This is a genomic window from Streptomyces sp. PL-29 (genome assembly GCF_058344425.1).
The window spans coordinates 2,541,285-2,597,389 of the sequence record NZ_CP136996.1 but is presented as its reverse complement, the minus strand read 5'-3'; the positions used below and the strand labels follow the sequence as shown (position 1 = coordinate 2,597,389).

Here is a 56,105-nt window from a genome sequence, read left to right as displayed (position 1 = left end):
GGCCCTGCACCGCGCCGCCTACCTGCTCTACCAGGACCGCCGCCGTTACTCCGGCGGCATCCTCATCGTCTCCCCGACCCCGCTGCTCGTCGCGTACACCGAGGGCGTGCTGCCCTCGCTGGGCGAGGAGGGCCAGGTCGCCATCCGGGCGCTCGGCTCGCTGGTCGACGGTGCCGAGGCGACCACGTACGACGACCCGGCCGTGGCCCGGATCAAGGGCTCCTCCCGGATGCGATCGGTCCTGCGCAAGGCCGTGCGCGGCACCCTGGAGCTCGGCGACCACCGGGGCCCGGCCCCCGACCGGCTGCGGGTGGTGGCCTTCGGCAGCCGCCAGGAGCTGGAGGCCACCGAGCTCAACCGGATCCGGCAGAACGTGCTCGGCGGCACCGCGCCCGTGAACCTGCTGCGCCCGCGGGCCCGCAAGCTGCTGCTCGATGCCCTGTACGCCAAGACCGGCGCCGCCGGCCGGCACAGCGATCCGGAGCTCGCCGCCGAACTGCGCTCCGCGTTCGACGAGGACATCTCCACCGAGGAGGCCTTCGTCGGCTTCCTGAACGCGTGGTGGCCCGAGCTGACCCCGCGCCGGGTGCTCGCCGCGATGGCCGACGAGCGCAGGCTCGGGCGCTGGTCGCGCCGCGACCTGAACCCGCGCGAGACCCGCCGGCTGGCCCGCTCGCTGCATCGGGTGGGCCCGGAGGGCGAGGGCCCCCTGTCGGTGCACGATGTGGCGCTGCTCGACGAGCTCCAGCAACTCCTCGGCGCCCCCGCCCGGCCGAAGCGGAAGCGGGAGGCGACCGCGTCCGGCGCTTGGGGGCTCGACCAGCTCAGCGGGCTGGAGGAGCTGATGCCGACGCGCGAGGAGACCCAGTGGGAGCGGGCCGAGCGGCTCGCTGCGGAGCGCACCGAGTACGCGCACGTCATCGTGGACGAGGCCCAGGACCTGACGCCGATGCAGTGGCGGATGGTGGGCCGCCGGGGCCGGCACGGCACCTGGACGGTCGTCGGCGACCCGGCGCAGTCCTCCTGGACGGATCCGGAGGAGGCGGCCGCCGCCCGTGACGAGGCCCTGGGGTCCCGGCCGCGCCGGCGGTTCACGCTGACGGTCAACTACCGCAACCCGGCCGAGGTCGCCGAGGTCGCGTCCCGCGTGCTGCGCCGGGCGATGCCCGGGATGGAGCCGCCGTCGGCGGTGCGCTCCACGGGACTCCGGCCGCGGTTCACGGCGGCGGCGGGCGACCTGGGCGCCGTGGTGCGGGAGGAGACCCGGCGGCTGCTGGAGCAGGTGGACGGCACTGTCGGCGTGGTGGTGGCCATGGACCGGAGGGCGGAGGCCGCGGGCTGGCTCGCCGACCTCGGCGAACGGGCCGTGGCACTGGGCAGCCTGGAGGCGAAGGGCCTGGAGTACGACGCCACGGTGGTCGTCTCCCCGGCGGAGATCGCGGAGGAGTCCCCGGCGGGCCTGCGGGTCCTGTACGTGGCGCTGACCCGTGCCACGCAGCAGCTGACGGTGGTCTCCGGCGAGGGGGACGGGCCGGACGCGGACGGGGTTCCCGAGCTGCTCCTGCCGTAGCCGGGGATGGTCCGGCCCCGTGGCCCGGATGGGTGTCCGGGCTGTTCAGCGGCCGTGTACGGCCGTATGGGCCGCAGCCGGGCGCGTGGTCCCGGCAACCGACCGCGACCAGGGGGATCACATTCGGCGATCCTTTGTTAGCCTGGGTACGGCACCGACTCGATCCAAGCCCCCGGGCCCAACCTTCGTCGCTCAGAGCGACCACTTGCCGCGAGGCGAGCATGGCGGGTCGGTGTCGCAAACGTACGCATCACCAGGTCCGCGCCCTCCACAGGTGGAGGGCGCGGACCTGTTTTGTATGACCCCACCATTCCGAACCCCTCTCGTATCTCGTATGGTGGAAGAGTCTTTCCGAAATTTGTAGCTGGTTACCTTGTACCGGCTGGTAGGTGGGACGATCGGACAACAGGTCCTGCCGCACCTGCTGTGGAGCGCGGGCCCTGTGTGTGAAGCGAACCAGGGACAGAAGAGGAAACACGGCCATGGCAACGGCGCCCAGCGTCTCGTATTCGATGACGGTCCGGCTGGAAGTGCCCGCGAGCGGAACCGCGGTCTCCCAGCTCACCACCGCCGTGGAGTCCTCCGGCGGTTCGGTCACCGGCCTCGACGTGACCGCCTCGGGCCACGAGAAGCTGCGGATCGACGTCACCATCGCCGCCACCTCCACCGCGCATGCCGACGAGATCGTGGAGAAGCTGCGCGGCATCGAGGGCGTCAGCCTGGGCAAGGTCTCCGACCGTACGTTCCTGATGCACCTCGGCGGCAAGATCGAGATGTCGTCGAAGCACCCCATCCGTAACCGTGACGACCTCTCGATGGTCTACACCCCGGGTGTCGCCCGCGTGTGCACCGCCATCGCCGAGAACCCCGAGGACGCGCGCCGCCTCACCATCAAGCGCAACTCCGTCGCAGTCGTGACGGACGGCTCCGCGGTGCTGGGCCTGGGCAACATCGGCCCGATGGCTGCGCTGCCCGTCATGGAGGGCAAGGCCGCCCTCTTCAAGCGCTTCGCCGGCATCGACGCCTGGCCGATCTGCCTCGACACCCAGGACACCGACAAGATCGTCGAGATCGTCCGCGCCATCGCCCCGGGCTTCGCCGGCATCAATCTGGAGGACATCTCCGCGCCGCGCTGCTTCGAGATCGAGGCCCGGCTGCGCGAGGCCCTCGACATCCCCGTCTTCCACGACGACCAGCACGGCACCGCGATCGTCGTGCTCGCGGCCCTCACCAACGCGCTGCGCGTGGTGGGCAAGGCAGTTGAGGACGTCAAGGTCGTGATGTCGGGCGCTGGAGCGGCCGGCACCGCCATCCTCAAGCTGCTCCTCGCGGCGGGCGTGAAGAACGCCGTCAGCGCCGACATCCACGGCGTCGTGCACGCGGGCCGTCCCGACCTCGTCGACGCCGCGGTGGACTCCCCGCTGCGCTGGATCGCGGACAACACCAACCCCGAGGGCTACACGGGCACCTTGAAGGAGGCCGTGGTCGGCGCCGACGTGTTCATCGGCGTCTCGGCTCCGAACGTGCTGTCCGGCGAGGACGTCGCCGCCATGGCGGAAGGCGCCATCGTGTTCGCGCTCGCGAACCCGGACCCCGAGGTGGACCCGGCCGTGGCCCGCCAGACGGCCGCCGTGGTCGCCACCGGCCGTTCCGACTTCCCGAACCAGATCAACAACGTCCTGGTCTTCCCGGGTGTCTTCCGCGGCCTGTTGGACGCCCAGTCCCGCACCGTGAACACCAGCATGATGCTCGCCGCCGCGACCGCGCTGGCCGATGTCGTCGGCGAGGACGAGCTGAACGCCAACTACATCATCCCGTCGGTGTTCAACGACAAGGTCGCCGGAGCGGTCGCCGGCGCCGTCCGCAAGGCCGCCTCGGCCGCGCAGAACGGGTCTGTGACGGGCCTCACGGCTCCCTGATCCCCGGCGCGTCGCGAGATGCGGGCCCGCTGGGCCGCCTCTAGGGTTGCGGGGATGCCAACGTGCTCCGCTGTTCGCATCCCTCGGGTGCGGACGGAGTGTCACCGGGGCGTGACTGTGGCGCTTTTCGTGTGACCCCGGCGGGTGCCGGATTCGCTTTCCCGCCGCTGGTGGGGGCAGGATGCGTAACCGGGCGAGAGGGTCTGACGTTCAGACCCGGGTCCGGGGACTGTCCTAGGGCCCTGGCAGCATCGGCTTCGATCTCACGCCTCTAAGGCAAGTTGAACACGGGAGTACAACATGAACCGCAGTGAGCTGGTGGCCGCTCTGTCCGAGCGCGCCGAGGTGACCCGCAAGGACGCCGACGCCGTTCTGGCCGCGCTCGCCGAGACCGTCGGCGAGATCGTCGCCAAGGGCGACGAGAAGGTCACCATCCCCGGCTTCCTGACCTTCGAGCGCACCCACCGTGCCGCTCGCACCGCGCGCAACCCGCAGACCGGCGACCCCATCCAGATCCCGGCCGGCTACAGCGTGAAGGTCTCCGCGGGCTCCAAGCTCAAGGAAGCCGCCAAGGGCAAGTAGTCCTGCCCCGGCGCCGGGGGCCGCAGAGGCCTTCCGGATGCCGAGCACCGCAGGGACGCGGCAGTACGTGGAACGGCGAAGGGCGGCCACCCCCGGGCGGGGTGGCCGCCCTTCCGCCTGTCCGCCCATCCGGGCGCTACCGGGGCGAGGCATGTCAGTGCCCCGCAGCGCCCCGCAGCGCCCCGCAGGGCCCCCTAGGGCCCCTCGGGGCTGATCCGGGGCCCGGGGCCGCCGACGGGCCGCGGACGGGCATGCGAAAGCCCCCCGGCCCTTGTGGGGGCCGGGGGGCTTTCGCCGTCCGTACGCGGAGTGCGGCGCGCGGGACCGGCGGGGGTTACACGAGGTCGCCGCCCGGAAGCTCGACCTTCGCGCCGAGCTCGACGAGCTTCTCCATGAAGTTCTCGTAGCCGCGGTTGATCAGGTCGATGCCGTGGACCCGGGAGGTGCCCTCGGCGGCCAGCGCCGCGATCAGGTACGAGAAACCGCCGCGCAGGTCGGGGATGACCAGATCGGCGCCCTGCAGCTTGGTCGGGCCGGAGACGACCGCCGAGTGCAGGAAGTTGCGCTGGCCGAAGCGGCAGGCCGAGCCGCCCAGGCACTCGCGGTACAGCTGGATGTGAGCACCCATCTGGTTGAGCGCCGAGGTGAAGCCGAGCCGGGACTCGTAGACCGTCTCGTGGACGATCGAGAGGCCGGAGGCCTGCGTCAGGGCCACGACCAGCGGCTGCTGCCAGTCGGTCTGGAAGCCGGGGTGCACGTCCGTTTCGAGCGCGATGGCGTTGAGCGGGCCGCCGGGGTGCCAGAAGCGGATGCCGTCGTCGTCGATCTCGAAGGCGCCGCCGACCTTCCGGTACGTATTCAGGAAGGTCATCATCGAACGCTGCTGGGCGCCGCGCACGTAGATGTTGCCGCCGGTGGCGAGGGCCGCGGAGGCCCAGGAAGCGGCCTCCAGGCGGTCCGGGAGCGCCTTGTGGTTGTAGCCGCCGAGCCGCTCCACACCGGTGATCCGGATGGTGCGGTCGGTGTCCATGGAGATGATGGCGCCCATCTTCTGCAGCACGCAGATGAGGTCCTCGATCTCCGGCTCCACGGCGGCGTTGCTGAGCTCGGTGACGCCCTCGGCCAGGACGGCCGTCAGCAGTACCTGCTCGGTCGAGCCGACGGAGGGGTAGGGCAGGCGGATCTTGCAGCCGCGCAGCCGCTGCGGGGCCTCCAGGTACTGGCCGCCCTCGCGCTTCTCGATCGTCGCGCCGAACTGGCGCAGCACGTCGAAGTGGAAGTCGATCGGCCGACCGCCGATGTCGCAGCCGCCGAGGCCGGGGATGAACGCGTGGCCGAGGCGGTGCAGCAGGGGCCCGCAGAAGAGGATCGGGATGCGTGAAGAGCCCGCGTGGGCGTCGATGTCGGCGACGTTGGCGCTCTCGACGTGGGTGGGGTCGAGCACCAGCTCGCCCGGTTCCTCGCCGGGGCGGACCGTCACCCCGTGCAGCTGGAGCAGACCTCGCACGACACGCACGTCACGGATGTCGGGAACGTTGCGCAGCCGGCTGGGTTCGCTGCCGAGCAGAGCGGCGACCATGGCCTTGGGCACGAGGTTCTTCGCACCGCGGACACGGATCTCGCCCTCGAGCGGGGTACCGCCGTGGACAAGCAGTACATCGTCACTGATGCCGGTCATGAATCTCGCGTTCCGGAGAGGGTGGGCAGGGGGATCAGGGAAAAGGGTAAGGGCCATCACCCCCTTGTTCGTAAGGGTGACGTGGCCGTAGGACTGTCATGAATTCGGTACAACACCCTCCGTATCCACCACATGGCGGAGTGTCGCGTTCCGGCTGCTCCGTCCGTGCGCGCTCCCCGCCGCCGCTGTGCGCCCTGAACTGCGGGCGGTCCGATCCGCCCGCCCGCTCCCCGCGAAGGGGTGATGTGGGGGATCATGGCGGCATGACCGAGGTGTCCTCCCTCACAGGGCGGCTGCTCGTGGCCACCCCCGCCCTCGCGGACCCGAACTTCGACCGCGCGGTGGTGCTGCTGCTCGACCACGACGAGCAGGGCTCGCTCGGCGTTGTCCTCAACCGGCCGACCCCGGTGGGCGTCGGCGACGTACTGCAGCCCTGGGCGCCCCTGGCCGGTGCCCCCGGCGTGGTCTTCCAGGGCGGGCCGGTGGCGCTGGACTCGGCTCTCGGGCTCGCCGTCATCCCGGGCGAGGAGGGGCCGCTCGGCTGGCGCCGGGTGCACGGGGCGATCGGGCTGGTCGACCTGGAGGCGCCGCCGGAGCTGCTGGCCCCGGCCCTCGGGGGCCTGCGCATCTTCGCCGGCTACTCCGGCTGGGGGCCGGGCCAGCTGGAGCGGGAGCTCGGCGAGGGCGCCTGGTACGTGGTGGAGTCGGAGCCCGGGGACGTGTCCTCACCCGACCCGGAGCGGCTGTGGCGGTCGGTGCTGCGCCGCCAGCGCAGCGAACTCGCGATGGTCGCCACCTATCCGGACGACCCGTCGCTCAACTGACGGGCGCGGGGTTAAGTACCCTGGGTTCCATGAGCACTCTTGAGCCCGAGCGCGGGACTGGCACGGGGACCCTCGTAGAGCCGACGCCGCAGGTGTCGCACGGTGACGGCGACCACGAGCGCTTCGCCCACTACGTCCAGAAGGACAAGATCATGGCGAGCGCGCTCGACGGGACCCCCGTCGTCGCGCTCTGCGGCAAGGTCTGGGTACCGGGCCGGGATCCGAAGAAGTACCCGGTCTGCCCCATGTGCAAGGAGATCTACGAGTCCATGGGTCCCGGCGGGGACAAGGACAAGGGCGGCAAGGACAAGTAGGTCCGACCGTTCCTCCTCCCGTTCGCGGGACCGGGCCCTCGGCGCACCACGGTGCGGCCGGGGGCCTTTTCCGTGCTTTCGGGGCGCGTTAGGGTCGGCGCGACGAGCACCCGGCGGAACGTGTGTTGCGCAGGGCGCAACAGGCTGTCGCGAAGGGCTGACGCATGGACCGGATCCGCACGGGCCTGATCCCCGCACCCCGGGTGCTGCTCCCCGACGGGGACGGGCACCGCTTCGTCTTCGGACCCGAGCCCGTCCTCGACGCCGGGCCCGGCACCGGATCCGTCGCCCGCTGGATCCGGCGGGAGCTCGGAGCCGCCACCGGCTGGGCGCTGCCCGCCGCCGCCCCCGGGGCGGGGGATGCCGCGGAGCTGCGGCTGCGGATCGACTCGGACGCGGCGGACGACCGCGGTCCGGAGGCGTACCGGATCGACATCTCGGAGGGCGGGGCGGAGCTGGCCGGGGCCACGGCCGCCGGGCTGTTCTGGGGCGCCCAGACCCTGCGGCAGCTGCTCGGGCCCGACGCGTACCGCAAGGCCCCACTGCCCGGCCGGACGTGGAGCCTGCCGCACGCCCGCGTCGCGGACGGCCCGCGGTTCGGCTGGCGCGGGATGATGCTCGACGTCGCCCGGCACTTCATGCCCAAGGACGGCGTGCTGCGCTACATCGACCTGCTCGCCGCCCACAAGCTCAACGTGCTCCACCTGCACCTGACCGACGACCAGGGCTGGCGGATCGAGATCGGGCGCCACCCCCGACTGACCGGGATCGGCGGCTGGCGGGCCCGCAGCCGCCGCGGCCACCGGGCCTCGCCGTTGTGGGACGAGACCCCGCACGGCGGCTTCTACACCCAGGACGACATCCGCGAGATCGTCGCGTACGCCGCCGAGCGGCACGTCCGGGTGGTTCCGGAGATCGACCTGCCGGGGCACTCGCAGGCGGCGATCGCCGCGTACCCGGAACTGGGCAACACCGACGTGGTCGACACCGCGGCGCTCGGGGTCTGGGACGACTGGGGCGTCTGCGAGAACGTCCTCGCGCCGACCGAGGCCGTGCTGCGGTTCTACGAGGGGGTCTTCGAGGAGGTGCTGGAGCTGTTCCCGGCGGAGGTCTCGCCCTTCGTCCACGTGGGCGGCGACGAGTGCCCCAAGGCGCAGTGGAAGGCGTCCCCGGCCGCGCAGGAGCGGATCCGCGAGCTGGGCGTCGAGGGTGAGGACGGGCTGCAGTCCTGGTTCATCCGGCACTTCGACACCTGGCTCGCCGAACGCGGGCGGCGGCTGATCGGATGGGACGAGATCCTGGAGGGCGGGCTCGCGCCGGGCGCGGCCGTCTCCTCGTGGCGCGGTTACGCGGGCGGGATCGCCGCCGCTGAGGCCGGGCACGACGTGGTGATGTGCCCCGAGCAGCAGGTGTACCTGGACCACCGTCAGGCGGCGGGCGGGGATGAGCCGATGCCCATCGGATACGTCCGCTCGCTGGAGGACGTGTACCGCTTCGAGCCGGTGCCGCCGAAGCTGTCGCCGGAGGCCGCCGCCCGGGTGTTGGGCGCCCAGGCCAACCTGTGGACCGAGGTGACGGAGGACCAGGGTCGGGTCGACTACCAGGTGTTCCCGCGGCTGGCGGCCTTCGCGGAGGTGGTGTGGTCATGGCAGCCGGCGCCCGAGGAGCGCGACTTCGCGGACTTCGAGGCGCGCATGGACGCGCACTACGGGCGGTTGGACGCCCAAGGTGTCGGCTACCGGCCGCCGGGCGGCCCGTTGCCGTGGCAGCGGCGGCCCGGCGTGCTCGGGCGCCCCGTCGAGGGCCCGCCCCCGAACGTGTGACACGGGGGCGGAGCGGCCTCCCTGAACGGCAGGGGGACGGGTCGGGAACTCTGCCTCGATTTCCCGCTATACGGGTAAAACCGGGCAATAGGGGAGGGTCGCTGTCGAAGGCGGTGCGACCGGGCCCTCCACCCCGTACGGGACACCGACCGTGACCGCGGGGCACGGGGAGGACCCTCGCGCCGGGCGGCCCGGAACATGTGCCAGAGTTGCCACGTCCCGGCGGTGAGCACGTACCGTACGGCGGACAGGCGTGAGCGCCAGGACCGGGACATCGGGAAGGGGCAGCTGGGTTGACCACGCACGCACCGCACGCACCGCACGCACCTGATTCACCCCAGGGGGCTCAGGGCCGGCAGGCGGCGCAGTCCGTGACGCTGCCGGCCTCGCTCGACGAGGCCGTCGCGGCGCTCACCGCCATGCCCGCCGCCGTTCCCGTCGCGGGCGGCACCGACCTCATGGCCGCGGTCAACGCCGGGCTCCTGCGGCCCGCCGCGCTCGTCGGCCTGGGCCGGATCAACGAGATCCGCGGCTGGCAGTACCAGGACGGCCACGCGCTGCTCGGCGCGGGCCTCACCCACGCCCGGATGGGACGTCCGGACTTCGCCGCCCTGATCCCCGCGCTCGCGGCCGCCGCGCGCGCGGCCGGGCCCCCGCAGATCCGCAACGCCGGCACCCTCGGCGGGAACATCGCCACCGCGGCGCCCACTGGTGACGCGCTGCCCGTGCTGGCCGCGCTGGAGGCCGTACTGGTCATCGCCGGCCCGGACGGGCAGCGCGAGATCCCGGTCTCCCACCTGCTGGCCGGGCGGGAGATGCTGCGGCCCGGCGAACTCATCGGCTTCGTCCGGGTGCCGCTGCTGCACGCCCCGCAGGTGTTCCTCAAGGCCACCGGGCGCACGGGCCCGGGGCGTGCGGTGGCGTCCGTCGGCCTGGTGCTGGACCCGGCCCGGCGCGGCGTTCGCTGTGCGATCGGCGCCGTGGCGCCCATGCCGCTGCGGCCGCTGGAGGCCGAGCAGTGGGTGGCCTCGCTGATCGACTGGGACGGCGGGCGGAACCTGGCCCCCGAGGCCCTGGAGGCCTTCGGCGAGTACGTCGCGGCCGCCTGCGTCCCCGACCAGGGGGAGCCGGTGGCTCCCGGCGTACTGCACCTGCGGCGGACGGTGGCGGTACTGGCACGCAGGGCCCTCGGAAGGGCGCTGACCTCATGAGCGAGAACGAGAACGAGAACGTGACCCAGGGGAACGGCACGGCGGGCTGGGGCTGGGAACCGGTCCCGCAGGGCGGCGAGTACGACTCGGACGCCACGGCCTTCGTGAAGCTGCCGCAGGACATGCTGGACGCGCTCGGCACCGGCGAGCCGCTCGCGGCACCCGGGCACGGCTATGTACCGCCGCCGATGATCGTGCCGCTGGGCTCGGCCAGTACGGACCCGGCGGCCACGGGCACGTGGGCGGTCCCGGCGCAGTGGCCGGAGACGGGCGGGGACGCGTCGGGGGCCTCCGCGGGCGCGGGTGCGGCTTCCGGGTCCGGTTCCGCTGCCGGTCCGGCGGGCGGGTCCGTCGGCGGGCCGATCCCCGCGACGATCCCCATCCCGGCGTCGGTGGCCGCCGCGTTCGCCGAGTCCGAGCCCGACTCCGCGCCGGATCACAACCCGGATCACAACCCGGATCACGACCCGGATCGCGACCCGGGCGCGACGGCGGAGTGGCGCTTCCCCGACGCGGTGCGCGAGCCCGCGGAGGCGCCCTCGGCGACCGGCCAGTGGGACGTTTCCGACCCCGCCCGGCAGCAGGGCGACTTCCGCACGGGCGGCAGCCTGGACGCGGACTGGAGCCAGGCCCCGGCGACCCTGCCCGGCGGTGCCCCGGCACCGTGGGCCTACCTGACGCAGCAGCAGCCGGCCGCCGGGCCGGACCAGGGCCAGGCCCGGACGCAGGCCCAGGACGCCGGTGTCCTGCCGGGCACGGACGAGGCCGCCGCCGCTTCGGCCGCCGCAGCCGCCACGGCGCACGCCGCCGGACGCCTGCTCGGCGGGCCCGGTGTGGGCGTCGCGGGGCGCGGGCCGCGGGTGCTGGGCGGGCCCGGCGTGGGGACCGCGCTGCAGGAGGCCGAGCCCGCGCACCGGGCGCCGCACGACATCGAGGCCGCGCACGGACCCGCGGCGACGGCACACGCGGGGGAGCGGCCGCACCCGGGAGCCCCGGCGCAGGAGCCGTCCGCGGCGGCCGGCGGTGCGGACCCCTTCGGTGGGGCGCATGTCCAGGCCCCGGGCGCGGATGCCGCGCAGCCGGCCGAGCCGGAGCACTTCGCCCAGCCCGCTCACGGCGGGCACGCCGAACACGGCGGGCACGCCGCGTTCTTCGGGAGCGCCGAACACGGCGAACACGGCGGGCACTCCGACCCGGCCGCGTACCCCGAACACGCCGCGCACCTCGGACACACCGGGCACACCGGGCACACCGTGCACCCTCCGCATCCCGCGGACACTGACGGGCACGGTTTCGCCGCCTTCGGGCAGGCGCCGGAGCGCGCCGAGCGCGAGCCCGAGCCCGCCCCGGCCGGCCACACCGCCGAGCCCGAGCCCGCCCCGGCGGACGGCCCCGGCCTCGCCGAAGCGGGCCGGGGGCCCGCACCGGACCACGCCGACGCCGAGGGCTCGGCGCCCGCCGGGGCCGCCCCTGCCCGCGGGGAGGTCCCGGTCGCGTCCACGCCGGTGGCGGACACCGCCGACAGCGCGGCGAAGCTCCCGCCGGAGGGAACCGGCGAAGGGGTCCCGGCCGAGGTGCCGGCGTACGCGGAAGAGCCCCGGCCCGCCGCCGACGTGCACCACGAGCACCCCCACGCCTCCTACGTGCTGCGCGTCAACGGCGCCGACCGCCCCGTCACCGGGGCCTGGATCGGGGAGTCCCTCCTCTACGTGCTGCGCGAGCGCCTCGGCCTCGCCGGCGCCAAGGACGGCTGTTCCCAGGGCGAGTGCGGCGCCTGCGCCGTGCAGGTCGACGGCCGGCTCGTCGCCTCCTGCCTGGTCCCGGCGGCCACGGCCGCCGGCAGTGAGGTCCGCACCGTCGAGGGCCTCGCGGCGGGCGGGGGAACTCTCCGACGTGCAGCAGGCGTTGTGCAGGTCGGGTGCGGTGCAGTGCGGATTCTGCGTACCCGGCATGGCCATGACCATCCATGACCTGCTGGAAGGCAACCACGCCCCCCAGCGAGCTGGAGACCCGCCAAGCGCTGTGTGGCAACCTCTGCCGTTGCTCCGGCTACGCGGGGGTCGTCGAGGCCGTGCGCGAGGTCGTGGCAGGGCGCGAGGCCGCGTCGGCAGCGTCCGCGGACGCTGCAGCGGCCGCGGCAGCGGCACAGGCCCCGGAACCGGGGCACGGGCACGTTCAGGGCCAGGGCGAGGGCGCGCCGGAGCCGCGCATCCCGCACCAGGCAGCGCCCGGCGAGGGCGGCATCCACCACGGAGGCACGGTGTGAGCGGGCAGGACGCGGCGACGGCGACGGCGACGACCGCCGTGAACGCCACGGTGACGGCCATGGCGGCCCCGGGCGCGCCCGACGCCGCACAGCCGCAGGCACCGCGCGGCATCGGAGCCTCCGTCGAGGCCACCGACACCCGCGCCAAGACCGAGGGCACCTTCCCCTACGCCGCCGACCTGTGGGCCGAGGGCCTGCTCTGGGCCGCCGTGCTGCGCTCCCCGCACGCCCACGCCCGGATCCTCTCCATCGACACCAAGGCCGCCGCGGAGATGCCCGGCGTGCGCGCCGTCGTCACCCACGCCGACGTGCCGGGCGCCACCACCCACGGCCGCCGGATCGCCGACCGCCCGGTGTTCGCCCACGACGTCGTACGCCACCACGGCGAGCCCATCGCCGCCGTCGCCGCGGACCACCCCGACACCGCCCGCCTCGCCGCGGCAGCGATCGCCGTCGAGTACGAGCTCCTCGACCCGGTCACCGACCCCGAGCAGTCCTTCGGCGCCCCCGCCCTCCACCCCGACGGCAACCTGATCCGACACATCCCGCTGCGCTACGGCGACCCGGAGGCCACCGGCGAAGTCGTCGTCGAGGGCCTGTACCGGATCGGCCGCCAGGACCCCGCCCCGATCGGCGCCGAGGCCGGACTGGCCGTGCCCCGCCCCGACGGCGGCGTCGAGCTCTACACCGCCTCCACCGACCCGCACACCGACCGCGACCTGGCCGCCGCCTGCTTCGGCCTGGAACCGGACCGCGTGCGCGTCGTCGTCACCGGCGTGCCGGGCGCGACGGCCGACCGCGAGGACGCCGCCTTCCAGCTCCCGCTCGGCCTGCTCGCGCTGCGCACGGGCTGCCCGGTGAAACTGGCCGCCACCCGCGAGGAGTCCTTCCTCGGCCACACCCACCGCCACCCGACCCTGCTGCGCTACCGCCACCACGCGGACGCGGAGGGCCGTCTGGTCAAGGTCGAGGCGCAGATCCTGATGGACGCGGGTGCGTACGCCGACGCCTCCGCGGAATCCCTGGCCGCGGCGGTGGCCTTCGCCTGCGGCCCGTACGTCGTCCCGCACGCCTTCGTCGAGGGCTGGGTCGTACGCACCAACAACCCGCCGTCGGGCCACGTCCGCGGCGAGGGCGCCATGCAGGTGTGCGCCGCGTACGAGGGCCAGATGGACAAGCTCGCGGCCGCCCTCGGCATCGACGGCGCCGAACTGCGTCTGCGCAACGTCCTGGCGACCGGAGACCTCCTCCCGACGGGCCAGACGGTGACCTGCCCGGCCCCCGTGGCCGAACTGCTCCGCGCGGTGCGCGATTTCGAACTGCCCGCGCTGCCCAAGGACGCCCCCGAGGACGAGTGGCTGCTGCCCGGTGGCCCGGAGGGCGCGGGCGAGCCCGGTGCGGTGCGGCGCGGTGTCGGTTACGGGGTCGGCATGGTGCACATGCTCGGCGCCGAGGGCGCCGACGAGGTCTCCACCGCCACGGTGAAGGTCGTGGGCGGCGCGGCCACGGTCATCTGCGCCGCGGTCGACACCGGCCAGGGCTTCGGCACGCTGGCGCGCCAGATCGTCCAGGAGGTCCTGGGCGTCGACGAAGTGGTGGTGGCCCCGGTGGACACCGACCAGCCGCCCGCCGGCCCGTCGGCGCACGGCCGGCACACGTGGGTGTCGGGCGGCGCGGTGGAGCGGGCCGCGAAGATGGTCCGCACCCAGCTGCTGCAGCCGATGGCCCACAAGCTGGGCATGTCCACCGAGCTCCTGCAGATCCAGGACGGCCGCATCACCTCGTACGACGGCGCGTTCTCGATGTCGGTCGCGGAGGCGATGGCGGGCAAGGAACTCTGGGCGACCGCCCAGTGCCGCCCCCACCCGACGGAGCCGCTGGACGCGGACGGCCAGGGCGACGCGTTCGTGGGCCTCGCCTTCTGCGCGATCCGCGCGGTGGTGGACGTGGACATCGAGCTGGGCTCGGTACGGGTGGTGGAGCTCGCGGTGGCCCAGGACGTCGGCCGCGTCCTGAACCCCCGCCGCCTGGAGGCCCGGATCGAAGCGGGCGTCACCCAGGGCCTGGGCGCGGCCCTGACGGAGAACCTCCGTACGGTCGCCGGCCTGGTCCGCCATCCCGACCTGACGGGCTATGCCCTGCCGACTGCGCTGGACGCCCCGAGGGTCCGCATCGTCAAGCTGGTGGAGGAGCGCGACGTGGTGGCCCCGTTCGGCGCGAAGGCGGCGAGCGCGGTCCCGGTGGTGACGACCCCGGCGGCGATCGCCTCGGCGGTCCGCGCAGCCACGGGCCGCCCGGTCAACAGGCTCCCGATCAGGCCGTCCGCGGCGGTGGGAGTGCCCAACTCGTGACCGTGTGAGTCGCATTGCACGTGCAACCCCGGACTTGGGGCTGTCGGTGCCGGTCGCTAGAGTGATCGACGAGAGTGCGCGCGCACACGTGCGAACGGGTGCGAACGGGGACGGGGAGCGGCGCCGCGCGCCGCGACCGCGGGGAGACGGGGAGTCGGGGAGGCCATCGTGGCAGAGGACAACGGCGGGATTCTGGCGATGGTCTCATCGGGGGACGTCGCTGCATCCATCAGGGCCCAGGCGGAAGCGCAGGCGAGGGCCGCGGCCCTGCAGGTCCAGTACGACGACCTGAAGGACTACCAGAAGCTGGTGGACGGACTCCTGACGAAGCTTCAGGAGTCCCCGGCACACCACGGAAAGCTGGCGGACGGCACGCTGCCGACGGGCGCTCTGGGCACGGGGTTCCCGGCCGCCGACAAGCTCAACAAGTCCTACATCACCGTCCACTCGGAGCTGCAGAAGCTGTCGAAGGGGCTGGCGGTGCAGATCGAGGCCCTGGGCATCGCAGTTCAGTGGGCGGGCAAGGGCTACAGCGAGGTGGACGAGGAGACGAAGCGCCGCATGGCTCTCCTGGCCAAGCAGGCTCACGATCAGTATGTCCCGAAGCGTGACCCGTACGCGGAGAAGCCGGCGGAAAGCCCGCAGCCCGAGTCGAACGCGCCTCAGCCGAACGGGACGAGGAAGGGCGCCGACTTCTGATGAGCGAGTTCGAGGGCTACACACACGCACAGCTCTACGGGATGATCGCCGCGCTTGACGACGAGGTGGTCAGCGCCCTCGGGACGCAGCTCACCGAGGCGGCCAAGACGATCAAGGAGATCGGCGACAAGCTCAAGGACCACAGGGTCAAGGGTTGGGAGGGCGAGGCCGCCGAGTCCTTCCAGAACTGGGTGAACCAGACCGGAAGCGCGACGCTGGTCCTGGCCGATTACAGCGAGGCCAGCGGGAAGTACCTGACGCAGACGGCCCAGGTCATGCGTGAGGTCAAGCCGAAGAACGGCACCGGGGACATGCCGAAGTACAGCGCGTCGGCGGAGGCGAGTCTTAAGGAGGACCTCGCGACGTCCCGCAAATACCACAACGACCCGGACGCGGTACAGCTCGGGCAGGAGGCCTGGTCGAAGCTGAGCGGAGACCACGCGCGTGCCGTGGACGCGATGAACAAGCTGTCCGGGTCCTACGAGCAGTCGTCGACACAGATGGACAACACGAAGATCCCGACCTTCCCGCCGCCGCCGGGTGTGTTCGTGCCGGTTGACCACTCAGGCAGTGAAGACATCGCCCGCCCGGGTGGTAGCTCCCCCCAAGGAAGCTACTCGGGTGGTTCCGGATACGGATCATCCAGCCCAGTCGGCCACAGCGGATCCGTGAGCGAAACGGGTTCGGTGAGCGGTCCCGGGGCGAGGCCGAGCGCCACGCTTCCGCCGACCTTGCCTCCGGCGATCCCGGACCGTGAGGTGGACGTCGATCTCGACGCCGTCACCGCACTCCCCGACCGTCCGGTGTCTCCGGTGTCGACCACGCCGGGTGGCTCGCTTCCCCTGAACCCTGTTGGCCCCACGCCAGGACCGGTAGCCCCGCCTGTGGCCTTCCCTCCGGTAGGCGGAATGAAGGGACCCGGTCCCGTAGGAACCGGTCCTGGTCTCGGCCCGTACCCGAGTCTGACCGGTCCAGGAGCGCCGGGTGGCAAGGCGGCCGGTATGCCTGGCATGCCCCCACGTGACACCGGGATCATGGGTGGCCGTCCCATTACCGCTACCGGACCCAGCTCGGGGATTCCGCGCGGGACGGTTATTGGCGAGGGGGCTCACGCTGGCCGTCCGCTGGGCGGCGGGATGGGCCATGGTGTCGGTGGCGGTCTCGGCGGCAGCCAAGCAGGCCACCCGGTGGGGCGTCGACTGGCCACGGAACCGGGCGGTGTTCTCGGAGGACGGCAGGCCGGTCCCGTTGGTCGTCCCGCTTCAAGCGGCCAGCCGTTTACCCAGGGCGGCTCAGGCCTCGTGCGCGGCAGCGCGGGTTCTGTGGGGCACGCGGGCGCGGGTGCCCCGGGTTCCGGCAAGCGACGCAGCGATCAGGGTGGAGAGCGCCCCGACTATCTGACAGAGGACGAAGAGACCTGGCAGGGTAGCCGCCGTGTTGCTCCGCCTGTGATCGACTGAGCAGAACGGACGTTGCACGGGATGCACATGCGTAAGGTGACTGCGGCTTTGGTGGGCCTCTTGCTGGCCGGGGTTGCCGCGACCCCGGCCCAAGCGGAGACGATCCGGTCGCGGCAATGGCATCTCGACGCCATGAAGGCCGACGAAATTTGGAAGATCGCTAATGGTAAAGGGATCACCGTTGCGGTGATCGATACGGGTGTCAATCAGATCCCCGAGCTTGAGGGGCAAGTCCTCCCCGGCAAGGCTTTTCCCTTTACGGACGCCGAGGTTGGTCGAGACAACGACTACTTTGGCCACGGCACCAGCATGGCTGCCCTGATCGGGGCTACTGGAAAACATCCCAGCGGTGACGGTTCGTATGGCCTAGCTCCTGGTGTCAAGATCCTCCCGATTAGGGTGCCCGATCAATTCGAGACCGCGACGACGCCGAATCTGGTCGCGGCGATTAAATTTGCTGCGGACTCCGAAGCCAAGGTCATCAACATTTCGCAAGGGCTTGTGGGGAAGCCGGAGGACGATCGAGCGCGTGCTGAAGCCGTGCGGTACGCCCTTTCAAAGGGCAAGTTGATCTTCGCGGCTGCTGGTAACACTGGAGATGCGACCAACTTGATCGAGTATCCGGCCGCTACTCCTGGGGTGGTGGGTGTAGGAGCTGTAGATGCTGAGGGCGAGCCGACCAAGGAGTCGCAGCACGGGCCCCAAGTGGACGTCGCCGCGCCCGGTGTGGACATCGTCACGGCATGTACTGGCAAGTCAGGGCTATGTAAGACCCACGGCACCAGTGACGCCTCCGCCCTCGCATCGGCCTCCGCCGCCCTCCTCTGGTCCGCCCACCCCGAGTGGACCAACAACCAGGTCCTTCGGGTCCTCCTGAATACGGCGGGCAAGCCCGTCGACGGCTCTCAGCGCAACGACTACATCGGCTACGGCATCGTCCGCCCCCGAGTCGCCCTGCAAACGCCCGGGGACCCCGGTCCCGCCGATGTCTATCCGTTGCCCGACCTGGCTGCGGCGGCCAGCGGCGGCAAGCCCTCAGCGGCCGCCCCCACCGGCCCACCGACATCCAAGCCCGCCGCTGCCGAGGAGACGAAGAGCGGCAGCTCGCTCCTCTGGGTCGGGCTCGGGCTGGGGGCGTGCGTGCTCATCGGCGGGGCCGTGACCGCGGTCGTCGTCGTACGCCGTAACCGTTGATCTGATCTGGTCTGATCCGTTCCGACTCGGAGGTTCGCGCGATGTCGTTCGACGAAGAGTGGTCGGCGGCCCGCGCCACGGCCACCGCCAATGTCACGATGCGGCTCAACCAGGCCCCCGCCGAACCCAACCCCGGCAGACCCGCCGGATCCGGCGGCGCTGATCTCGCGCTCAACCAGGACCAGATCGGAGCGATCGGCTCCGAGGCGTACAAGCTGCACACCCGACTGCAGACCGACGGCAAGCACGCCGCCACCGCGACCGCCGAGGCTGCCGGGGCACTCACCCGGGAGGGATTCGCGAGCGGGGCCGCCCTGCTCAAAGCCAACACCCTCTGGGAGAGCCAGGTGAAGACCCTGGTGGCCGCCTGCGCCAACATCTCCAACGGCCTCAACTACTCGCTCTCCTCCCACGCCAAGGACGAGCAGCAGCTCCACGCGGACTTCACGGCGTCCGCCATCGACAAGTACCTGAAGTAGGCGAGGCGTCCGCATGCTGACGTACGAGAACGTGATGAACGCGCCCCTGGACAAGCTCCAGACCGCGGTCACCGACTGGACGGCCATGGCCGGTAAGTTGGACGAGATGGCCGAGGCCGCCCGCAACGGCATGAAGGCGAAGTCCGACAAGGCCGAGTGGAGCGGGATCACCGCCGGAGTGGCACGCGGGTTCGTCGACAAGACGGCGAAGGAGTTCGAGGACGCGGCCAAGGCGGCCAAGGGCATGCACCTGGTCCTCGCCGACGCGCACGCCACCTTCAAGGCCGCCCAGGACGAGCTGAAGAGGCTCGCGGCGGAAGCCCCCGCAGCCGGTTTCCGGATCGACGCCACCGGGCGGGTCAGCGTCATCCCCCTGCCCACCGAGGCCGAGCGGAACGCGGCCCGCCACGACCCCGACTACCAGCAGACCCTCAACGCGAACCGCAACGCCTGGCAGTCCCAGGTCAACCGGGCCGTCGAGAACGCTCAGGACGCCGATGACTCCCTAGTCCGCGTGCTCCAGGCGAACACGACGGACGAACACGACTTCAGCGGACCGAAGTTCACCACCCTCGACGCCGAACAGGTCTCCCGCGCAGCCGACCTGATGAAGAAGGTCACCGGCGCGGGCGGCACGGCCCGCAACGTCGAGGCGCTGCGCGAGCTGGAGGAAGTGCTCGACGACAACCGCGACGACCCCGAGTTCTCGACGGGCCTGTTCCGGACCATCGGTGCCGAAGGCACCCTGCAGATGTACTCCGCGATGTCCCTGGACGCGACAAGTTTGGGTACCGCCGGCAAGGACCGGGCGCTCATGGTCTCGAACATCCAGAGCGACCTGGGCGCGATGCTCGGCCTCGCCACGCACAAGGACGTGCCGGGCCACCTCGACGCGGCCTGGACGACCCAGCTGATGAAGGCCGGGCGCAAGGAGATGGACGTCTTCGGCGGTGTCCGGCAGATCTACGGCTACCAGGCCATCGGCGCGCTGCTGCGCGAGGGGAAGTACGACACGGAGTTCCTGACTTCTGTGGGCCGCGACATGATCGCCATGGACCGTGAGGACCCGCAGGCCTGGGAGTTCCACACGCCGATCGGCCTGGAGACCGTACTCAATCAGGGGCTGGAGGGCGGCCGCGGCTTCTACCCACTGACTGGACTCATGGAGGCACTCGGCAACAACCCGGACGCGGCGACGGCCTTCTTCAACGAGCCGGTCCGCGAGGACAGCAACAAGGACGGCATCGTCACGAAGGACGACAAGCCGGTCGGCGGCCAGCACGGCAAGGACCGGGGCATGGTCGACTACATGCTCGACAAGAAGCCGTACATGGACGGCTTCGACATCGCCCCGACCGGCGACCTCCGTCCGGCCCAGCAGGCCGTCGGTGACGCGCTGATGGCGGCCGTCTCCCACCGGGGCCCCGGCGACGAGGACGCGCCGCCGGTCGCGCACACCAAGGAGATGGCGGCGGTCATGGAACGGATCGTCGAGAAGATCGGCGACGAGCCGGATCTGGTCGACGCCGACCCGGGTGACCCGGAGGGACCGCTGAACGGGCTGTCCGGGCACTTCGGCCAGATGGCGGCGGAGTACATGCCGGACATCCAGGCGGCGGCGGAGAAGAACAGCGGATTGATCAAGGCCAATGGGGTGATGGCCGAGTTCGACAAGTCCCAGATGGCGAGTTTCGTGGGCGCTGTGGGCCAGGACCCCGAGGCTTATGGTGCGATCACGAACTCTCAGCGGGCGTTCACCACGACACTCGTCAACGACGTGATCGCTCACCGCGACGAGTACGCCGACCTGGATGCAGGTATCCAGAGCGCCGTGCACCCTGGCGGTGAGATCGCGGGCATTCTCTCCGAAGCGCGGTCCCAAGGGGTGTATGCCGGGAACGGTCATAAGCAGGAGGAGTACGTCAAGGGCGTCGAGGACACGGCAAAGTGGATCAACCGCGGTATCAGTGCCGCCGGCGGCAAGTATCTGGAGATGGTGCCGCTGGCCGGTGACATCGTGGAGTGGCTCCAAGAGGACATCACAGAGAGTGTGGTCGAGGGCGCGAAGAAGGACGTCGTGAACAGGACCGCCGACAGTGACCAGGCTGCGGCTACCGCGTACGTCGACGCGCAGCAGGCAGCCGGGGCTTCGGCTGCTGCTTCCGTACGGAAGGCGGCGGAGGGTTCGGGTATGAGCGAGCGGACCATCGGTGCACTCGCCGGAGTCGCGGGGACCGCGACGACGAACGCTTACAGCGCAGGCCGGGACCTCGTGGCGTCTTCGAAGGGGAGCTCTTGATGCCGGAAGGCGCTGCCCGTGGCGTTACCCGTCGCAGAGCCGCCGCCCTCCCCGTGGCGGGGGCTCTGCTGCTGGTGGGCTGCTCTGGTGGGCCTGCGCCCGTGGCGTCAAGACTGCCGGAGTCGACGTGCTTCGGGGCCTTCACGCCGTCCGATCTCGCGCCCTTGCTGGGCAGGGGTGACGATGTCAAGGTCGACTCTCCGGCCGACCTCGCTCTGAACTCGCAACGACGCGCCGCGACCTGCAACATCTACGTCGATGGCAAGAGCGGCGTGCTGGCTTGGGCGAAGTGGCAACCCGTCGGGCAAGAATTCCATTGGCCGCTGGACGACCTGAACGCCGAGTCGATTCCCGCCGTTGAAAATGGCAAGGTGTGGGATACGGGTGCGGCAGCGGGAATCTCCTGCCAGGGATCCGAGGAGCCCTTCCAACTGGAGCTGTGGCTCAGTGGGTCCATAAGTGGCAAGAAGTCCACCGATACTCGCGTGCTACTCACCGGACTCATGCAGAAGTACGCCGACTACGCCAAGCGACAGAACCAGTGCCGCGCCTGACAAGGCAGGCAAAGGCCGAGGCCCCGGACCGCAGTCACCCTCGGCGCGCGTGGTCCTAGGACCCGGGGCCGAGTGCGGGATCGGCCTAACGGACAGGGTCGAAATGGGGCTGTGCACCTTACTCTGGGGCGATGAGCGCCCTCGAGCCCCGCGTGCCCCAGAGAACCGCAGACCTTCCGACCCCGTCGCAGGGCGGGGTCATGGGGCCCGCGTACCGGACGCTCAGCATCGGGATCATCTCGGTCGTCTTCCTCATCGCCTTCGAGGCGACAGCCGTCGGCACGGCCATGCCCGTCGCCGCCCGTGAGCTCGACGGGATCGGGCTGTACGCCTTCGCCTTCTCCGCCTACTTCACCACCAGCCTCTTCGGCATGGTCCTGTCCGGGCAGTGGGCCGACCGGCAGGGGCCGCTGAAGCCGCTGACGGTCGGCATCGCCGCGTTCGCCCTCGGGCTCGTGGTCTCCGGGACCGCCGGCGCCATGTGGGTGTTCGTCCTCGGCCGCGCCGTGCAGGGCTTCGGCGGTGGGCTGGTGATCGTCGCGCTGTACGTCGTCGTCAGTCGGGCCTACGAGGAGCGGCTGCGGCCCGCGATCATGGCTGCCTTCGCCGCCAGCTGGGTCGTCCCCTCCATCGTCGGGCCGCTGGCCTCCGGGACGGTCACCGAGCATCTCGGCTGGCGGTGGGTGTTCCTCGGCATACCCGTGCTCGTCGTCGTCCCCCTCGTCGTCGCGCTGCCCGCCATCCGCCGGACCGCCTCCGGTCCCGTGGGCGGCGAGCCCGCGGCGTTCGACCGGCGGCGGATCCGGCTGGCGCTCGGGATCTCCGTCGGGGCGGGTCTGCTCCAGTACGCCGCCCAGGACCTGCGGTGGCTCTCGCTCGTTCCGGGCGTCGCCGGCGCGGCCCTGCTGGTGCCGGCCGTGCTGGGGTTGCTGCCGCGCGGGACGTACCTGGCCCGGCGCGGGCTGCCGTCCGTGGTGCTGCTGCGCGGGGTCGCGGCGGGGGCGTTCATCGCCGCCGAGAGCTTCGTACCGCTCATGCTCGTCACCCAGCGGGGGCTGAGCCCGACGATGGCCGGCTTTTCCCTCGCGCTCGGCGGGGTGACCTGGGCGGGCGGCTCATGGGTGCAGTCGCGGGGGCGGACGGCGCCCTACCGGCAGCGGCTGATGGTGATCGGCATGGTCCTGGTGGCGCTGGCCATCGCGGCCGCACCCGCCGTGCTCATCGAGTCCGTGCCCGTGTGGACGCTGGCCCCGGCCTGGGCCGTGGGGTGTCTCGGGATGGGGCTGGTGATCGGTTCCACGAGCGTGCTGCTGCTGAAGCTGTCCGCACCGGAGGAGGTCGGTGCCAACTCCGCCGCCCTGCAGATCTCCGACGCGCTCGCGAACGTCGTCCTGCTGGCCGCCGGCGGAGCCGCCTTCGCCGCGCTCGGCGGCGGAGCGGTCGGGGCCGCGCACGCGGTGACCGCAGGCGGGGCCGGCGGTGCCTCGCACCCCGTCGCCTTCGCCGTGGTGTTCCTGCCGATGGCGTGCGTGGCGCTGGTGGGGGCGTGGGTCGCGACCCGGTTGGAGCCGGCTCCCGAATCCGCGTGACACCGCGTGACACCGCGTGGTACCGCGCGGTACCGTCATTCCATGGCTGGTCTCAACGTCAGATTCACCGAAGAAGAGCTGGACGCCCTGCGTGAGCGCGCCGAGGCGGAGGGCCGGAGCATGCAGTCCTTCGCGCACGACGCGGTCATCAAGGCCATAAACGAACACTCCCGACTGTTCAACGAGGCGGCGGAGCATGTGCTGAAGGCGAGCGCAGAGCTCAACCGGAGGCTTGCCTGATGCACTACCTCACGCTTCCCGAGCTACTCAACCTCGCGGAGCGTCTCGGAGCGGACGAAGTGCGCGACTACGGTCTCCTCGACTCGGCACTGGCGCGCCCGCAAGCGAGTGTGTTCGGCCAGGACGCCTACCCGGACATCTGGCAGAAGGCAGCGGCTCTGATGGAATCGCTGGCTCGCAACCACGGGCTGGTAGACGGGAACAAGCGCATTGCCTGGTACGCGACCTGGGTCTTCCTCCACATGAACGGGCATCCGCTCGACCCCGAGTTCGACGTGGACGAAGCCGAGCAGTTCGTGCTGGACGTGTGCCAGGGGGCTCTCGACGTACCCAAGATCGCTGAGCAGCTGCCGAGGTTCGCGCGCTGAGGCAGGCGATGTGACGCTCGCCGCACCGCCCGAGGTCACGGGCCTGTCCCTCCGCGGGGGGCGGGCCCGCCCCGGTAAGGTGGCCCGGTTGTCCTACGTACGACCGCCGCCGAGAGCACGAACCGGAGACCGTGACTACTACCGCCTCCCACCATCTCTCACCCGCCTTCCCCGGCCGTGCCCCGTGGGGCACCGCCAGCAAGCTGCGTGCCTGGCAGCAGGGAGCGCTGGATCGCTATATCCAGAACCAGCCCCGGGATTTCCTCGCCGTCGCCACCCCCGGCGCAGGCAAGACCACCTTCGCCCTCACCCTCGCCTCCTGGCTGCTGCACCACCACGTGGTGCAGCAGGTGACCGTCGTCGCGCCCACCGAGCACCTGAAGAAGCAGTGGGCGGAGGCCGCCGCCCGGATAGGAATCCGGCTGGACCCCGAGTACTCGGCCGGTCCGCTCAGCAAGGACTACCACGGCGTCGCCGTCACCTACGCCGGCGTCGGTGTGCGCCCGATGCTCCACCGCAACCGCTGCGAGCAGCGCAAGACCCTGGTGATCCTCGACGAGATCCACCACGCCGGAGACTCGAAGTCCTGGGGAGAGGCCTGCCTGGAGGCCTTCGACCCGGCGACCCGCCGGCTCGCGCTGACCGGCACGCCCTTCCGCTCCGACACCAATCCCATCCCGTTCGTGACCTACGAAGAGGGCAACGACGGCATCCGGCGGTCCTCCGCCGACTACACCTACGGCTACGGCAACGCCCTCGGTGACGGCGTCGTCCGGCCGGTCATCTTCCTCTCCTACAGCGGCAACATGCGCTGGCGGACCAAGGCCGGCGACGAGATCGCCGCGCGGCTGGGCGAGCCGATGACGAAGGACGCCATCTCGCAGGCCTGGCGTACGGCCCTGGACCCGCGCGGCGACTGGATGCCCAACGTGCTGCGCGCCGCCGACCAGCGGCTCACCGAGGTCCGCAAGGGCATCCCCGACGCGGGCGGCCTCGTCATCGCCTCCGATCAGGACTCGGCGCGCGCGTACGCCAAGCTGATCCGGGAGATCACCGGGACGAGGCCGACCCTGGTGCTCTCCGACGACACGGGGGCGTCGAAGAACATCGACACCTTCAGCGCGAACGACGACCGCTGGATGGTTGCGGTCCGCATGGTGTCCGAGGGCGTCGACGTACCGCGCCTCGCGGTCGGCGTGTACGCGACCACGATCTCCACCCCGCTGTTCTTCGCCCAGGCCGTCGGACGCTTCGTGCGCTCGCGCAGGCGGGGCGAGACGGCGTCCGTCTTCCTTCCGACGATCCCCTACCTGCTCGGCTTCGCCAACGAGATGGAGGTCGAGCGCGACCACGTGCTCGACCGGCCGAAGAAGCAGGGCGAGGAGGACCCGTATGCCGAGTCCGAGAAGGAGATGGACGAGGCGAACCGGCAGGAGGACGAGGACACCGGCGAGGACGAGCAGATGTCCTTCGAGGCACTGGAGTCCGACGCCGTTTTCGACCGGGTCCTCTACGACGGGGCCGAGTTCGGCATGCAGGCGCACCCGGGCAGCGAGGAGGAGCAGGACTACCTCGGCATCCCCGGGCTGCTGGAGCCGGACCAGGTGCAGATGCTGCTGCAGAAGCGGCAGTCCCGGCAGATCGCGCACAGCCGGCGCAAGCCCGACTCCGAAGCGGACCTCCTGGAACTGCCGGCCGATCGCAGGCCCGTGGTTTCCCACAAGGAACTGCTGGAGCTGCGGAAGTCGCTCAACACGATGGTGGGCGCCTACGTCCACCAGAGCGGGAAGCCGCACGGGGTGATCCACACGGAGCTGCGCCGTGTGTGCGGCGGGCCGCCGAGTGCGGAGGCCACGGCGGGGCAGATCCGCGAGCGCATCAAGAAGGTGCAGGAGTGGGCCACCCGCATGCGGTAGGCGCGCTTGCTCCGCTTACTGCACTTATTGCGGCATGTGCGGTGACCGCGGTGACTGCGGTGAGTTCGCCCAGAACGTGTGACGGGGTCCGTGCGGAGGTTCGCACGGACCCCGTCCGCGTACCGCCGTCTCCGCGTCTGTGCGATTCGTTGTCACGAAACGACACTTGAGGCGATCAGGAAATAGCACAAACGGGTAGCTCGCGCCCGGATTCTGGACGAGCCCTTCCGCTGAGCGGACCTGCTCGCTACATTCCCCGCATCGAACGCACCGTGGCAGCGCCGCCGCGGGAGCGCAGCCGGTGCAATGGCCGCTACCGGCGGCCTCTCCTGTGCGCCGCCGTGGGACCGGCGGCGCGCCATTCCGAGAGTCACCGCCGCTCACCGAAAGAGGGAGAGGCGTCGTGACCGCGGAAACCTCCCAGACTCTCGACAGAGGGCTCAGGGTCCTCAAACTGCTCGCCGACACCGACCACGGTCTGACCGTCACCGAGCTCTCCAACCGCCTCGGCGTCAACCGCACGGTCGTCTACCGGCTCCTGGCCACCCTCGAACAGCACGCCCTGGTCCGCCGCGACCTCGGTGGCCGGGCCAGGGTCGGGCTCGGGGTGCTGCGACTGGGCCGGCAGGTGCACCCGCTCGTGCGTGAGGCCGCGCTGCCCGCGCTGCGGTCCCTCGCCGAGGACATAGGTGCCACCGCACACCTGACCCTCGTCGACGGCACCGAGGCCCTCGCCGTCGCCGTCGTGGAGCCGACGTGGACGGACTACCACGTGGCCTACCGGGCCGGCTTCCGCCACCCCCTGGACCGGGGCGCCGCCGGGCGGGCGATCCTGGCCGCCCGTCAGGGCTCCCTCATCGAGCCGGGGTACACGCTGACCCACGGCGAGCTCGAAGCGGGTGCCAGTGGGGCCGCGGCACCGCTGGTGGGCATCAGCGGGCTGGAGGGCAGCGTCGGCGTCGTCATGCTGGCCGACGCCGTGCCGGAGCGGGTCGGACCGCGGGTCGTCGACGCGGCGCGCGAGGTCGCCGACGCCCTCCGCTAGGGCGGGTCGCGGACGTCCCGCCTGCCCCGCGGCACCCGGCACCCGGCACGCACGTCCGCCGCGTGGTCGGGACCGTCCGAGCGGGCCCGGTGCGAGGACGGCCCTCCGCCGTGCGATCGCACGCACCGGGCGGTGCGGCCGGGGCCGGAGCGCGCGGCGGGGGCCGAGGGCGTCTGCGGGGCCGGCGGGGCGGATAGATTGGGCGGGTGCTCTCTCGTCTCACACGTCTGCCGCGTCCCGCCGCCCTGGCCGTCTGCGCCGTACCCGTGGTCGGGCTGTTCGCCGCCGCGGCCTTCGCGCCGCTGCCCTTCGTGGTCGCCGTGCCCGGGCCGACGGCCGACGTGCTGGGGTCCGACCGGGGCAAGCCCGTCATCACCGTGTCCGGCGCGCCGGTCCGGGACACCGAGGGCCAGTTGCGGATGACCACCATCCGGGCCACCGGGCCGTCCTCGACGGTGACGCTGCCCGAGCTCGTCGGCCACTGGTTCGCGACGGACCATGCGGTCCTGCCCCGGGAGGCCGTCTACTCCACCGGCGGAAGCGACGAGCAGATCGAGCAGCACAATCTGGAGGAAATGGCCAAGTCGCAGTCGGCGGCCACCGACGCCGCCCTCGGCTTCCTCGACAAGAATCCGCAGGACGTGAAGGTCGAGCTCAACCTCGCCGACGTCGGCGGTCCGAGCGCCGGGCTGCTGTTCTCCCTCGGCATCGTCGACAAGCTCGACGGCGACGGCAGCGGCGGCGACCTCACCGGCGGCCGCACCATCGCCGGTACCGGCACCATCACCGCCGACGGCACCGTCGGCGCCGTCGGCGGAGTGGCCCTGAAGACCCAGGCCGCGCGGCGGGACGGGGCCACCGTGTTCCTCGTCCCGAAGGACGAGTGCGCGGACGCGCAGTCGGAGCTGCCCGAGGGGCTGCGGCTGGTGCCGGTCAGTTCACTGACGGGTGCGGTGAACGCTCTTCGCGCACTGAATCGGGGGCAGCCGGCCCCGTCCTGCTGACATCCGCCCCGCGCTCCATCCCGCGCCAGGCCGGGAAGACCAGCGGGGCGAGCGTCGTGAGCAGGTACGTGCCGCCGAAGAGCAGCAGTGCCGTGCGCACTCCGAAGCCGCCGACGAGCAGTCCGGCCGCCAGGCCGCCCACCGGCATGGTGAGCTCACAGCCCGCCGTGGTGACCCCGGCGACCCGGCTGCGCAGGTCCTCCGGGACCCGCTCGTAGACGAGCGTGGACAGGATCGGGTTCAGCATGCCCGCGCCGAGGCCGGCCAGTGCCATCGTCACCGCGAGCGGCAGCGTGGTGTCGGTGAGCGCGGCGACGACGTAGCGGGTCGCGCCGGACACCAGGAAGGCGGCCGCGAACACCGCCCGGCGCGGGAACCGCTCGCCCCACGCTCCGTAGAGCAGGGCGCCCAGCAGGGCGAAGCCGCCGAAGAGGGAGATCATCAGGCCGATGGTGGTGGCGCCGCCCAGGACGTCCCGGCCGTGCACGGGCAGCAGCACCGAGGACCAGCCCTGGTCCAGGCCGTTGGTCATCATGACCATCACGGTGATGCCCAGCAGCAGCCGGGAGCGGGCCAGGAAGGCCCATCCCTCGGCGAGTTCCGTGCGGTAGGCGGCGAACGAGACGGTGCCCGCGGCCCGTTGCGGTTCGGCGGCCGGGACCCCGCGTAGGAAGGCGGACACGAGCAGCGCCGACACCCCGAAGGTGGCCGCGTCCAGCAGCAGCACCGCCTCGGCGCCGAACGCTGCGATCAGCAGGCCCGCCACCGCGGCCCCGAGCATCCGGGCGCCGCGCGAGACCGCGTCGTAGAGGCTGGCGGCCCGGGAGAGGGTGGTGCCGGCGTGTTCGGCGAGGTCGGGCAGGAGCACCCCCCGGGCGGTCAGCCCCGGGGTGTGCACCAGGCCGCCGACGGCCATCAGCGCGCACAGCATCCAGAACTCCAGCACGCCCAGGTGGTGCAGCAGGGGGATCGCGCCGACGGACAGGCCGCAGATCAGGTCGGAGGCGGCGGAGACCCGTCGGCGGCCGATCCGGTCGATGATCGGTCCGCCGACCAGGGCGGCCACGATGACGGGCAGGGTGGCGCAGAAGGCGACGACCCCGGCCCGGCCGGGGCTGCCGGTGGTCTGGAGGACGAACCACGGGACGCCGATGAGGGTGAGGGAACTGCCCGCGATGGAGACGGTGTTGGCGGCCAGTACGGCGGCCAGCGGGCGCCGGCTCGTGGAGCGTAAGGCCCGGCTGCGGGCAGGGACGGCGGCGGGCACGGCAGGACTCCTTCGGTGCGGCGGTGGTGGCGCGGCGGACCGGTACGCGGTGCGGCGGACCGGTACGCGGCGCGGCGGACCGGTACGCGGTGCGGCGGGCGGCCGCCGGTGGGGCGTTTACTCGGAAGCGGAACGCGGCAGGACGTGCGTGTGGACGCGGACGGTGCGGGTGTCCTCCGTCTCGGGCAGGTCCCGGTAGGTGTTGATCACGTCGTGCAGCCGGCCGATCAGTTCCTCGCTCTGCCCGGGCGACAGCCGCAGGGTGAAGTCGCTGAGGTCGGCGCCGGATTCCCAGCGGCCCAGCCGGGCCGAGGCCTCGGCGACCCAGGCCGAGACCTCCTGGGTGTGGTTGGCGGCGACGGTCTGCAGGAAGAGCGCGGCCGCGCTGCTCGTGGCCGGGTCGGTGTCGTGGATCAGCGATCCGTCGAAGCCGGTGCCCTCGTGCACGGCCTGCCACCAGCGTTCCCGCCCCTTGCCGTGGCCGACGGCGTCCTCGACGAAGCCGTGTGCGGCCAGCTGGCGCAGGTGGTAGCTGGTGGATCCGCTGGACTCCCCGAGGCGTTCGGCCAGCCGGGAGGCGGTGGCGGGGCCCTCCCGGCGTAGCTCGGCCAGCAGCAGCATCCGCAGGGGGTGGGCGAGGCCGCGCAGGGCGCGGGCGTCGAGCATGCGCAGGCTGGGCGTCACGGGCTCGCGGCCCGCGGAGGGTGCGCTTTCGGGACGGCTTTGGGGTCGGCTCTCGGGCATGCCCCGACCCTAGAGATGCAAAGGATTCTCTGCAACGGTTTTTGCAGAGAATCCTTTGCATAGAACTCCGTGCGTCACGCCCCGCGTCACCGGGTCCGGGCGTCGTCCCCGGCCGCCTGCTCCACCAGCGGGATGATCCGGAAGGGCACCGGGTTCTCCATCACGATCGCCGTCGAGGCCCGGACGATCCCGTCGAAGCCGACGACGCGGTCGATCACCCGCTGGAGATCGGCGTTGGAGCGGGCCACCAGCCGGCACAGCATGTCCCCGTGCCCGGTGGTGGTGTGCAGCTCCAGCACCTCCGGGACCCCGTCCAGGTGCGCCCTAACGTCGGCTCCCTGGCCCTGCTTGATCTCCAGCGTGGCGAAGGCGGTCACCGGGTACCCCAGGGCCGTCGGGTCGACCTGTGGCCCGAATCCGCGGATGACCCCGCCGGACTGGAGCCGGTCCAGGCGTGCCTGGACCGTCCCGCGGGCCACGCCCAGCCGGCGCGAGGCCTCCAGCACCCCGATCCGGGGCTCGCGCGCCAGCAGGACGATGAGCCGGCCGTCGAGATCGTCGATGCCCATGGATGCCTCCGGGTGCCCACGCGTACGCACGGGTGGTCATAGTGCACAGATGTCTTAGCCATGGTCCGGCCATGCTGTGCAGTTTGTACAGTCATTCAGGAAACTATTGCGCAGCTTGTGGATCGGGCGGGAATCTGCGCTCATGACTGAGTCTCTGGCGAACCTCGAAACCACCCCGCACACCGCGCGTGAGGCGTTCCCGGTGAAGGGCATGGACGCGGTCGTCTTCGCCGTCGGCAACGCCAAGCAGGCCGCGCACTACTACTCGACCGCCTTCGGCATGAAGCTCGTCGCCTACTCCGGACCGGAGAACGGCAGCCGCGAGACGGCCAGCTACGTGCTGACCAACGGCTCCGCCCGCTTCGTGCTGACCTCGGTCATCAAGGCGACGACCGACCACGGCCGCTTCCTCGCCGAGCACGTCACCGAGCACGGCGACGGCGTCATCGACCTCGCCATCGAGGTCCCCGACGCCCGCGCCGCCTACGCGTACGCCGTCGAGCAGGGCGCCCGCGGCTTGGACGAGCCGTACGAGGTCAAGGACGAGCACGGCACGGTGGTGCTGGCCGCGATCGCGACCTACGGCCAGACCCGCCACACCCTGGTGGAGCGCGGCGACTACACCGGCCCCTACCTGCCGGGCTACGTGGCCGTCGAGCCGATGGTCGAGGCCCCGGCCAAGCGCACCTTCCAGGCCATCGACCACTGCGTCGGCAACGTGGAACTCGGCCGGATGAACGAGTGGGTCGCCTTCTACAACAAGGTCATGGGCTTCACGAACATGAAGGAGTTCGTGGGCGACGACATCGCGACCGAGTACTCGGCGCTGATGTCCAAGGTGGTCGCGGACGGCACCAAGAAGGTCAAGTTCCCGATCAACGAGCCGGCGATCGCGAAGAAGAAGTCGCAGATCGACGAGTACCTGGAGTTCTACAACGGGCCGGGCGTCCAGCACATCGCGCTGGCCTCGAACGACATCGTCTCCACGGTCCGCTCGATGCGCGCGGCGGGCGTCCAGTTCCTGTCCGTCCCGGACACCTACTACGACACGCTCGGCGAGTGGGTCGGCGACACCCGCGTGCCGATCGACGAGCTGCGCGAGCTGAAGATCCTCGCCGACCGCGACGAGGACGGCTACCTGCTGCAGATCTTCACCAAGCCGGTGCAGGACCGCCCGACGGTCTTCTTCGAGATCATCGAGCGCCACGGCTCGATGGGCTTCGGCAAGGGCAACTTCAAGGCGCTGTTCGAGGCCATCGAGCGCGAGCAGGAGAAGCGCGGCAACCTCTGAGCCGCACACGTGCCCTCAGGCCCCCGGCAGCCGCCGGGGGCCTGAGGGCTGCCGTCGGTCCCGGTGCGAGGGCCGGACACGCGCCGCGTGGTGCCCTCCGGAGGGGAGTGGGCCGGAACGCGGCGCCCGTGCCGCCCGCGCACCGGACCGCACGGCCGCGCCGCGCGGCGCCGCCCCGGCGTGCCGTCTCCCGGCGGCCGGGGCGGCGGCGTCCGGCCCCTCAGCGGGTGGCGCTCGGCGACGGCTCCGGTGAGGGCTTCGCCGACGGTGAAGCCTTCGGCTTCGGGTCGGCCTTCGGGTCGGCCTTCGGCTTCGGGTTCGGCTTCGGGAGCTCCGGCTCGACCCACGGGGTGACCGGCTGCAGGTGCTCCGGACCGCCCGCCGGCGGCTGCCCGATCGCCGCCAGCGCCTCCTTGGCCAGCGGCCCGCGCACCGGGGAGAAGTACGGATTCGTCCGCAGGGCCTCCTCCAGGTGCCTGCGCGCCCCCGCCTCGTCGCCGAGGGCCCGCTCGATCATCGCCCGGTGGTAGGCGAAGTCGGCGCTGCGCAGCCCCGGTTCCGTCGCCTTCTTCGCGTACTCCAGCGCCGCCGTGTGATCACCCGCCCGGTACAGCGCCCACCCGAGCGCGTCCGCGGCCTGCATGCTCTTGTGTCGTTCCCACTCCTCCGACAGGCGCCGCACCGCCGCCGCCGGATCTCCGTGGTCCGCCTCGTACAGGCCCAGGACCACGTCGTCGTCCACCCCGTTGGCGCCGTCCCGGGCCGCCATCGTCCGCAGCGCCTCGTACTGCTCGCGCGCCTCCTGCTCCCGGCCCAGCGACTCCAGCAGCTCGCCCAGCTCCCGGGCCAGCCGCGGCACCGGGGTCCGCCCCAGCGCCATCCGGTAGTCCCGCACCGCCTCCCCGCCGCGCCCCAGTGCCGCCAGCGCCCGCGCCCGGCCGGCCAGCGCCTCCGACCGCGCCGGATCCGTCCGCAACGCACCCTCGTACTGCCGCAGCGCCTCCGCCGGCTCGCCCCGCTCCCAGGACAGTTCGCCGAGCCGGAAGAGCGCGTACGCCTTCTCCGCCGGGGCCTTCGCCGAGGCTGCCGCCGACTCCATCGACACCACCGCGTCCTCGCGCCAGCCGCGGTCCCGGTACACCTGCGAGGCCCGGACGTGTGCCGCCAGCCCCGGCCGCAGCTCCAGCAGCAGCTCCATCGCCTTCTGCGCGCCCTTGTAGTCGCCGAGCCCGGTGTAGGCGTCCACCAGCACCGGGTACGCCGTCCACCGCCGCGGCGCCTGCGCCCGTACCAGCTCGCCCCACTTCTTGCCGGTCCCGAAGTCCCGCCGGGCGTTGGCCAGCGAGCCCATGGCCGTCATCGCGTCGAAGTTGCCCTTCTCCGCGGGGCGCACCTCCAGCGACCGCTTCAGCGCCTTCTCCGCCTTCGGGTACCAGGCCGAGTCCGCCGTCCGCCGTGCCTGTTCGAGATAGGCGGAGCCGAGGACCGCCCATGAGGCGTCGTCGTCGGCGTGCGCCGCCACCCACTTCTCCCGGTCCGCCATCAGCGCCACCACGTCCGCCGCCGAGGCGGGCGCCCCCATGCCCACCGCGGTGGCGGCGCGCTCGCTCGGTCCCGGCGGGCGCGCGTCGTCACCGGTCCGGGCCGGGCGGATCAACAGGGCCCCGGCGATCAGGACCACCGCCACCCCGGCGGCCACAAGCGTCTTGCGGCCGGTGAAGGTCACGGGCGGCGCCGGTGTCTGCGCATCGTCGTCGAAACGGTCCATGGGGTCACTGTGCGTCAATATGAAGAGCGCGCCGAGGTGTCCGCAGACGGGCGCGGGCGTGTTCACACCGATGGCCCCGGCTGTCACGCTGAACCCATGGACGACGACCTCTCCGCACGTCTGCGCGCGAGCCTCCTCGACGGGCTCCCCGCCGAAGCCCTGCTCACCGACCCCCAGGTGACCGCCTCCTACTCCACCGACATGGCCAGCTTCTGCGCCGCCGGCACCCCGGCGGTCGTCGTGCTGCCCCGGACCGTCGAACAGGTGCAGCACGTCATGCGCACCGCCACCGCCCTGCGGATCCCGGTGGTCCCGCAGGGTGCCCGGACGGGCCTGTCGGGCGGCGCCAACGCCTCCGACGGCTGCATCGTGCTGTCCCTGGTGAAGATGGACCGGATCATCGAGATCAGCGCCGTGGACCGGATCGCCGTCGTCGAGCCGGGCGTGGTCAACGCCGCCCTGTCACGGGCCGTCGCCGAGCAGGGGCTCTCCTACCCGCCCGACCCCTCCAGCTGGGAGCAGTGCACCATCGGCGGCAACATCGGTACCGCCTCGGGTGGCCTGTGCTGCGTCAAGTACGGGGTCACCGCCGAGTACGTGCTCGGCCTCGACGTCGTCCTGGCGGACGGGCGGCTGCTGCGCACCGGCCGGCGCACCGCCAAGGGCGTCGCCGGATACGACCTCACGCGGCTCTTCGTCGGCTCCGAGGGCAGCCTCGGGATCGTCGTACGGGCCGTCCTCGCGCTCAGGCCGGCGCCGCCCCGGCAGCTGGCCCTGGCCGCCGAGTTCCCCTCCGTAGCCGCCGCCTGCGCGGCGGTCTGCGCCGTCATGGAGGCCGGACTGACCCCGTCCCTGCTCGAACTGATGGACCGTACGACCGTTCACGCCGTCAACGCCCTCGGCAAGATGGGACTGCCCGAGGCCACCGAGGCGCTGCTGCTCGCCGCCTTCGACACCCCGCACGCCCCCGAGGACCTCGCCGCGGTGGGGAAGCTCTGCACCGCCGCCGGGGCGACCGCCGTCGTACCCGCCGAGGACCAGGCGGAGTCGGAACTGCTGCTCCAGGCCCGCCGGATGGCCTTTCCCGCCCTGGAGGCCCTGCGGCCCGCCACGATGATCGACGACGTGTGCGTGCCCCGCTCGCGGCTCGGCGAGATGCTCGACGGGACCGCCGCCATCGCCCGCGCCCAGAACCTCCTCATCGGCGTCTGCGCCCACGCCGGCGACGGCAACACCCATCCGATCGTCTGCTTCGACCCGGCCGACGAGGACGAGACGCGGCGGGCCCGCGAGTCCTTCGGAGAGATCATGGGGCTCGGCCTCTCCCTCGGCGGGACCATCACCGGCGAACACGGCGTCGGCGTCCTGAAGAAGGAATGGCTGGCCCGTGAACTCGGCCCGGTCGGAGTGGAGATGCAGCGGGCCGTCAAGCAGGCCTTCGATCCACTCGGGATCCTCAACCCGGGCAAGCTCTTCTGAGATCCGGGCGAGCTCTTCGGCGACCCGGGCGAGGTCGCCGGGCAGCCGGGACTCCGGGACCTGTGCGCGTTCTTCGGACCGTATGAGGCGCAGGTGGCCGCCCTGCCTGCGGCGGCCGCCCGGTCTGCGGCGCCCGCCCGGAGTCCGGGGGCCGTGCGTCATCACAGCTCACCGTCCGCCGACTCGTCCGACGGCCACGGGTCGCGCAGCCACAGGTCGTCGGCCGGGGTCGGGGTGAGCAGCTCCGCCAGCGCCGAGTCCAGGCCGAGCCGCTCCGGCTCGCTGCCGGGCGGGACGACCCGCAGGGTCCGCTCCAGCCACGCCGACACGGCGAGGGACGGGGCCTCCAGGAGGGCGTCGCCGTCGGGGGAGCTGAGCGCCATACAGAGCACGGCCTCGTTGTCGACCTTGGTGGGCCAGATCCGGACGTCGCCGTGTCCGCAGGGACGGAACACCCCCTCGACGAGCAACTCGCGGGCGAAGGTCCAGTGGACCGGGGCGCTGGAGCCGGTGTGGAAGGTGATGTGCACGGCGTACGGGTCTTCCGTGAGGTAGAGCAGGCGCGCCGGGACGGGGATGCTGCGCTCTGGTGAAAGGACCAGCTTCAGTTCCAGCTCGCGCTCGATGGCGGGGTGGTGCATGACTGCCTCACTTCGGTCGGTGCGTGGGGCCGGATGGCACCCCACACCCGCTGAGAGCTCCGATGCACCCGGGTATGACGCGACTTTCGACGTCGAGCACGAAATTGGCCGAATCTTGTTGGCTGACCAAAAACAGCCATGGGGAGGGACGTTCGCTCAATGGCTTGGATTCTCCCGTTACCGGACCTGTCGGGCCTCTGTTCTTGGCTATGGTCCTCCCCTTGCACAAGCCTCAAGCCACGATCGGAGTTGGGGACATGACGGCCTCCCCTGGTGACGGTGAGCACGCGGCCCGCGAGGGCTTCTACCCGGATCCGTCCATCCCGGGGTACATCAGGTACTGGAACGGCGCGGCCTGGGTCCCGGGCACGAGCCGCCCCGCCCCGGCGGCGCCCGAGCCCGCCCCGGCGCCCGTCCCCGTCCCCGTCCCCGTTCCCGCTCCGGTCCGTCCGTTCCCCGCCCGGGCTCCCGTCGCCGCTCCCGCCGTCCGCGCCGACGAGACGGGGCCGGTGTTCCTGGACGAGACCTCCGCGACCGAGGCGCTGGCGGAATCCGCGGCGGAGCCGGAGCCGGCCCCGGATACCCCGGCCGCGCAGACGCAGGCGCCGGCCCCCGTGTGGCAGGCGGACCCCGTGCACCAGGCCGGCTTCGGTGGGCCGCGTGACCGCCGAGTGTCCTGGGGCAGCCCGCAGGAGCCCGATTCCGCGTCCGCGCCCGCACCCAACCCGGTGCCGGTGCCGGCGCCGGCACCGGCACCGGCGGACGATCCGGGGCAGGCGTCGGCCCGGCCCGCAGGGATCTCCCTGACCCGTCCGCCGTCGGAGCCCCCGGCGCCCACGAGACGGCCCGCGCAGTCCTCCGCGGGCATCCTGTCCGCACGTTCCCCGGCCGCGCAGGCTCCCGTGGCCCCGGCGGCCCCGGCGTGGCCCGACGCCCCCGGAACGGGCGGCCCCGGTCCCACCGGGGTCACCTCCTCCTGGCCCGAGGCGGCCCCCGCCGCCGCTCCCGCCCGCACCCCCGCGCCCGCTCCGGCTCCCGCAGCCGAGCGGGCGCCTGCTCCCGCCCGCCCCGAGGTGTGGGAGCCCCGGCCCGCGGGCGTGCGCCCGAAGCTCGTGCAGCCCGCCGCGGACGCGGCCCCCTCGCAGCCGCAGGCCGGGGGTGGGGAGCCGCGTGGATCGGCACAGGACCGTGCGGGCACCGGTACCGGCCGCCCCGCCACGCCCCGGGCCGTGTTCGAGCGGATGGCCGAACGGGCCGTGCGCCCCGCCGGGCTGGCCCGCCGAGTCCTCGCCCGGATCCTGGACTCCCTCGTGCTCGGCGCGGTGGCCGCCGCCGCGGCCCGGCCCCTTCTGCCCGGCGCCGCCGCCCACGTCCAGGCCAAGGTGGACGCCGCCCGGGCGAGCGGCCGCACCACCACCGTCTGGCTGCTCGACCCGACCATCGCCGGCAGCCTGGGCCTGGTCTTCGGGGCCGTCCTGCTCTTCGGCGTCCTGTACGAGGCGTTGCCCACCGCCCGCTGGGGCCGCACCCCGGGCAAGAAGCTGCTGGGCGTCCGGGTCCTGTCCACCGCCACGCTGCGCCCGCCGTCCTTCGGCGCGGCCCTGGGCCGCTGGCTCGTGTACGCCTTCCTGGGCCTGCCCGGCAGCCTGTGGTGCCTCGTCAACCGCCCCCGCCGACAGGCTTGGCACGACAAGGCGGCCGGGACGTACGTGGCCCGGTAGGGCCGGTCCGGAGGGCCGGGGCCCGGCCCGTGCCGCCCCGAATGGACGCGGTCCCGTTGCGGGGGCGGCGGACCCGGGTTCGACTCGGGCCATGAGTACCGACCAGCCGCCGCCGGGGCAGCCGCCCGAGGAAGACCCGTTCCGCAAGAAGCCCCAGGAACCGACGCCTCCGTCGGGCGGTTCGCCCTACGGACCGCCGCCGCCCGGAAGCGGCGGACCGCCGCCCCCGGGCGGCCCGGGGGCCGGCGGCGGGGGATACCCGCCCCCGCCGCCCCCGTACGGAGGCGGCGACCCGTACGGTGGTGGCGGGGGCTACGGCATGCCCGACCCGCTGGCCGGCATGCCCCCGCTCGCCGACTTCGGCAAGCGGCTCGCTGCCCGCGTCATCGACGTGCTGATCGTCGCCGTCCCGCTGTTCCTCATCCAGTTGGCCTTCGGCACGAACCGCTACACGGTCGAGACCGACCGGGGCGAGGACGTCAGCGAGGTCTTCACCAGGTCCTACAGCGGCAGCGGTCTGGTCATGACCCTGATCTCGATCGTCGCGTACCTCGGCTACGACTGGTTCTTCACCAAGAAGGACGGCCGGACGGTCGGCAAGAGGGCGATGGGCCTGCGCGTCGCCATGCTCAACGACGGCAGCGTGCCGGACTCCGGCACGTCCCTGACCCGGGCCGCCGTGCTCTGGCTGCCGACACTGATCTGCTGCTTCTGCCTGTGGCCGATCGCGCTGATCGTCTCGATCCTCGCCGACAAGCCGTACAAACAGGGCCTGCACGACAAGGCCGCCAAGACCGTGGTGGTCCAGGCGACCTGACGGACGTCGCGCACGCGAACGCACCCGTACGCGCGGCCGCGGGGCGGGCGGCCTCCCCCCGGTGGAGGCCGCCCGTCCCGCGCCGTGCCCGCGTCGCGTGCGGAGCCTCAGTGGTGAACGGGATGTTCGGCCGAGGCCGTCCGCGACTCGGGCGCCCGGGCGCCGGGCGTCGCCTCCGCGGTGGGCGCGGTCGGCGCGCCGGCCCCCGTACGCGCCGCGTGGCGGCCGCGGCGCTTCGGAACGGGCACGGTGAGGGCGACGAGCAGACCCAGGGCGAGCGCGGCGGCGGAGATGACCGCGACGCCGAGCCCGGTGCTCGTCTGCGAGAGCAGCAGCATGGCGATCGTCGACACGATGACCGTGGCGGACCCGTATGCGAGCTGTGCGGCAGTCGGACGCGGCATGGCGATATCCGTCCTCGGTGAGGGGGAGGGGGAGTCGGCTCAACCAACGTCGCGCGTCAAGTGACTCCATGACGGGATGCCCGGGGCGAGCCCCCGGTAAGCGTGACCTAACACACGGTGCCGGAGCACAGGGGGCGCACGGGATCATTTTTTCGCGCCCCGCAGGGGGAGAAAGGGGACGCTACGGACCTGTCGGAGCGTCGGGAAGGGCCCTTCGCCCCGTATGGCTGCGGAACGTCCGGATAGCGGAACTCCCTGACCGCATAGTGCAGTTGTAAGGTTCAAGTCAAGGTCTGTCTTTTCTCGCGTCTCTCCGGTCAAATGTCGTCACTTGAGACGCGCGCCGCGCGGAACCCCCCGCTCCTATGGAGAAGTTCCGAACTCAGACGTTGCGGCCGCGGGAGGGGAACACATCAAGTGACCAGCAATTCCGCCAGACGGCGTGCGATTCGCGCTGCCGCCGTCACCGTGACCATGGCCGCGTGTGCGACCAGTGCGACCTTCTTCACCATCACCGCGGCCCAGGCCGAGGGCAGGCCGTCGGCCGCCCCGGTGGCCGACCGGCAGGACCCGACCAGCCCTGCCAAGGTCGTCGAGCACGACCTCAAGGGTCCGTTCAGCGAGCAGCAGGCCGAGCAGCGCAAGGCCGCTCTGGACCAGGTCCTCCAGGGCAAGAAGGGCGTCGAGCAGCGCGGCGCCTCCAAGGTCGTCAAGCTCGACGACAAGAAGTACGTCGAGCTCGGCCGCGAGAAGACCGACAAGATCTTCACGATCCTCGTCGAGTTCGGCGACCAGGTCGACAACACCACCATGTACGACCCGGACGGCCCCGGTCCCAAGCCGGCCGTCCCGAAGTACGGCGGCACCCCCGGTCCGCTGCACAACACCATCGCGCAGCCCGACCGCGCGAAGGACAACAGCACGGCCTGGCGCGAGGACTTCAGCCGTCAGCACTTCCAGGACCTGTACTTCGCCACCGGCGAGGGCAAGCACTCCCTGAAGACGTACTACGAGAAGACCTCCTCGGGTCGCTACTCGGTCGACGGCGAGGTCGCCGACTGGGTCAAGGTCCCGTACAACGAGGCCCGTTACGGCTCCAACTACTGCGGCCAGAGCAACTGCGCCAACGTCTGGGACACCGTCAAGGACGGCGTCACCGCGTGGGTGGACGCGCAGAAGAAGGCCGGCAAGACCGACGCTCAGATCAAGGCGAAGCTGGCCGAGTACGACCAGTGGGACCGCTACGACTTCGACGGCGACGGCAACTTCAACGAGCCCGACGGCTACATCGACCACTTCCAGATCGTCCACGCGGGCGAGGACGAGTCGGCCGGCGGCGGCGTGCAGGGCCCCGACGCCCTGTGGGCGCACCGCTGGTACGCCTACGGCACCTCTGCGGGCAAGACCGGCCCGGACAACAACAAGGCCGGCGGCACCCAGATCGGCGACTCCGGCATCTGGGTCGGCGACTACACGATGCAGCCCGAGAACGGCGGCCTCGGCGTCTTCGCCCACGAGTACGGCCACGACCTGGGTCTGCCCGACCTCTACGACACCTCCGGTGGCGGCGAGAACAGCGTCGGCTTCTGGTCCCTGATGTCGGCCGGCTCCTGGCTCGGCACCGGCAAGGAGTCGATCGGCGACATGCCGGGCGACATGACCGCCTGGGACAAGCTCCAGCTGGGCTGGCTGAACTACGACACGGCCAAGGCCGCGACGCAGTCCACCCACAAGCTGGGCGTGTCGGCGTTCAACACCAAGGACAAGCAGGCCCTGGTCGTCGAGCTGCCGAAGAAGAAGGTGCAGACGGACGTCGTCGCTCCCGCCGAGGGTTCCACCCAGTGGTGGAGCAACATGGGTGACGACCTCAAGAACACCCTCACCCGCTCCGTCGACCTGACGGGCAAGACGTCCGCCGCCCTGTCCCTCAAGGGCTGGTGGGACATCGAGGCCGACTACGACTACCTCTACACCGAGGTGTCCACGGACGGCGGCGCCAACTGGACCGCCCTCGCCGGCACCGCCGACGGCACGGCCATCCCGGTCGACGCCGCCGGCAGCCCGTCGCTCACCGGTGTCTCGGGTGCCTGGAAGAACCTGAACTTCCCGCTCGACGCCTACGCGGGCAAGAAGTTCGACCTCCGCTTCCGCTACCAGACGGACGGCGGCGCGGGCGGCAAGGGCTTCACGGCCGACGCCCTCTCCATCACCGCGGACGGCTCCGTGCTGTTCACCGACGGCGCCGAGAACGGCGACAACGGCTGGACCGGCAAGGGCTTCTCTCGCATCGGCGCGGGCTTCACCAAGGACTACGCGCAGTACTACCTGGCCGAGAACCGCCGCTACGTGTCGTACGACTCCACCCTCAAGGTGGGCCCGTACAACTTCGGCTTCGGCAACACCCGTCCGGACTGGGTCGAGCACTACCCGTACCAGGACGGCCTGCTGATCTGGCAGTGGGACACCTCCCAGAAGGACAACAACACCAGCCAGCACCCGGGCCAGGGTCTGATCCTCCCGATCGACGCCAACGCCAAGCCGATGAAGTGGGCGGACGGCACCCTGCTCCGCAACAAGATCCAGCCGTACGACGCCACCTTCAGCGCGTACTCGACGGACGCCTTCACGCTGCACAAGAACGGCGAGGAGCTGTTCCTGAAGCCGAAGCGCGCGAACCTGGTCTTCGACGACCACAAGGGCAAGTACTACTACGACGAGAACCCGACCGGATCGGTGAAGGTCACTGACACCAACACCAAGATCAAGATCCTGAAGGAGACCTACGACGGTGAGGTCATGACCGTCCAGGTCGGCCCCTCGAAGTAGTATTTCGGTAAAATCGCAGGTCAAAGCATGATCGGCCGTCGCCCTCTAGCGGGCGGCGGCCGATCGCGTTTAGATGCCCCGGTACGAGGTTCTTATTGACGGGGGAGATGACCGACATGCCCGGTGGAGGTTTCGTCAGATTGCCAGGCGGCAGCGTGGTCGTTGCGCTCACGCTGCCGAGGCCATCCGGTGAGGGCGGAAATGTCCGCGTGCTGGTGCACGCCGCGAACCGGGCCCGCGCCCTGACCAGGCTGCGGAACCTCGGGATGCGGGCGGTGTACCTGCGGGGCAACGCACAGCCGCCCACACCCGACGAGGTCACGGCCGTCCTGCACCACCCGGACGGCCTGCTCTGGCGGGGCGCACCCGATCGCGCCCAGGAGCTCTGGCATCCGATCAGGGCCCTGCTGGGCACCTGAGGACGCGGCAGGGCCCCGGGCCGGGCTTAGGGCCTTCCGGGGCGTCCAGGACCTCCGGGACGTCTAGGACCGGGGCCCCGTCGCGCCCACGAGGGTCACACCGGCGGCGCGGAGCTCCTCCAGGGCCCGCTCGGTGGTGTGCGGGGCCACGGCCGCTGTCAGGTCCAGCAGGACGCGCGTGGTGAAGCCGGCGCGGGCGGCGTCGAGTGCGGTGGCCTTCACACAGTGGTCGGTGGCGATGCCGACGACGTCGACCTCGGCGACGTTGCGCTCCCGCAGCCAGGCGGCCAGGCCCTCGCCGTTCTCGTCGGTGCCCTCGAAGCCGCTGTACGCGGCCTCGTGGGCGCCCTTGTCGAAGACCGCGGCGACCGCGCCCGAGGCCACGGCGGGCGCGAAGTTCGGGTGGAACCCGACCCCCTCGGTCCCGGCCACGCAGTGGACCGGCCAGGAGGACTCGTAGTCCGGCTCGGTCGGCGGGTGCGCGAAGTGTGCACCCGGGTCGATGTGGTGGTCGCGGGTGGCGACCACGTGCCGGTATCCGGCGGTGGCCTGCCCGATCAGCTCGGTGATGGCGGCGGCGACGTCGGCTCCGCCGGTGACCGCGAGGCTGCCGCCCTCGCAGAAGTCGTTCTGTACGTCGACGACGATCAGTGCGCGGTGCATGACGTGTCCTTCGGTTCGTTGTCGTGGTGCGGCGGCGGGCCGTACGGGGGCTCGTCCCCGCCCCTTCCCGCGGTGCCGCACGGCGGCTGCGCCGCGTGGGGGCTCTGCCCCCGGATCCCCGCGCCTCAAACGCCGGAGCCCCTTCGGCGGGTCCGTCCGACACGCCCTGTGCTGTGGCCGGACGGGTTCACCGCCCCACGGCCTCCGGCACGGCGCCTCGCAGCGGTGTCGGATCGCGCGAGTTCGCCGAGTGCGAGCTGCGGCCCTCCGCCGTGCCATGCACCGCACCGGACGGTACGAGCCGGCACACCTTGCGGCCACAGCCCTAAACGTACTCGGTCGGGATCACCGCCTCGCCCCGCGACAGCTGGGTCGCCGACAGCGGCAGACCCGCGCGCGCCGCGCGGTGGCGGTCGCGGGCCGTCTCCAGCGGCTCGCGGGCGACCACCTCGCCGGCCTTGACCAGGTGCGTCAGCAGCTGCTGGTCGGCCAGGGCCGAGGGAACCGGTCCCACGCCGATCACCTCCGCCGCCGCGACCCCGTCGGCGTCCCGGCGGCGGGCCGCCCACTTGCGGCCGCCGATCGAGGTCTTGCCCCCGGTGGACTTCTTCGCCACCGGGGCCAGCGCCGCCTTCGGGTCCGCCGAGGTGGCGCGCGCCACCAGCTTGTAGACCATCGAGCACGTCGGGTGCCCGCTGCCCGTCACCAGCTGCGTGCCCACGCCGTACGCGTCCACCGGGGCCGCCGCCAGCGAGGCGATGGCGTACTCGTCCAGGTCCGAGGTGACCACGATCTTCGTCGCGGTCGCCCCCAGCTCGTCCAGCTGCTGGCGCACCCGGTGGGCCACCAGCAGCAGGTCCCCCGAGTCGATCCGTACGGCGCCCAGGTCGGTGCCCGCCACCTCGACGGCGGTGCGCACCGCCTCGGCCACGTCGTAGGTGTCCACCAGGAGGGTGGTGCCGCGCCCCAGCGAGGCCACCTGCGCGGTGAAGGCGTCCCGCTCGCTGTCGTGGACCAGGGTGAAGGCGTGCGCGCTGGTGCCGACGGTCGGGATGCCGTACCGGAAGCCTGCCGCCAGGTCGGAGGTGGAGGCGAAGCCGCCCACGTACGCGGCCCGCGCCGAGGCGACGGCCGCCAGCTCGTGCGTGCGCCGGGCCCCCATCTCGATCAGCGGGCGGTCGCCGGCCGCGGAGGACATCCGGGAGGCGGCCGCCGCGATGGCCGAGTCGTGGTTGAGGATCGAGAGGATCACCGTCTCCAGCAGTACGCACTCGGCGAAGCTGCCCTCCACCCGCAGGACCGGCGAGCCGGGGAAGTAGACCTCGCCCTCCGGATAGCCCCAGATGTCGCCGGAGAAGCGGTACGAGGCCAGCCAGTCCAGCGTCCGCATGTCGACGACGGCCCGCTCGCGCAGGAACTCCAGCACCGCGCCGTCGAAGCGGAAGTTCTCCACCGCGTCCAGCACCCGCCCGGTCCCCGCGACCACACCGTAGCGGCGCCCCTCGGGGAGCCGCCGGGTGAACACCTCGAAGACCGAGCGGCGGTCGGCCGTGCCGTTGGCCAGGGCGGCCTGCAGCATCGTGAGCTCGTAATGGTCCGTGAAGAGCGCTGTCGACGGCACGTCCACCGGCAGGCCCAGGTCCGCAGGGTTCATGGCGGCGATGCTAGCGCACATTTCGTCAAAGTGACGAGATGTGGGTCCCGTTTGTGCAACCGCCCCGTCGCGATGGCAGCATGGGACGAGTGAGTGTTGCTCCCATTGAGATCGAACGCACCGAATCGGCCGAAGAGACCTTCGCGGTCCCGGAACCTGACGTTCCCTGGGTGACCCTGGTGCACAACGACCCGGTCAACCTCATGAGCTACGTGGCGTACGTGTTCCAGGCCTACTTCGGCTACTCCAAGGACGTGGCGCACAAGCTGATGCTGGACGTCCATCACAAGGGGCGGGCGGTCGTGTCCAGCGGCACCCGCGAGGAAATGGAGCGCGACGTGCAGGCCATGCACGGCTACGGCCTGTGGGCGACCCTCTCCCAGGACCGCAACTGATGGGCCGGAACACCGGGATGTTCGAGTCCCTGAAGGGCGGCGGCGCCGCCATCGCGCTGGACGAGATCGAGATCTCCATCCTGCGCTCCCTGGCCGTCCAGATGCTGGAGCTGATCGGCCCCGGCGACCCCGAGCCGGCCGAGGACGCCGACCCCCTCGCCGCGCTGTTCGCCGAGGGCCCCAGCGAGCCGCCGTCCGATCCGGCGCTGGCCCGGCTCTTCCCCGACGCCTACGGCTCCCCGGACGGCACCGGCGACGAGGGTGTGGACCCGGCGGAGCTGAAGGCCCGCGCCGCGGAGTTCCGCCGGTACACCGAGCATGACCTGCGCGCCCGCAAGCGCGATGATGCGCTGGCCCTCGTCCGCAGCCTGGACGGGCTCACCCCGGCCGGTGACGGGGCGGCCGTGCTGGAGCTCACCGGCGAGCTGCCGTTGCGCTGGCTCGGCGGGCTGAACGACCTGCGCCTGACCCTCGCCGCCCGGCTCGACATCACCGAGGACGACGAGAGCGCCGCGCTCTTCCGGCTGCCGGACGAGGACCCGCGCAAGCCGATGGTGATGGCGTACCTGTGGCTCGGCGGACTCCAGGAATCCTTGATCGAAACCCTCTGAGGATCTTCAAAAGCACGGCATTGTTCGCTCAGCGGACGCTCAAATCCGGATAACGATCAGATCACCGCCATGCGGTGATCTGTCATGATCGTTGATGTTTGTCCGGAAAATTTGATGTGGTGCGCCACTTTTCTCCCCCTCGGGCGGCCGTGGGTACGTGATAGATCTTCACGACCGCCGGAGAGACGCCACCCATGTCTCCCGGCCTGCTTGGACCGGCAGACCGCCGGCGTGCAACTCCATCCGTATCCGGGGGGATCGAGGACCCGATCCGCAGCCAGCGAAGGCGCGGGTCGGCAGTGGAGAAAGGCGCACCAGACATGACCTCAGTGCAGGTCGAGCAGCACGGCAACACGCCCGGCGAGGGCACCCGGGACGACGGTGGCGAGGGGTACCACCGGACGCTCGGCGCCCGCCAGATCCAGATGATCGCGATCGGCGGAGCCATCGGCACCGGCCTCTTCCTGGGCGCCGGCAAGGCGATCTCCAAGGCCGGCCCCAGCCTGATCCTGGCGTACGCGATCGCGGGCCTGGTCATCTTCGTCATCATGCGGGCCCTGGGCGAGCTGCTCATGTACCGCCCGGTCTCGGGCTCGTTCTCGGACTACGCCCGCGAGTTCCTCGGCCCGTTCTGGGGCTATGTGACGGGCTGGACGTACTGGCTGTTCTGGGTGGTCACCGGCATCACCGAGGTCACCGCCGCCGCGCAGTACATGTCGTACTGGACCCACGACAGCGTCCCGCAGTGGGCCTACGCGCTGATCTTCACGATCGTCCTGTACGGCGCCAACCTGATCTCCGTGAAGCTCTTCGGCGAGCTGGAGTTCTGGTTCTCCATGGTCAAGGTCACCGCCATCGTCGGCATGATCCTGATCTGCGCCGGCATCCTCACCATCGGTTTCTCCGACGCCGCCGAGACCGCCTCCGTCGCCAACCTGTGGAACGACGGCGGTTTCTTCCCCAAGGGCATCGGCGGCACGCTGATGACCCTGCAGATCGTGATGTTCGCCTTCCTCGCGGTCGAGCTGGTCGGCGTCACCGCCGGTGAGTCCAAGGACCCCGAGAAGACCCTGCCCAAGGCCATCAACACCGTGCCGTGGCGCATCGCCGTCTTCTACGTCGGCGCGCTCATCATGATCCTCTCGGTCGTCCCGTGGACCCACTTCCAGCCGGGCGTCTCGCCCTTCGTCGCCGCCTTCGAGCGCATGGGGCTGGGCATCGGCGCCGCGATCGTCAACTTCGTCGTCCTCACCGCCGCCCTGTCCTCCTGCAACTCGGGCATGTACTCCACCGGCCGCATGCTGCGCGACCTCGCGCTCAACGGCCAGGGCCCGAAGGTCTTCACCAAGCTCACCCGGAGCGGCACCCCGCTCGTCGGCACCACCTTCTCCGCCGCGCTGATGCTCGTGGGCGTCTGGATCAACTACGTCGCCCCCGGCAAGGCCTTCGACTACGTGGTCTCCTTCGCCACCATCTCCGGCATGTGGGCCTGGATCATGATCCTGGTCTGCCAGATCCGCTACCGGGCCAAGGCCGACCGCGGCGAGCTGCCCGGGTCGAGGTTCCGGGCCCCGGGAGCGCCGTACACCAGCTGGTTCGCGCTCGCCTTCATCGCGATGGTCATCGTGATGATGGGCGCCGACAAGGACGCGCGCGTCTCGCTCTACTGCGCCCCCCTGTGGGGCGCCGTCCTGGGCGTCTCCTACCTGGTCATGAAGAACCGCGATCCCCGCGGAGCCGCCTTCACCAAGGCGTCGTGACAGCGGCTCCCGGCCGCCTGTCACGGCCGGGAGCCCTGCTCCCGTGGACATCCTGTCCACCATGCGGGCCCTGTCGTACCACCCCTCGGTACGGCAGGGCCCGTCTGTTTATCCTGTCGCTCATGCTGACCCTCACCCAGGCCCTGTACGACCGGATCGTCGAGCACGCCCGCCAGGACCACCCCGACGAGGCGTGCGGCGTGGTGGCCGGCCCGGCGGGCACCGGCCGCCCCGAGCGGTTCATCCCGATGCTCAACGCGGCCCGCTCGCCCACGTTCTACGAGTTCGACTCCAAGGACCTCCTCACGCTCTACCGCGAGATGGACGACCGCGACGAGGAGCCGGTGATCGTCTACCACTCGCACACCGCGACCGAGGCCTACCCCTCGCGCACGGACGTCACCTACGCGAACGAGCCCGGCGCGCACTACGTGCTGGTCTCCACCGCGGACAAGGACGGGCTCGGAGAGTTCCAGTTCCGCTCGTACCGGATCGTCGACGGCGTGATCACCGAGGAAGAAGTGCAGGTCGTCGAGACCTGCTGACCATCATGTGAGCGGACGTCGTCCACGATGCGGGATCACACTCCAAACCGGGGACCGGGAATCGTTAACATGACCGCATGGTTTCCCACGACGTGAGCATCGAGACGCCCGGCAGGCTGCTGCTCGTGGCGCGGCTGCACGTCGACCTGTGCCGCCTCGCCAGCGCCATCTGTCCTGCCGCCTGAGCACCGGAGCCCCCGCATGCGGGGGCCCGCACGAACGCGCGCCCGCTTTCCCCCGCACACCTGCCACGCCCACGCCCTGACGACTGGAGCCCAGCCATGGCCATCGAGGTCCGCATCCCCACCATCCTCCGCACCTACACCGACGGCCAGAAGGCCGTGAACGGCGAGGGCGCCACGCTCGCCGACCTCTTCGCGGACCTGGAGACCCGACACAACGGCATCCGAGAGCGGCTCGTCGACCAGGCCGCCGGCGGCCAGCTGCGACGCTTCGTGAACGTCTACCTCAACGACGAGGACGTCCGGTTCCTCGACGGCATCTCCACCGCGCTCAAGGACGGCGACAACGTCACCATCCTCCCGGCCGTGGCCGGCGGATCGAAGTAATGCGCTACGACTCCCCGCTGGCAGCGGTCGGCAACACGCCGCTGGTCCGGCTGCCCCGGCTGTCCCCGTCGGAAGACGTCCGGATCTGGGCCAAGCTGGAGGACCGCAATCCGACCGGCTCGATCAAGGACCGCCCGGCGCTCCACATGGTCGAGCAGGCCGAGAAGGACGGCCGGCTCCGGCCGGGCTGCACCATCCTGGAGCCCACCTCGGGCAACACCGGCATCTCGCTGGCGATGGCGGCCAAGCTCAAGGGCTACCGCATCGTGTGCGTCATGCCGGAGAACACCAGCCAGGAGCGGCGCGACCTGCTGGCCATGTGGGGAGCCGAGATCATCTCGTCGCCGGCCGCCGGCGGTTCCAACACCGCCGTCCGGGTGGCCAAGGAACTGGCCGCGGAGCACCCGGACTGGGTGATGCTCTACCAGTACGGCAACCCGGACAACGCCGGCGCGCACTACGCCACCACCGGCCCGGAGATCCTCGCCGACCTCCCGTCGATCACCCACTTCGTGGCCGGCCTGGGCACCACCGGCACCCTGATGGGTGTCGGCCGCTACCTGCGCGAGAACGTTCCCGGAGTGAAGATCGTCGCGGCCGAGCCGCGCTACGACGACCTCGTCTACGGGCTGCGCAACCTCGACGAGGGCTTCGTCCCCGAGCTGTACGACGCCTCCGTCCTCACCACCCGCTACTCGGTCGGCTCCTCGGACGCGGTCACCCGCACGCGGGAGCTGCTCCAGCAGGAGGGCATCTTCGCCGGCGTCTCCACGGGCGCCGCCCTGCACGCGGCGATCGGCGTCGGCCGCAAGGCGGCGGCCGCCGGCGAGACGGCCGACATCGTCTTCGTCGTGGCCGACGGCGGCTGGAAGTACCTCTCGACCGGCGTCTACACCGCGGCGACGACGGAGGGGGCCATCGAGGTCCTCCAGGGCCAGCTCTGGGCCTAGGGCCTGCTCGGCGGATCATGCTCCGGGTTCCGGGTTCCGGGTTCCGGGTTCCGGGTTCTGGGCTCTCGGCCCCGAGGACTTGGGGCGTGACCGGCGGCGGCCCCCGGGCCGGGCCCCGCCGGCGGGGCCCGGCAACAGCCCTGCGCGGCGGCCGGGCCGTCAGGCCGAAAGGTGTTCCGCGAGGACGGCGGCGTGACTGGAGCCCGGATCCCTGACCGCGGTCAACAGCGTCACCGGCCCGGTCCCGGCCAGGCCCCGCAGGCGGGCCAGCTCCGCCACCGCCTCCGGCTCCGCCAGCTCCGCCTCGTACCGCCGGCGGAACTCGTCGGCCGAGCCCCCGTCGTGGAACCACTTGCGCAGTTGCGTCGACGGGGTGACCGCCTTCGGCCACTCGTCCACGCCCGCCGCCGCCTTCGCCAGGCCTCTCGGCCAGAGCCGGTCCACGAGCACCCGCAGCCCGTCCGCTCCCGGCTCCGGGGGGTCGTACACCCGCCGCAAGCGGATCTCCGGCATCACCGACCGCCTCCCAGTCCCTTGACCTCGTCCCACACCGCCGGGTCCAGCATCCCCAGCCGGGCCCGGAACTCCCACAACGACACCTCCTCCGGCCGGTCCGCCTCCAGGAAGGCCGCGCGGCCCTGCGCCCCCACCGTCCCCGGGGGCAGTGGGATGACCCCGGCCCGCCGGTCGTCGTACTTCGCGGTGATCCACGCGACCCGCGCCCGGTGCTCCCGTGTCGGTCCCACGCCCAGGACGAGGCAGGTCCGGCCGTCCGCCAGGGTCCACAGTTCACCCGCCCGCGGGTGTGGCGGCCGACCGGGACCGTGCGCGGGCGGGGTCCGGCGCGGGACCCCCAGCCGCCCCCCGGCGATCAGCATCACCAATGCCAGGGCCACGACGGCGGCCACCGCGGGCCACCAGGACGTGTCCATGTTCCGACCGTAGCCGCGCGGGCCGACCGCGGCACGGCAACCTTCGTGCCCGCCGTCGCTCCCCCGGGTGACAGCGCAGGTGATTCCCCCCACAACGGCCTGCCGCGGAGGAGCGACCGGACGTTTCGCGCCTTACGCTCGACCCACGCACGGCCCGCATTCCGTCCACGGACCGTCCACGGAGGTTCACGCTCCATGAAGCTCACCGTCGTCGGCTGTTCGGGGTCGTTCCCGTCCGCGGAATCGGCCTGTTCGAGCTACCTCGTCGAGGCCGACGGCTTCCGGCTGCTGCTCGACATGGGCAACGGTGCCCTCGGCGATCTCCAGCGCCACTGCGGTCTCTACGACCTCGACGCGATCTTCCTGAGCCATCTGCACGCCGATCACTGCATCGACATGTGCGCGTACTTCGTCGCCCGCTTCTACCGCCACGAGGGCGGCCGCTGCGGCACCATCCCCGTCTTCGGGCCCGAGGGCACCGAGAAGCGCCTGACCACGGCCTACGACGACGTCCCCGACGAGCGCTCGATGAGCGAGGTCTTCGACTTCCGCACCCTGAAGTCCGGAGCCTTCGAGATCGGCCCCTTCCAGGTGCGCACGGAGCGGGTCGCGCACCCCGTCGAGTCGTACGCCATCCGCATCGAGCACGGCGGACGCTCGCTGGCGTACTCCGGGGACACCGGTGCCTGCCCCGAGTTGGGCCGGCTCGCCGAGGGCGTCGACCTCTTCCTCTGCGAGGCCTCCTTCACGCACGGCAAGGAGGACATCCCGGACCTCCACCTCAACGGTCGCGAGGCCGGCGCGTACGCGCACGGCGGCAACGTGGGGCGGCTGGTCCTCACCCACATCCCGCCGTGGACGGATCCCGCGCAGAACCTGGCCGACGCCCGCGCGGTCTACGACGGCCCGGTGGACCTGGCGTACGCGGGCGCGGTCTACGAGGTCTGAGCGCCACCGGGTCCCCGGCGACGCCCGCTCGTTCCCTCGCTCCCTCGCCCGCACGCCGAAGCCCCCGCCCTCCCGGAGAGGGGAGAGCGGGGGCTTCGGCGGGTACGGGGCGTCCGGCCTGCCTACTTGGCCTCGGCCTTGACCAGCTCGGCGAGCTCCTCGTCGGACTCGCGGCCCGGCGTGGGGATGTTGAACTTGGTGATCGCGAAGCGGAAGATCACGTAGTACAGGACTGCGAAGCACAGGCCCACGATCGCGAGCCCCAGCGGGTTGGTGGCCTTGCCGAGGTTCAGCAGGTAGTCGACCGCGCCGGCCGAGAAGCCGAAGCCGTCCTTCATGCCGAGGCCCCAGGTCAGAGCCATGGAGACGCCGGTCAGGACCGCGTGGATCGCGTAGAGCACCGGCGCGATGAACATGAAGGTGAACTCGATCGGCTCGGTCACACCGGTGACGAAGGCGGTGAGCGCGAGGGAGAACATCATGCCGCCGACGACCTTGCGGCGCTCGGGGCGGGCCGCGTGGGTGATCGCGAGGCAGGCGGCCGGGAGGGCGAACATCATGATCGGGAAGAAGCCGGTCATGAACTGGCCCGCGGTCGGGTCGCCGTGCAGGAAGCGGGCGATGTCGCCGTGGTAGTCGGTACCGCCGTCGTTGTACGTGCCCGCCTGGAACCACGGGAAGGAGTTGAGCAGGTGGTGCATGCCGATCGGGATGAGCGCACGGTTGGCAACACCGAAGATGCCCGCGCCGACGGCGCCGGAGCCGACCAGCCACTCGCTGAAGCCGTGGATGCCGGTGCCGAGGACCGGCCAGATCAGGCCGAAGACGATGCCGATCGCCAGGCCGGCGAACGAGGACAGGATCGGGACGAGGCGGCGGCCGCCGAAGAAGCCCGCCCAGTCCGGCAGCTTGGTCCGGTAGAACTTCTGGTACAGCAGGGCCACGACGATGCCCATCACCACGCCGCCGAGGACGCCGGCGTTGACCGGGGCGTCAACGTGGACGATCTTGCCCTCCACGACCTTGGCGACCTTGGGGAGGTTGCTGTCGGTGAAGGTGGCGAGCACCTTCTGGAAGACCAGGTAGCCGGCGACGGCCGCGAGCGCGGTGGAGCCGTCCGACTTCTTGGCGAAGCCGATCGCGATGCCGACACAGAAGAGCAGGGCCATGTTGCCGAGGATGGCGTCGCCGCCGGCGGCCATGTATCCGGCGAGCTTCTGGACGAAGTCGGGGAACGAGGCACGTGCCAGCATGTCGTCCTGGCCGAAGCGGACCAGCAGCGCGGCGGCGGGCATCACGGCGACGGGGAGCATGAGGCTCCGGCCGATGCGCTGCATGACGGCCATCACGCCAGCGCCCTTCTTCTTCTCCGCCGCGGGGGCGGTAGCCGTGGACACAACTTCCTCCAGTGGGCAAGGCGACGCCGACAGGGAAAGACGGGGGGCGGCGACGTCTCAGAAATGGGGGTACGCGGGCTCGAACAGGTCCGCGTGGTCTACACCAATCGTGGTGTAGACCAGTTGTAGCACGGTGGGGGATAGATAAGGAACCTTCGTTTTCCTGTGGTCTACGCCACACGGAGCCGGGGTGTTCGGGGCCTCCTCGACGCCCGGACTCGCGGAGCGGGTGAAGGCCCTCGGATCCGTGATCCGAGGGCCTTCGGTGGCCGCGCCGAACGGCCTTGTCCGCCAAGCCGGTTAGGCCTTGGTGTTCTCCGCCCGCATCGCCTCGATCTCCTCGTCCGACTCCCGGCCGGGCGTCGGGATGTCGAATCTCGTGATCGCGAAGCGGAAGACGACGTAGTAGACGACCGCGAAACCGAGCCCGATCGGGATGATCAGCCAGGGCTTCGTCGCCAGCCCCCAGTTGATGACGTAGTCGATCAGGCCCGCCGAGAAGCTGAAGCCGTCGTGGACGCCGAACGCCCAGGTCACCGCCATTGACACGCCCGTCAGTACTGCGTGGACCGCGTACAGCGCGGGCGCGACGAAGAGGAAGGAGTACTCCAGCGGTTCGGTGATTCCGGTGACGAACGAGGTCAGGGCCACCGACAGCATCAGACCGCCGACCTCCTTGCGCCGCTGCGGCTTCGCGCAGTGCGTGATCGCCAGCGCCGCCGCCGGTAGGGCGAACATCATGATCGGGAAGAAGCCGGTCAGGAACAGGCCCGCGTCCGGGTCGCCGCTGAGGAACATGTTGATGTCGCCGTGGACCACCTCGCCGTTCGGCTTGGTGTAGCTGCCGAACTGGAACCACACCGGCACGTTCAGGAACTGGTGCAGGCCGATCACCAGCAGTGCGCGGTTGGCGACGCCGAAGATGCCCGCACCCCAGTAGTCCAGCCCCACCAGCCAGTCGGAGAAGCTTTCCAGCGCCTCGCCGATCGGCGGCCAGACCCACAGGCAGAGCGCGGCGAACGCGATCGCCACGAAGGCCATGATGATCGGGACGAGCCGGCGGCCGTTGAAGAAGCCGAGCCAGTCGACGAGCCTGACCCGGTGGTAGCGCTGCCAGAACCAGGCGGCCAGCAGGCCCATGACGATGCCGCCGAAGACCCCGGGATTCTGGAACGTGTACTGCGCGAAGGTGTCGTCCTGTCCCAGGCAGCCGCCCCCGACGTCCTTCGTCCCCTCGGGGCAGGGCACGGGGAAGGCGCGCAGGACGCTGCGGTAGACGAGGAAGCCGGCCACCGCCGCCAGCGCCGTCGAGCCGTCGGCCTTCTTCGCCATCCCGATCGCGACGCCGACGCAGAAGAGGAGGGGTAGCCCCAGGTCGGCGTTCAGCAGGGCGCCGCCCGCCGCGGCCATCACCTTGGCGATCTGCGACCAGACGCCGGTGCCCTCGGCGTCGATCAGTCCCAGCCGGTTCAGGATGCCGGCCGCGGGCAGCACCGCGATCGGCAACTGCAGGCTCCGGCCCATCTTCTGCAGTCCCTGATACAGGGTGTTGCGCCGGGATGGTCCTGGTACTGCGGCGGCGCTGCTCGCACTCATCGGCGTCTCCCTGACCGGGCCGGGTTTTTGGCTGCGGCAGCAGTAGCGTGCACACTGGTGTAGACCAGTTGTGGGTAGGTTGCTGCTGATCGTCATCATTCGGCAGGGACCGGACACGCGCTCGCGTAGATGGGCCAACCGTGCGTTACCGTGACAACGCGGGCCGTGCGGGTGGGCATCCATGTTCCGGCCGCTGAGACTCGTTCTTCGCATCACTCAGGGAGAAACACATGGCCACCAAGGCTGAGAAGATCGTCGCCGGGCTCGGCGGCATCGAGAACATCGAAGAGGTCGAGGGCTGCATCACCCGCCTGCGCACCGAGGTCGTCAACCCCGACCTGGTCGACGAGGCCGCCCTCAAGGCCGCCGGCGCGCACGGCGTCGTCCGGATGGGCACCGCGGTCCAGGTCGTCATCGGCACCGACGCCGACCCGATCGCCGCCGACATCGAAGACATGATGTGATCCGGACTCCCTGAGTCCGGGCCGCTCGGCCCGAAGCCACGACGGACCCCGTCCCGGAACCCCCGGACGGGGTCTTCGCGTAGCGGGGTGCGGGCGGTCGGCCTGCCGCCCGGGCCGGGGCCGGCGGGCCCCGGCGCCGCGCCGCGTCCCCGGCGCCGCTGTCCGGCACCGCGGCACCGGTACCCGCTCCTGCCGGTTCGGCCCGACCCGCGAGGCACCGTCTGCCACCCACTAGGCTCGGACCCATGTCTCGCATCGACGGCCGTACGCCCGAACAGCTCCGCCCGGTCACCATCGAACGCGGATGGAGCAAGCACGCCGAGGGCTCCGTCCTCATCTCCTTCGGAGACACCAAGGTCTTCTGCACCGCCTCCTTCACCGAAGGCGTCCCGCGCTGGCGCAAGGGTAGCGGTGAAGGCTGGGTCACCTCCGAGTACTCGATGCTGCCGCGCTCCACCAACACCCGCGGCGACCGCGAATCCGTCCGCGGCAAGATCGGCGGCCGCACCCACGAGATCTCCCGCCTCATCGGCCGCTCGCTGCGCGCCGTGATCGACTACAAGGCCCTCGGCGAGAACACCATCGTCCTGGACTGCGACGTCCTCCAGGCCGACGGCGGCACCCGCACCGCCGCCATCACCGGCGCCTACGTCGCCCTCGCCGACGCCGTCGCCTGGGGTCAGAGCAAGAAGCTCATCAAGGCCGGCCGCAAGCCCCTCACCGGAACCGTCGCCGCCGTCAGCGTCGGCATCGTCGACGGCGTCCCGCTCCTGGACCTCTGCTACGAGGAGGACGTGCGCGCCGAGACCGACATGAACGTGGTCTGCACCGGCGACGGCCGTTTCGTCGAGGTCCAGGGCACCGCCGAGGGCGAACCCTTCGACCGCAAGGAACTGAACGCCCTCCTCGACCTCGCCGCCGGCGGCTGCGCGGACCTCGAAGCCCTCCAGCTCGGCGCGCTGGAACGCTAGTCGGCAACCGGCGGACGCCCTCCGGCGTCCTACGGACCACGGGCGCACGGTGTCACAGCCGTGCGCCCGTCCACGTACACGTCCTCTCGGGAGAACCGCATGAAGCTCCGCATAGCGGCAGTAGCCGTGGCCGCCGTCCTGACCATCCCGGCCCTTTCCGCCTGCGACGCCATCTCCACGGCGATGGACTGCGCGAACACGGCGGTCGCCATCACGGACGGCGCGAACGACCTCCAGCAGGCCGTCTCCCAGGCGGGCGACAGCCCCCAGAACGCCATGAACGCACTCGACCAGATCGAGACGAACCTCAAGAAGATCGGCGACCAGACGGACAACGCCGACCTGGGCAAGGCCATCGACTCGATGAACTCGGCCGTCAAGAACGTCCGCACGGCTATCGAGAGCGGCAACCCCACCCCGGACATCACCCCGGTCGCCGACGCCGCGAGCGAGATCTCCAAGGTCTGCACCCCGGGATAATGAGGGCATGACCTCGACGCCCAGCAGCCTGATCCTCGCGACCCGCAACGCGGGCAAAGTCTCCGAACTGCGCGGCATCCTCGCCGACGCCGGCCTGCCCCACGGGCTGGTCGGCGCGGACGCGTACCCGGAGATCCCCGACGTCAAGGAGACCGGCGTCACCTTCGCCGAGAACGCCCTCCTCAAGGCCCACGCCCTGGCCCGGGCCACCGGGCTGCCGGCGGTCGCCGACGACTCGGGCCTGTGCGTGGACGTCCTGCACGGCGCCCCCGGGATCTTCTCCGCGCGCTGGGCCGGCCGGCACGGCGACGACCGGGCCAACCTCGACCTGCTCCTGGCCCAGCTCGGAGACATCGCCGACGAGAACCGCGGCGCCCACTTCTTCTGCGCGGCGGCCCTCGCCCTGCCGGACGGGACCGAACGCGTGGTGGAGGGCCGCCTCCTGGGCACCCTGCGCCACACCCCCTCGGGCACGGGCGGCTTCGGTTACGACCCGATCCTCCAGCCCCTCGGCGAGACCCGCACCTGCGCGGAACTGACCCCGGCCGAGAAGAACGCCATCTCCCACCGGGGCCAGGCCTTCCGCGCCCTGGTCCCGTTCATCCGGGCCCTGCTGCCCTGACGGGCGGACACGTCGAAGGGCGGTGCCCCTCGTGAGAGGGGCACCGCCCTTTCGCTGTGGGCCCGGTGGGACTCGAACCCACGACACACCGGACCTAAACCGGCGCCCTCTGGCCAGCTGGGGTACGGACCCGTGCGACCACCTTACTGGTCGTCGGCGGCAGTCCGTTGCGAAGGGACGTCCTTCCGCGGCCGCTCGGCGAGGGGCGGAGTCCGGC

The 56,105-nt window shown here is 71.5% G+C and carries 50 protein-coding genes, 1 tRNA gene and 2 pseudogenes (1 of these 53 only partly in view); 39 read left to right on the top strand and 14 right to left on the bottom strand.

All coding sequences use genetic code 11. From position 1 onward, the window contains the following. The 3 genes from R4Z63_RS11890 to R4Z63_RS11880 all read left to right on the top strand — a co-directional run. Window positions 1-1,570 carry the 3' portion of a HelD family protein gene (locus tag R4Z63_RS11890; protein ID WP_384446194.1) on the top strand. It extends 764 nt beyond the left edge of the window, so 1,570 of the gene's 2,334 nt are visible here — the last part of the coding sequence; its start codon lies off the left edge, out of view; its stop codon occupies window positions 1,568-1,570. Window positions 1,571-2,052: 482 nt separating this feature from the next. After that, window positions 2,053-3,489: an NAD-dependent malic enzyme gene (locus R4Z63_RS11885; RefSeq protein WP_037923270.1), complete on the top strand. Its 1,437-nt coding sequence runs from the start codon at window positions 2,053-2,055 to the stop codon at window positions 3,487-3,489. Window positions 3,490-3,789: 300 nt separating this feature from the next. Further along, the gene (locus tag R4Z63_RS11880) at window positions 3,790-4,071 is read left to right on the top strand and encodes an HU family DNA-binding protein (RefSeq protein ID WP_007264399.1); all 282 of its coding nucleotides are present in this window, start codon (window positions 3,790-3,792) and stop codon (window positions 4,069-4,071) included. A gap of 334 nt (window positions 4,072-4,405) precedes the next feature. Here the strand turns inward: R4Z63_RS11880 and murA are convergent, their stop codons facing one another. Then, window positions 4,406-5,749: a UDP-N-acetylglucosamine 1-carboxyvinyltransferase gene (gene murA / locus R4Z63_RS11875; RefSeq protein ID WP_030771691.1), complete on the bottom strand. Its 1,344-nt coding sequence runs from the start codon at window positions 5,747-5,749 to the stop codon at window positions 4,406-4,408. Between the two features lie 263 nt (window positions 5,750-6,012). On the opposite strand from murA, the gene R4Z63_RS11870 reads away from it, so the two are divergent. From R4Z63_RS11870 to R4Z63_RS11785, 18 genes and pseudogenes are all read left to right on the top strand, one after another. Next, complete coding sequence (locus R4Z63_RS11870; protein ID WP_384446191.1) at window positions 6,013-6,573, top strand: YqgE/AlgH family protein; 561 nt, start codon at window positions 6,013-6,015, stop codon at window positions 6,571-6,573. 29 nt (window positions 6,574-6,602) lie between these two features. Continuing rightward, the gene (locus R4Z63_RS11865; RefSeq protein ID WP_030010729.1) at window positions 6,603-6,887 is read left to right on the top strand and encodes a DUF3039 domain-containing protein; all 285 of its coding nucleotides are present in this window, start codon (window positions 6,603-6,605) and stop codon (window positions 6,885-6,887) included. A 164-nt stretch (window positions 6,888-7,051) separates the two neighbouring features. Continuing rightward, window positions 7,052-8,710: a beta-N-acetylhexosaminidase gene (locus R4Z63_RS11860; protein ID WP_384446189.1), complete on the top strand. Its 1,659-nt coding sequence runs from the start codon at window positions 7,052-7,054 to the stop codon at window positions 8,708-8,710. A gap of 293 nt (window positions 8,711-9,003) precedes the next feature. Beyond that, entirely contained in the window at window positions 9,004-9,921 is a 918-nt protein-coding gene (locus tag R4Z63_RS11855; protein ID WP_384446187.1) for an FAD binding domain-containing protein, read from the top strand. Between the two features lie 1,619 nt (window positions 9,922-11,540). After that, window positions 11,541-12,187: pseudogene (locus R4Z63_RS11850) on the top strand ((2Fe-2S)-binding protein); the annotation flags it as partial. A gap of 59 nt (window positions 12,188-12,246) precedes the next feature. Next, window positions 12,247-14,538 carry a xanthine dehydrogenase family protein molybdopterin-binding subunit gene (locus R4Z63_RS11845; protein ID WP_384446235.1) on the top strand — a complete coding sequence of 764 codons (2,292 nt, stop codon included), beginning with the start codon at window positions 12,247-12,249 and terminating at the stop codon, window positions 14,536-14,538. Window positions 14,539-14,706: 168 nt separating this feature from the next. Beyond that, complete coding sequence (locus R4Z63_RS11840; protein ID WP_384446183.1) at window positions 14,707-15,237, top strand: DUF2563 family protein; 531 nt, start codon at window positions 14,707-14,709, stop codon at window positions 15,235-15,237. After that, window positions 15,237-16,697: a WXG100 family type VII secretion target gene (locus R4Z63_RS11835; RefSeq protein WP_384446181.1), complete on the top strand. Its 1,461-nt coding sequence runs from the start codon at window positions 15,237-15,239 to the stop codon at window positions 16,695-16,697. The genes R4Z63_RS11840 and R4Z63_RS11835 overlap by 1 nt, the downstream gene beginning before the upstream one ends. Window positions 16,698-16,718: 21 nt before the next feature. Further along, complete coding sequence (gene mycP, locus R4Z63_RS11830) at window positions 16,719-17,891, top strand: type VII secretion-associated serine protease mycosin (RefSeq protein WP_384446179.1); 1,173 nt, start codon at window positions 16,719-16,721, stop codon at window positions 17,889-17,891. Window positions 17,892-17,932: 41 nt separating this feature from the next. Then, window positions 17,933-18,370 (top strand): hypothetical protein, encoded by a 438-nt coding sequence (locus R4Z63_RS11825; RefSeq protein WP_384446177.1) that lies wholly within the window; start codon window positions 17,933-17,935, stop codon window positions 18,368-18,370. A 13-nt stretch (window positions 18,371-18,383) separates the two neighbouring features. Continuing rightward, window positions 18,384-20,669, top strand: coding sequence for a hypothetical protein (locus tag R4Z63_RS11820; RefSeq protein WP_384446175.1), 2,286 nt, complete (start codon window positions 18,384-18,386; stop codon window positions 20,667-20,669). Further along, a complete protein-coding gene (locus tag R4Z63_RS11815) occupies window positions 20,669-21,223 on the top strand; it encodes a hypothetical protein (RefSeq protein ID WP_384446173.1) in 555 nt (184 codons plus the stop codon). Before R4Z63_RS11820 ends, R4Z63_RS11815 begins: the two co-directional genes overlap by 1 nt. Window positions 21,224-21,354: 131 nt before the next feature. Further along, window positions 21,355-22,812: an MFS transporter gene (locus tag R4Z63_RS11810; protein ID WP_384446171.1), complete on the top strand. Its 1,458-nt coding sequence runs from the start codon at window positions 21,355-21,357 to the stop codon at window positions 22,810-22,812. A 42-nt stretch (window positions 22,813-22,854) separates the two neighbouring features. Next, window positions 22,855-23,052, top strand: coding sequence for an Arc family DNA-binding protein (locus R4Z63_RS11805; protein WP_037923309.1), 198 nt, complete (start codon window positions 22,855-22,857; stop codon window positions 23,050-23,052). Then, complete coding sequence (locus tag R4Z63_RS11800; RefSeq protein WP_384446169.1) at window positions 23,052-23,420, top strand: type II toxin-antitoxin system death-on-curing family toxin; 369 nt, start codon at window positions 23,052-23,054, stop codon at window positions 23,418-23,420. The genes R4Z63_RS11805 and R4Z63_RS11800 overlap by 1 nt, the downstream gene beginning before the upstream one ends. Before the next feature lie 131 nt (window positions 23,421-23,551). Beyond that, complete coding sequence (locus R4Z63_RS11795; protein WP_037923311.1) at window positions 23,552-25,336, top strand: DEAD/DEAH box helicase; 1,785 nt, start codon at window positions 23,552-23,554, stop codon at window positions 25,334-25,336. 403 nt (window positions 25,337-25,739) lie between these two features. Then, window positions 25,740-26,381, top strand: a complete 642-nt coding sequence (locus R4Z63_RS11790; protein WP_030662724.1) for an IclR family transcriptional regulator — start codon at window positions 25,740-25,742, stop codon at window positions 26,379-26,381. A gap of 206 nt (window positions 26,382-26,587) precedes the next feature. Continuing rightward, window positions 26,588-27,385: a S16 family serine protease gene (locus R4Z63_RS11785; RefSeq protein WP_037923312.1), complete on the top strand. Its 798-nt coding sequence runs from the start codon at window positions 26,588-26,590 to the stop codon at window positions 27,383-27,385. Here R4Z63_RS11785 and R4Z63_RS11780 read toward each other — a convergent pair. The 3 genes and pseudogenes from R4Z63_RS11780 to R4Z63_RS11770 all read right to left on the bottom strand — a co-directional run. Further along, window positions 27,315-28,655, bottom strand: a pseudogene (locus R4Z63_RS11780) (MFS transporter); the annotation flags it as partial. The gene R4Z63_RS11785 and the pseudogene R4Z63_RS11780 overlap by 71 nt on opposite strands. 114 nt (window positions 28,656-28,769) lie before the next feature. Continuing rightward, window positions 28,770-29,396: a winged helix-turn-helix domain-containing protein gene (locus R4Z63_RS11775; RefSeq protein WP_078556624.1), complete on the bottom strand. Its 627-nt coding sequence runs from the start codon at window positions 29,394-29,396 to the stop codon at window positions 28,770-28,772. Window positions 29,397-29,482: 86 nt separating this feature from the next. Then, complete coding sequence (locus R4Z63_RS11770) at window positions 29,483-29,965, bottom strand: Lrp/AsnC family transcriptional regulator (protein ID WP_037923314.1); 483 nt, start codon at window positions 29,963-29,965, stop codon at window positions 29,483-29,485. 142 nt (window positions 29,966-30,107) lie between these two features. Here R4Z63_RS11770 and hppD point away from each other — a divergent pair, with 142 nt between their 5' ends. Beyond that, window positions 30,108-31,256, top strand: coding sequence for a 4-hydroxyphenylpyruvate dioxygenase (hppD, locus tag R4Z63_RS11765; RefSeq protein WP_491522536.1), 1,149 nt, complete (start codon window positions 30,108-30,110; stop codon window positions 31,254-31,256). Window positions 31,257-31,476: 220 nt separating this feature from the next. On the opposite strand, the gene R4Z63_RS11760 is transcribed toward hppD, so the two are convergent. Then, window positions 31,477-33,024, bottom strand: a complete 1,548-nt coding sequence (locus R4Z63_RS11760; RefSeq protein WP_384446164.1) for a tetratricopeptide repeat protein — start codon at window positions 33,022-33,024, stop codon at window positions 31,477-31,479. 96 nt (window positions 33,025-33,120) lie between these two features. On the opposite strand from R4Z63_RS11760, the gene R4Z63_RS11755 reads away from it, so the two are divergent. Beyond that, on the top strand, window positions 33,121-34,503 hold the full coding sequence (locus R4Z63_RS11755; protein WP_037923323.1) for an FAD-binding oxidoreductase: 1,383 nt from the start codon (window positions 33,121-33,123) through the stop codon (window positions 34,501-34,503). Window positions 34,504-34,664: 161 nt separating this feature from the next. On the opposite strand, the gene R4Z63_RS11750 is transcribed toward R4Z63_RS11755, so the two are convergent. Next, the gene (locus R4Z63_RS11750) at window positions 34,665-35,144 is read right to left on the bottom strand and encodes an SsgA family sporulation/cell division regulator (RefSeq protein WP_384446162.1); all 480 of its coding nucleotides are present in this window, start codon (window positions 35,142-35,144) and stop codon (window positions 34,665-34,667) included. A 257-nt stretch (window positions 35,145-35,401) separates the two neighbouring features. Between R4Z63_RS11750 and R4Z63_RS11745 the strand changes: the two genes are divergently transcribed. Both R4Z63_RS11745 and R4Z63_RS11740 read left to right on the top strand, forming a co-directional pair. Then, a complete protein-coding gene (locus tag R4Z63_RS11745; protein WP_384446160.1) occupies window positions 35,402-36,865 on the top strand; it encodes an RDD family protein in 1,464 nt (487 codons plus the stop codon). 91 nt (window positions 36,866-36,956) lie between these two features. Continuing rightward, on the top strand, window positions 36,957-37,682 hold the full coding sequence (locus tag R4Z63_RS11740; protein WP_037923330.1) for an RDD family protein: 726 nt from the start codon (window positions 36,957-36,959) through the stop codon (window positions 37,680-37,682). Between the two features lie 107 nt (window positions 37,683-37,789). Here the strand turns inward: R4Z63_RS11740 and R4Z63_RS11735 are convergent, their stop codons facing one another. Continuing rightward, entirely contained in the window at window positions 37,790-38,086 is a 297-nt protein-coding gene (locus R4Z63_RS11735; RefSeq protein ID WP_037923332.1) for a hypothetical protein, read from the bottom strand. Window positions 38,087-38,560: 474 nt separating this feature from the next. On the opposite strand from R4Z63_RS11735, the gene R4Z63_RS11730 reads away from it, so the two are divergent. After that, window positions 38,561-40,912, top strand: a complete 2,352-nt coding sequence (locus tag R4Z63_RS11730) for an immune inhibitor A domain-containing protein (protein WP_037924240.1) — start codon at window positions 38,561-38,563, stop codon at window positions 40,910-40,912. 116 nt (window positions 40,913-41,028) lie between these two features. Next, complete coding sequence (locus R4Z63_RS11725; RefSeq protein WP_030825287.1) at window positions 41,029-41,331, top strand: hypothetical protein; 303 nt, start codon at window positions 41,029-41,031, stop codon at window positions 41,329-41,331. Between the two features lie 63 nt (window positions 41,332-41,394). Here the strand turns inward: R4Z63_RS11725 and R4Z63_RS11720 are convergent, their stop codons facing one another. Together R4Z63_RS11720 and R4Z63_RS11715 are read right to left on the bottom strand one after the other, a co-directional pair. Then, entirely contained in the window at window positions 41,395-41,994 is a 600-nt protein-coding gene (locus tag R4Z63_RS11720) for a nicotinamidase (RefSeq protein ID WP_384446158.1), read from the bottom strand. Between the two features lie 325 nt (window positions 41,995-42,319). Further along, window positions 42,320-43,648 (bottom strand): nicotinate phosphoribosyltransferase, encoded by a 1,329-nt coding sequence (locus R4Z63_RS11715; protein WP_037923336.1) that lies wholly within the window; start codon window positions 43,646-43,648, stop codon window positions 42,320-42,322. An 80-nt stretch (window positions 43,649-43,728) separates the two neighbouring features. Here R4Z63_RS11715 and clpS point away from each other — a divergent pair, with 80 nt between their 5' ends. The 7 genes from clpS to R4Z63_RS11680 all read left to right on the top strand — a co-directional run bounded on the left by clpS (window position 43,729) and on the right by R4Z63_RS11680 (window position 48,478). Next, window positions 43,729-44,043 carry an ATP-dependent Clp protease adapter ClpS gene (gene clpS, locus R4Z63_RS11710; RefSeq protein WP_052030818.1) on the top strand — a complete coding sequence of 105 codons (315 nt, stop codon included), beginning with the start codon at window positions 43,729-43,731 and terminating at the stop codon, window positions 44,041-44,043. Further along, window positions 44,043-44,654, top strand: coding sequence for a DUF2017 domain-containing protein (locus tag R4Z63_RS11705; protein ID WP_384446155.1), 612 nt, complete (start codon window positions 44,043-44,045; stop codon window positions 44,652-44,654). The genes clpS and R4Z63_RS11705 overlap by 1 nt, the downstream gene beginning before the upstream one ends. 320 nt (window positions 44,655-44,974) lie before the next feature. After that, complete coding sequence (locus tag R4Z63_RS11700) at window positions 44,975-46,414, top strand: amino acid permease (protein WP_037923342.1); 1,440 nt, start codon at window positions 44,975-44,977, stop codon at window positions 46,412-46,414. A gap of 122 nt (window positions 46,415-46,536) precedes the next feature. Continuing rightward, the gene (locus R4Z63_RS11695; protein WP_384446152.1) at window positions 46,537-46,959 is read left to right on the top strand and encodes a M67 family metallopeptidase; all 423 of its coding nucleotides are present in this window, start codon (window positions 46,537-46,539) and stop codon (window positions 46,957-46,959) included. Window positions 46,960-47,036: 77 nt separating this feature from the next. Continuing rightward, window positions 47,037-47,144: a putative leader peptide gene (locus tag R4Z63_RS11690; protein ID WP_311736929.1), complete on the top strand. Its 108-nt coding sequence runs from the start codon at window positions 47,037-47,039 to the stop codon at window positions 47,142-47,144. A gap of 96 nt (window positions 47,145-47,240) precedes the next feature. Beyond that, the gene (locus R4Z63_RS11685) at window positions 47,241-47,528 is read left to right on the top strand and encodes a MoaD/ThiS family protein (protein WP_037923346.1); all 288 of its coding nucleotides are present in this window, start codon (window positions 47,241-47,243) and stop codon (window positions 47,526-47,528) included. Then, a complete protein-coding gene (locus R4Z63_RS11680; protein ID WP_384446150.1) occupies window positions 47,528-48,478 on the top strand; it encodes a PLP-dependent cysteine synthase family protein in 951 nt (316 codons plus the stop codon). Before R4Z63_RS11685 ends, R4Z63_RS11680 begins: the two co-directional genes overlap by 1 nt. A 159-nt stretch (window positions 48,479-48,637) precedes the next feature. Here the strand turns inward: R4Z63_RS11680 and R4Z63_RS11675 are convergent, their stop codons facing one another. Together R4Z63_RS11675 and R4Z63_RS11670 are read right to left on the bottom strand one after the other, a co-directional pair. Continuing rightward, window positions 48,638-48,991: a DUF488 domain-containing protein gene (locus R4Z63_RS11675; protein WP_384446148.1), complete on the bottom strand. Its 354-nt coding sequence runs from the start codon at window positions 48,989-48,991 to the stop codon at window positions 48,638-48,640. Next, entirely contained in the window at window positions 48,991-49,410 is a 420-nt protein-coding gene (locus R4Z63_RS11670) for a hypothetical protein (protein WP_384446146.1), read from the bottom strand. The genes R4Z63_RS11675 and R4Z63_RS11670 overlap by 1 nt, the downstream gene beginning before the upstream one ends. Before the next feature lie 195 nt (window positions 49,411-49,605). Here R4Z63_RS11670 and R4Z63_RS11665 point away from each other — a divergent pair, with 195 nt between their 5' ends. Continuing rightward, window positions 49,606-50,358 carry an MBL fold metallo-hydrolase gene (locus R4Z63_RS11665; RefSeq protein ID WP_037923355.1) on the top strand — a complete coding sequence of 251 codons (753 nt, stop codon included), beginning with the start codon at window positions 49,606-49,608 and terminating at the stop codon, window positions 50,356-50,358. Window positions 50,359-50,480: 122 nt separating this feature from the next. On the opposite strand, the gene R4Z63_RS11660 is transcribed toward R4Z63_RS11665, so the two are convergent. Continuing rightward, complete coding sequence (locus R4Z63_RS11660) at window positions 50,481-51,704, bottom strand: PTS transporter subunit EIIC (RefSeq protein ID WP_172671356.1); 1,224 nt, start codon at window positions 51,702-51,704, stop codon at window positions 50,481-50,483. A gap of 351 nt (window positions 51,705-52,055) precedes the next feature. Further along, complete coding sequence (locus R4Z63_RS11655) at window positions 52,056-53,351, bottom strand: PTS transporter subunit EIIC (RefSeq protein WP_384446144.1); 1,296 nt, start codon at window positions 53,349-53,351, stop codon at window positions 52,056-52,058. 230 nt (window positions 53,352-53,581) lie between these two features. Between R4Z63_RS11655 and R4Z63_RS11650 the strand changes: the two genes are divergently transcribed. From R4Z63_RS11650 to rdgB, 4 genes are all read left to right on the top strand, one after another. After that, complete coding sequence (locus R4Z63_RS11650; RefSeq protein WP_030026567.1) at window positions 53,582-53,815, top strand: PTS sugar transporter subunit IIB; 234 nt, start codon at window positions 53,582-53,584, stop codon at window positions 53,813-53,815. A 245-nt stretch (window positions 53,816-54,060) separates the two neighbouring features. Further along, window positions 54,061-54,786, top strand: a complete 726-nt coding sequence (gene rph / locus R4Z63_RS11645; RefSeq protein WP_037923359.1) for a ribonuclease PH — start codon at window positions 54,061-54,063, stop codon at window positions 54,784-54,786. Between the two features lie 99 nt (window positions 54,787-54,885). Next, window positions 54,886-55,266, top strand: a complete 381-nt coding sequence (locus R4Z63_RS11640) for a hypothetical protein (protein WP_037923361.1) — start codon at window positions 54,886-54,888, stop codon at window positions 55,264-55,266. A 7-nt stretch (window positions 55,267-55,273) separates the two neighbouring features. Beyond that, window positions 55,274-55,888 (top strand): RdgB/HAM1 family non-canonical purine NTP pyrophosphatase, encoded by a 615-nt coding sequence (gene rdgB / locus R4Z63_RS11635; RefSeq protein WP_037923364.1) that lies wholly within the window; start codon window positions 55,274-55,276, stop codon window positions 55,886-55,888. Window positions 55,889-55,945: 57 nt separating this feature from the next. Here rdgB and R4Z63_RS11630 read toward each other — a convergent pair. Beyond that, window positions 55,946-56,020, bottom strand: a tRNA-Leu gene (locus tag R4Z63_RS11630). Between the last annotated feature and the right edge of the window lie 85 nt (window positions 56,021-56,105).

What these genes read in the sequence shown, in the direction of transcription:
- R4Z63_RS11885 (WP_037923270.1), top strand. Translation starts at nt 2,053, where the DNA reads ATGGCAACGGCGCCCAGCGTCTCGTATTCGATGACGGTCCGGCTGGAA.
- R4Z63_RS11880 (WP_007264399.1), top strand. Translation starts at nt 3,790, where the DNA reads ATGAACCGCAGTGAGCTGGTGGCCGCTCTGTCCGAGCGCGCCGAGGTG.
- murA (WP_030771691.1), bottom strand. Translation starts at nt 5,749, where the DNA reads ATGACCGGCATCAGTGACGATGTACTGCTTGTCCACGGCGGTACCCCG.
- R4Z63_RS11870 (WP_384446191.1), top strand. Translation starts at nt 6,013, where the DNA reads ATGACCGAGGTGTCCTCCCTCACAGGGCGGCTGCTCGTGGCCACCCCC.
- R4Z63_RS11865 (WP_030010729.1), top strand. Translation starts at nt 6,603, where the DNA reads ATGAGCACTCTTGAGCCCGAGCGCGGGACTGGCACGGGGACCCTCGTA.
- R4Z63_RS11860 (WP_384446189.1), top strand. Translation starts at nt 7,052, where the DNA reads ATGGACCGGATCCGCACGGGCCTGATCCCCGCACCCCGGGTGCTGCTC.
- R4Z63_RS11845 (WP_384446235.1), top strand. Translation starts at nt 12,247, where the DNA reads ATGGCGGCCCCGGGCGCGCCCGACGCCGCACAGCCGCAGGCACCGCGC.
- R4Z63_RS11835 (WP_384446181.1), top strand. Translation starts at nt 15,237, where the DNA reads ATGAGCGAGTTCGAGGGCTACACACACGCACAGCTCTACGGGATGATC.
- mycP (WP_384446179.1), top strand. Translation starts at nt 16,719, where the DNA reads ATGCACATGCGTAAGGTGACTGCGGCTTTGGTGGGCCTCTTGCTGGCC.
- R4Z63_RS11825 (WP_384446177.1), top strand. Translation starts at nt 17,933, where the DNA reads ATGTCGTTCGACGAAGAGTGGTCGGCGGCCCGCGCCACGGCCACCGCC.
- R4Z63_RS11820 (WP_384446175.1), top strand. Translation starts at nt 18,384, where the DNA reads ATGCTGACGTACGAGAACGTGATGAACGCGCCCCTGGACAAGCTCCAG.
- R4Z63_RS11815 (WP_384446173.1), top strand. Translation starts at nt 20,669, where the DNA reads ATGCCGGAAGGCGCTGCCCGTGGCGTTACCCGTCGCAGAGCCGCCGCC.
- R4Z63_RS11810 (WP_384446171.1), top strand. Translation starts at nt 21,355, where the DNA reads ATGAGCGCCCTCGAGCCCCGCGTGCCCCAGAGAACCGCAGACCTTCCG.
- R4Z63_RS11805 (WP_037923309.1), top strand. Translation starts at nt 22,855, where the DNA reads ATGGCTGGTCTCAACGTCAGATTCACCGAAGAAGAGCTGGACGCCCTG.
- R4Z63_RS11800 (WP_384446169.1), top strand. Translation starts at nt 23,052, where the DNA reads ATGCACTACCTCACGCTTCCCGAGCTACTCAACCTCGCGGAGCGTCTC.
- R4Z63_RS11775 (WP_078556624.1), bottom strand. Translation starts at nt 29,396, where the DNA reads ATGCCCGAGAGCCGACCCCAAAGCCGTCCCGAAAGCGCACCCTCCGCG.
- R4Z63_RS11770 (WP_037923314.1), bottom strand. Translation starts at nt 29,965, where the DNA reads ATGGGCATCGACGATCTCGACGGCCGGCTCATCGTCCTGCTGGCGCGC.
- hppD (WP_491522536.1), top strand. Translation starts at nt 30,108, where the DNA reads ATGACTGAGTCTCTGGCGAACCTCGAAACCACCCCGCACACCGCGCGT.
- R4Z63_RS11760 (WP_384446164.1), bottom strand. Translation starts at nt 33,024, where the DNA reads ATGGACCGTTTCGACGACGATGCGCAGACACCGGCGCCGCCCGTGACC.
- R4Z63_RS11755 (WP_037923323.1), top strand. Translation starts at nt 33,121, where the DNA reads ATGGACGACGACCTCTCCGCACGTCTGCGCGCGAGCCTCCTCGACGGG.
- R4Z63_RS11750 (WP_384446162.1), bottom strand. Translation starts at nt 35,144, where the DNA reads ATGCACCACCCCGCCATCGAGCGCGAGCTGGAACTGAAGCTGGTCCTT.
- R4Z63_RS11745 (WP_384446160.1), top strand. Translation starts at nt 35,402, where the DNA reads ATGACGGCCTCCCCTGGTGACGGTGAGCACGCGGCCCGCGAGGGCTTC.
- R4Z63_RS11740 (WP_037923330.1), top strand. Translation starts at nt 36,957, where the DNA reads ATGAGTACCGACCAGCCGCCGCCGGGGCAGCCGCCCGAGGAAGACCCG.
- R4Z63_RS11735 (WP_037923332.1), bottom strand. Translation starts at nt 38,086, where the DNA reads ATGCCGCGTCCGACTGCCGCACAGCTCGCATACGGGTCCGCCACGGTC.
- R4Z63_RS11730 (WP_037924240.1), top strand. Translation starts at nt 38,561, where the DNA reads ATGGCCGCGTGTGCGACCAGTGCGACCTTCTTCACCATCACCGCGGCC.
- R4Z63_RS11725 (WP_030825287.1), top strand. Translation starts at nt 41,029, where the DNA reads ATGCCCGGTGGAGGTTTCGTCAGATTGCCAGGCGGCAGCGTGGTCGTT.
- R4Z63_RS11720 (WP_384446158.1), bottom strand. Translation starts at nt 41,994, where the DNA reads ATGCACCGCGCACTGATCGTCGTCGACGTACAGAACGACTTCTGCGAG.
- R4Z63_RS11715 (WP_037923336.1), bottom strand. Translation starts at nt 43,648, where the DNA reads ATGAACCCTGCGGACCTGGGCCTGCCGGTGGACGTGCCGTCGACAGCG.
- clpS (WP_052030818.1), top strand. Translation starts at nt 43,729, where the DNA reads ATGGGACGAGTGAGTGTTGCTCCCATTGAGATCGAACGCACCGAATCG.
- R4Z63_RS11705 (WP_384446155.1), top strand. Translation starts at nt 44,043, where the DNA reads ATGGGCCGGAACACCGGGATGTTCGAGTCCCTGAAGGGCGGCGGCGCC.
- R4Z63_RS11700 (WP_037923342.1), top strand. Translation starts at nt 44,975, where the DNA reads ATGACCTCAGTGCAGGTCGAGCAGCACGGCAACACGCCCGGCGAGGGC.
- R4Z63_RS11695 (WP_384446152.1), top strand. Translation starts at nt 46,537, where the DNA reads ATGCTGACCCTCACCCAGGCCCTGTACGACCGGATCGTCGAGCACGCC.
- R4Z63_RS11690 (WP_311736929.1), top strand. Translation starts at nt 47,037, where the DNA reads ATGGTTTCCCACGACGTGAGCATCGAGACGCCCGGCAGGCTGCTGCTC.
- R4Z63_RS11685 (WP_037923346.1), top strand. Translation starts at nt 47,241, where the DNA reads ATGGCCATCGAGGTCCGCATCCCCACCATCCTCCGCACCTACACCGAC.
- R4Z63_RS11680 (WP_384446150.1), top strand. Translation starts at nt 47,528, where the DNA reads ATGCGCTACGACTCCCCGCTGGCAGCGGTCGGCAACACGCCGCTGGTC.
- R4Z63_RS11675 (WP_384446148.1), bottom strand. Translation starts at nt 48,991, where the DNA reads ATGCCGGAGATCCGCTTGCGGCGGGTGTACGACCCCCCGGAGCCGGGA.
- R4Z63_RS11670 (WP_384446146.1), bottom strand. Translation starts at nt 49,410, where the DNA reads ATGGACACGTCCTGGTGGCCCGCGGTGGCCGCCGTCGTGGCCCTGGCA.
- R4Z63_RS11665 (WP_037923355.1), top strand. Translation starts at nt 49,606, where the DNA reads ATGAAGCTCACCGTCGTCGGCTGTTCGGGGTCGTTCCCGTCCGCGGAA.
- R4Z63_RS11660 (WP_172671356.1), bottom strand. Translation starts at nt 51,704, where the DNA reads ATGGCCGTCATGCAGCGCATCGGCCGGAGCCTCATGCTCCCCGTCGCC.
- R4Z63_RS11655 (WP_384446144.1), bottom strand. Translation starts at nt 53,351, where the DNA reads ATGAGTGCGAGCAGCGCCGCCGCAGTACCAGGACCATCCCGGCGCAAC.
- R4Z63_RS11650 (WP_030026567.1), top strand. Translation starts at nt 53,582, where the DNA reads ATGGCCACCAAGGCTGAGAAGATCGTCGCCGGGCTCGGCGGCATCGAG.
- rph (WP_037923359.1), top strand. Translation starts at nt 54,061, where the DNA reads ATGTCTCGCATCGACGGCCGTACGCCCGAACAGCTCCGCCCGGTCACC.
- R4Z63_RS11640 (WP_037923361.1), top strand. Translation starts at nt 54,886, where the DNA reads ATGAAGCTCCGCATAGCGGCAGTAGCCGTGGCCGCCGTCCTGACCATC.
- rdgB (WP_037923364.1), top strand. Translation starts at nt 55,274, where the DNA reads ATGACCTCGACGCCCAGCAGCCTGATCCTCGCGACCCGCAACGCGGGC.